This is a genomic window from Mesorhizobium sp. L-8-10, assembly GCF_016756635.1.
Taxonomy (GTDB): Bacteria; Pseudomonadota; Alphaproteobacteria; order Rhizobiales; family Rhizobiaceae.
This window is the reverse complement of record NZ_AP023263.1, coordinates 2,437,716-2,494,195: the sequence shown is the minus strand read 5'-3', so window position 1 is coordinate 2,494,195 and position 56,480 is coordinate 2,437,716. Positions and strand designations below refer to the sequence as shown.

52 protein-coding genes and 1 pseudogene (2 of these 53 cut by a window edge) are annotated in these 56,480 nt (G+C 64.8%); 32 read left to right on the top strand and 21 right to left on the bottom strand.

Features of this window, described 5'->3' with window-relative positions:
* From JN280_RS11715 to JN280_RS11690, 6 genes are all read left to right on the top strand, one after another.
* Window positions 1–1,392, top strand: partial view of a thiamine pyrophosphate-requiring protein gene (locus JN280_RS11715; RefSeq protein WP_202312326.1) — the 3' portion only. It extends 324 nt beyond the left edge of the window; only the last 1,392 of its 1,716 coding nucleotides appear in the window; its start codon lies off the left edge, out of view; its stop codon occupies window positions 1,390–1,392.
* A 110-nt stretch (window positions 1,393–1,502) separates the two neighbouring features.
* Window positions 1,503–2,249 carry an SDR family NAD(P)-dependent oxidoreductase gene (locus JN280_RS11710; RefSeq protein WP_202312325.1) on the top strand — a complete coding sequence of 249 codons (747 nt, stop codon included), beginning with the start codon at window positions 1,503–1,505 and terminating at the stop codon, window positions 2,247–2,249.
* A gap of 103 nt (window positions 2,250–2,352) precedes the next feature.
* Entirely contained in the window at window positions 2,353–3,399 is a 1,047-nt protein-coding gene (locus JN280_RS11705; RefSeq protein WP_202312324.1) for a TRAP transporter substrate-binding protein, read from the top strand.
* Window positions 3,396–3,968: a TRAP transporter small permease gene (locus JN280_RS11700; protein ID WP_244743240.1), complete on the top strand. Its 573-nt coding sequence runs from the start codon at window positions 3,396–3,398 to the stop codon at window positions 3,966–3,968. Before JN280_RS11705 ends, JN280_RS11700 begins: the two co-directional genes overlap by 4 nt.
* Before the next feature lie 6 nt (window positions 3,969–3,974).
* Window positions 3,975–5,297, top strand: coding sequence for a TRAP transporter large permease (locus JN280_RS11695; RefSeq protein ID WP_202312323.1), 1,323 nt, complete (start codon window positions 3,975–3,977; stop codon window positions 5,295–5,297).
* Window positions 5,294–6,226, top strand: coding sequence for a ketopantoate reductase family protein (locus JN280_RS11690; protein ID WP_202312322.1), 933 nt, complete (start codon window positions 5,294–5,296; stop codon window positions 6,224–6,226). Before JN280_RS11695 ends, JN280_RS11690 begins: the two co-directional genes overlap by 4 nt.
* A 25-nt stretch (window positions 6,227–6,251) precedes the next feature.
* Here JN280_RS11690 and JN280_RS11685 read toward each other — a convergent pair whose 3' ends face one another.
* Entirely contained in the window at window positions 6,252–7,679 is a 1,428-nt protein-coding gene (locus JN280_RS11685) for an aldehyde dehydrogenase family protein (RefSeq protein ID WP_202312320.1), read from the bottom strand.
* 190 nt (window positions 7,680–7,869) lie between these two features.
* Window positions 7,870–10,386 (bottom strand): heavy metal translocating P-type ATPase, encoded by a 2,517-nt coding sequence (locus tag JN280_RS11680; protein ID WP_202312317.1) that lies wholly within the window; start codon window positions 10,384–10,386, stop codon window positions 7,870–7,872.
* A 204-nt stretch (window positions 10,387–10,590) separates the two neighbouring features.
* Here JN280_RS11680 and JN280_RS11675 point away from each other — a divergent pair, with 204 nt between their 5' ends.
* The 4 genes from JN280_RS11675 (at window position 10,591) to JN280_RS11660 (ending at window position 13,868) form a co-directional block, all read left to right on the top strand.
* Complete coding sequence (locus tag JN280_RS11675) at window positions 10,591–11,139, top strand: hypothetical protein (protein ID WP_202312315.1); 549 nt, start codon at window positions 10,591–10,593, stop codon at window positions 11,137–11,139.
* 288 nt (window positions 11,140–11,427) lie between these two features.
* Entirely contained in the window at window positions 11,428–12,438 is a 1,011-nt protein-coding gene (gene exbB / locus JN280_RS11670) for a tonB-system energizer ExbB (protein ID WP_202312314.1), read from the top strand.
* 15 nt (window positions 12,439–12,453) lie between these two features.
* On the top strand, window positions 12,454–12,918 hold the full coding sequence (exbD, locus tag JN280_RS11665; RefSeq protein ID WP_202312313.1) for a TonB system transport protein ExbD: 465 nt from the start codon (window positions 12,454–12,456) through the stop codon (window positions 12,916–12,918).
* The gene (locus JN280_RS11660) at window positions 12,915–13,868 is read left to right on the top strand and encodes an energy transducer TonB family protein (protein WP_202312312.1); all 954 of its coding nucleotides are present in this window, start codon (window positions 12,915–12,917) and stop codon (window positions 13,866–13,868) included. Before exbD ends, JN280_RS11660 begins: the two co-directional genes overlap by 4 nt.
* Before the next feature lies 1 nt (window position 13,869).
* On the opposite strand, the gene JN280_RS11655 is transcribed toward JN280_RS11660, so the two are convergent.
* The gene (locus JN280_RS11655) at window positions 13,870–14,496 is read right to left on the bottom strand and encodes a TetR/AcrR family transcriptional regulator (protein WP_202312311.1); all 627 of its coding nucleotides are present in this window, start codon (window positions 14,494–14,496) and stop codon (window positions 13,870–13,872) included.
* A 201-nt stretch (window positions 14,497–14,697) separates the two neighbouring features.
* On the opposite strand from JN280_RS11655, the gene JN280_RS11650 reads away from it, so the two are divergent.
* Genes JN280_RS11650 through JN280_RS11635 form a run of 4 tightly spaced genes read left to right on the top strand, consistent with a single transcriptional unit; the run spans window position 14,698 to window position 18,709 of the window.
* The gene (locus JN280_RS11650; RefSeq protein WP_202312310.1) at window positions 14,698–15,297 is read left to right on the top strand and encodes a CDP-alcohol phosphatidyltransferase family protein; all 600 of its coding nucleotides are present in this window, start codon (window positions 14,698–14,700) and stop codon (window positions 15,295–15,297) included.
* An 18-nt stretch (window positions 15,298–15,315) separates the two neighbouring features.
* Window positions 15,316–17,103 (top strand): bifunctional alpha/beta hydrolase/class I SAM-dependent methyltransferase, encoded by a 1,788-nt coding sequence (locus JN280_RS11645; protein ID WP_202312308.1) that lies wholly within the window; start codon window positions 15,316–15,318, stop codon window positions 17,101–17,103.
* Window positions 17,104–17,114: 11 nt separating this feature from the next.
* Window positions 17,115–17,783 (top strand): lysophospholipid acyltransferase family protein, encoded by a 669-nt coding sequence (locus JN280_RS11640; RefSeq protein WP_202312307.1) that lies wholly within the window; start codon window positions 17,115–17,117, stop codon window positions 17,781–17,783.
* On the top strand, window positions 17,780–18,709 hold the full coding sequence (locus JN280_RS11635; protein WP_202312306.1) for a phosphatidate cytidylyltransferase: 930 nt from the start codon (window positions 17,780–17,782) through the stop codon (window positions 18,707–18,709). The genes JN280_RS11640 and JN280_RS11635 overlap by 4 nt, the downstream gene beginning before the upstream one ends.
* Window positions 18,710–18,761: 52 nt before the next feature.
* Here the strand turns inward: JN280_RS11635 and JN280_RS11630 are convergent, their stop codons facing one another.
* Complete coding sequence (locus JN280_RS11630) at window positions 18,762–19,223, bottom strand: L,D-transpeptidase (protein ID WP_202312305.1); 462 nt, start codon at window positions 19,221–19,223, stop codon at window positions 18,762–18,764.
* A gap of 401 nt (window positions 19,224–19,624) precedes the next feature.
* Between JN280_RS11630 and JN280_RS11625 the strand changes: the two genes are divergently transcribed.
* A complete protein-coding gene (locus tag JN280_RS11625; protein WP_202312304.1) occupies window positions 19,625–19,792 on the top strand; it encodes a hypothetical protein in 168 nt (55 codons plus the stop codon).
* Window positions 19,793–19,862: 70 nt separating this feature from the next.
* Here the strand turns inward: JN280_RS11625 and JN280_RS11620 are convergent, their stop codons facing one another.
* On the bottom strand, window positions 19,863–20,537 hold the full coding sequence (locus JN280_RS11620; RefSeq protein WP_202312303.1) for a response regulator transcription factor: 675 nt from the start codon (window positions 20,535–20,537) through the stop codon (window positions 19,863–19,865).
* 41 nt (window positions 20,538–20,578) lie between these two features.
* Here JN280_RS11620 and JN280_RS11615 point away from each other — a divergent pair, with 41 nt between their 5' ends.
* Complete coding sequence (locus tag JN280_RS11615) at window positions 20,579–21,358, top strand: response regulator transcription factor (protein ID WP_202312302.1); 780 nt, start codon at window positions 20,579–20,581, stop codon at window positions 21,356–21,358.
* A 30-nt stretch (window positions 21,359–21,388) separates the two neighbouring features.
* Window positions 21,389–23,476, top strand: a complete 2,088-nt coding sequence (locus JN280_RS11610; RefSeq protein WP_202312301.1) for a hybrid sensor histidine kinase/response regulator — start codon at window positions 21,389–21,391, stop codon at window positions 23,474–23,476.
* Window positions 23,477–23,596: 120 nt separating this feature from the next.
* On the opposite strand, the gene JN280_RS11605 is transcribed toward JN280_RS11610, so the two are convergent.
* The 4 genes from JN280_RS11605 to JN280_RS11590 all read right to left on the bottom strand — a co-directional run bounded on the left by JN280_RS11605 (window position 23,597) and on the right by JN280_RS11590 (window position 26,973).
* Window positions 23,597–24,004, bottom strand: a complete 408-nt coding sequence (locus JN280_RS11605) for a hypothetical protein (protein WP_202312300.1) — start codon at window positions 24,002–24,004, stop codon at window positions 23,597–23,599.
* A 283-nt stretch (window positions 24,005–24,287) separates the two neighbouring features.
* Window positions 24,288–25,094: an inositol monophosphatase family protein gene (locus JN280_RS11600; protein WP_244743237.1), complete on the bottom strand. Its 807-nt coding sequence runs from the start codon at window positions 25,092–25,094 to the stop codon at window positions 24,288–24,290.
* A gap of 10 nt (window positions 25,095–25,104) precedes the next feature.
* Window positions 25,105–25,914 (bottom strand): glycerophosphodiester phosphodiesterase, encoded by an 810-nt coding sequence (locus JN280_RS11595; RefSeq protein ID WP_202312298.1) that lies wholly within the window; start codon window positions 25,912–25,914, stop codon window positions 25,105–25,107.
* A gap of 15 nt (window positions 25,915–25,929) precedes the next feature.
* Window positions 25,930–26,973 (bottom strand): LacI family DNA-binding transcriptional regulator, encoded by a 1,044-nt coding sequence (locus JN280_RS11590; RefSeq protein WP_244743235.1) that lies wholly within the window; start codon window positions 26,971–26,973, stop codon window positions 25,930–25,932.
* Window positions 26,974–27,085: 112 nt separating this feature from the next.
* Between JN280_RS11590 and JN280_RS11585 the strand changes: the two genes are divergently transcribed.
* The 6 genes from JN280_RS11585 to JN280_RS11560 all read left to right on the top strand — a co-directional run bounded on the left by JN280_RS11585 (window position 27,086) and on the right by JN280_RS11560 (window position 34,075).
* The gene (locus tag JN280_RS11585) at window positions 27,086–28,462 is read left to right on the top strand and encodes an ABC transporter substrate-binding protein (RefSeq protein ID WP_202312294.1); all 1,377 of its coding nucleotides are present in this window, start codon (window positions 27,086–27,088) and stop codon (window positions 28,460–28,462) included.
* A gap of 66 nt (window positions 28,463–28,528) precedes the next feature.
* Window positions 28,529–29,479, top strand: coding sequence for a carbohydrate ABC transporter permease (locus tag JN280_RS11580; RefSeq protein ID WP_202312292.1), 951 nt, complete (start codon window positions 28,529–28,531; stop codon window positions 29,477–29,479).
* Window position 29,480: 1 nt separating this feature from the next.
* On the top strand, window positions 29,481–30,581 hold the full coding sequence (locus JN280_RS11575; RefSeq protein ID WP_202312290.1) for a carbohydrate ABC transporter permease: 1,101 nt from the start codon (window positions 29,481–29,483) through the stop codon (window positions 30,579–30,581).
* Window positions 30,582–30,586: 5 nt separating this feature from the next.
* A complete protein-coding gene (locus JN280_RS11570) occupies window positions 30,587–31,651 on the top strand; it encodes an ABC transporter ATP-binding protein (protein ID WP_202312288.1) in 1,065 nt (354 codons plus the stop codon).
* Between the two features lie 54 nt (window positions 31,652–31,705).
* Entirely contained in the window at window positions 31,706–32,593 is an 888-nt protein-coding gene (locus JN280_RS11565) for a glycerophosphodiester phosphodiesterase (protein ID WP_244743233.1), read from the top strand.
* Between the two features lie 282 nt (window positions 32,594–32,875).
* Window positions 32,876–34,075 carry an aromatic ring-hydroxylating oxygenase subunit alpha gene (locus JN280_RS11560; protein ID WP_202314699.1) on the top strand — a complete coding sequence of 400 codons (1,200 nt, stop codon included), beginning with the start codon at window positions 32,876–32,878 and terminating at the stop codon, window positions 34,073–34,075.
* Between the two features lie 31 nt (window positions 34,076–34,106).
* On the opposite strand, the pseudogene JN280_RS40115 reads toward JN280_RS11560, so the two are convergent.
* The 6 genes and pseudogenes from JN280_RS40115 to JN280_RS11535 all read right to left on the bottom strand — a co-directional run.
* Window positions 34,107–34,282, bottom strand: a pseudogene (locus tag JN280_RS40115) (DUF1214 domain-containing protein); the annotation flags it as partial.
* A gap of 39 nt (window positions 34,283–34,321) precedes the next feature.
* Window positions 34,322–34,450 (bottom strand): hypothetical protein, encoded by a 129-nt coding sequence (locus tag JN280_RS39985; protein ID WP_274609079.1) that lies wholly within the window; start codon window positions 34,448–34,450, stop codon window positions 34,322–34,324.
* Window positions 34,451–35,944, bottom strand: coding sequence for a DUF1254 domain-containing protein (locus JN280_RS11550; RefSeq protein WP_202312284.1), 1,494 nt, complete (start codon window positions 35,942–35,944; stop codon window positions 34,451–34,453).
* 102 nt (window positions 35,945–36,046) lie between these two features.
* Window positions 36,047–37,576, bottom strand: a complete 1,530-nt coding sequence (locus JN280_RS11545) for a DUF1254 domain-containing protein (protein WP_202312282.1) — start codon at window positions 37,574–37,576, stop codon at window positions 36,047–36,049.
* Window positions 37,577–37,589: 13 nt separating this feature from the next.
* Complete coding sequence (locus JN280_RS11540; RefSeq protein WP_202312280.1) at window positions 37,590–39,068, bottom strand: DUF1254 domain-containing protein; 1,479 nt, start codon at window positions 39,066–39,068, stop codon at window positions 37,590–37,592.
* 36 nt (window positions 39,069–39,104) lie between these two features.
* Complete coding sequence (locus JN280_RS11535; RefSeq protein WP_202312278.1) at window positions 39,105–39,680, bottom strand: SMI1/KNR4 family protein; 576 nt, start codon at window positions 39,678–39,680, stop codon at window positions 39,105–39,107.
* 163 nt (window positions 39,681–39,843) lie between these two features.
* Between JN280_RS11535 and JN280_RS11530 the strand changes: the two genes are divergently transcribed.
* Window positions 39,844–40,866 (top strand): helix-turn-helix domain-containing protein, encoded by a 1,023-nt coding sequence (locus tag JN280_RS11530; RefSeq protein WP_202312277.1) that lies wholly within the window; start codon window positions 39,844–39,846, stop codon window positions 40,864–40,866.
* 233 nt (window positions 40,867–41,099) lie between these two features.
* Here the strand turns inward: JN280_RS11530 and JN280_RS11525 are convergent, their stop codons facing one another.
* Entirely contained in the window at window positions 41,100–42,509 is a 1,410-nt protein-coding gene (locus JN280_RS11525; protein WP_202312276.1) for an aminotransferase, read from the bottom strand.
* Between the two features lie 253 nt (window positions 42,510–42,762).
* Here JN280_RS11525 and JN280_RS11520 point away from each other — a divergent pair, with 253 nt between their 5' ends.
* From JN280_RS11520 to JN280_RS11505, 4 genes are all read left to right on the top strand, one after another.
* The gene (locus tag JN280_RS11520; RefSeq protein ID WP_202312275.1) at window positions 42,763–43,680 is read left to right on the top strand and encodes an ABC transporter permease; all 918 of its coding nucleotides are present in this window, start codon (window positions 42,763–42,765) and stop codon (window positions 43,678–43,680) included.
* On the top strand, window positions 43,677–44,498 hold the full coding sequence (locus JN280_RS11515; RefSeq protein ID WP_202312274.1) for an ABC transporter permease: 822 nt from the start codon (window positions 43,677–43,679) through the stop codon (window positions 44,496–44,498). Before JN280_RS11520 ends, JN280_RS11515 begins: the two co-directional genes overlap by 4 nt.
* Before the next feature lie 7 nt (window positions 44,499–44,505).
* On the top strand, window positions 44,506–45,579 hold the full coding sequence (locus JN280_RS11510; protein ID WP_202314697.1) for an ABC transporter ATP-binding protein: 1,074 nt from the start codon (window positions 44,506–44,508) through the stop codon (window positions 45,577–45,579).
* A gap of 141 nt (window positions 45,580–45,720) precedes the next feature.
* Window positions 45,721–46,905 carry an MFS transporter gene (locus tag JN280_RS11505; RefSeq protein ID WP_202312273.1) on the top strand — a complete coding sequence of 395 codons (1,185 nt, stop codon included), beginning with the start codon at window positions 45,721–45,723 and terminating at the stop codon, window positions 46,903–46,905.
* A 37-nt stretch (window positions 46,906–46,942) separates the two neighbouring features.
* On the opposite strand, the gene JN280_RS11500 is transcribed toward JN280_RS11505, so the two are convergent.
* Genes JN280_RS11500 through JN280_RS11485 form a run of 4 tightly spaced genes read right to left on the bottom strand, consistent with a single transcriptional unit; the run spans window position 46,943 to window position 50,895 of the window.
* Window positions 46,943–48,247 (bottom strand): flavin monoamine oxidase family protein, encoded by a 1,305-nt coding sequence (locus tag JN280_RS11500; protein WP_202312272.1) that lies wholly within the window; start codon window positions 48,245–48,247, stop codon window positions 46,943–46,945.
* 2 nt (window positions 48,248–48,249) lie between these two features.
* Window positions 48,250–49,329, bottom strand: coding sequence for an extracellular solute-binding protein (locus tag JN280_RS11495; RefSeq protein WP_202312271.1), 1,080 nt, complete (start codon window positions 49,327–49,329; stop codon window positions 48,250–48,252).
* Between the two features lie 36 nt (window positions 49,330–49,365).
* Window positions 49,366–50,034, bottom strand: coding sequence for a transcriptional regulator BetI (gene betI / locus JN280_RS11490; protein WP_446720751.1), 669 nt, complete (start codon window positions 50,032–50,034; stop codon window positions 49,366–49,368).
* Window positions 50,035–50,094: 60 nt separating this feature from the next.
* Window positions 50,095–50,895 (bottom strand): methyltransferase domain-containing protein, encoded by an 801-nt coding sequence (locus JN280_RS11485; RefSeq protein ID WP_202312270.1) that lies wholly within the window; start codon window positions 50,893–50,895, stop codon window positions 50,095–50,097.
* A gap of 161 nt (window positions 50,896–51,056) precedes the next feature.
* On the opposite strand from JN280_RS11485, the gene JN280_RS11480 reads away from it, so the two are divergent.
* The 4 genes from JN280_RS11480 to JN280_RS11465 are packed head-to-tail and all read left to right on the top strand — an operon-like array spanning window position 51,057 to window position 55,763.
* Complete coding sequence (locus JN280_RS11480; RefSeq protein ID WP_202312268.1) at window positions 51,057–52,676, top strand: phytoene desaturase family protein; 1,620 nt, start codon at window positions 51,057–51,059, stop codon at window positions 52,674–52,676.
* Window positions 52,663–54,246, top strand: a complete 1,584-nt coding sequence (locus JN280_RS11475; RefSeq protein ID WP_202312266.1) for a phytoene desaturase family protein — start codon at window positions 52,663–52,665, stop codon at window positions 54,244–54,246. The genes JN280_RS11480 and JN280_RS11475 overlap by 14 nt, the downstream gene beginning before the upstream one ends.
* 58 nt (window positions 54,247–54,304) lie before the next feature.
* Window positions 54,305–55,507, top strand: a complete 1,203-nt coding sequence (locus JN280_RS11470) for an aminomethyltransferase family protein (protein ID WP_446720843.1) — start codon at window positions 54,305–54,307, stop codon at window positions 55,505–55,507.
* 7 nt (window positions 55,508–55,514) lie between these two features.
* Window positions 55,515–55,763 (top strand): hypothetical protein, encoded by a 249-nt coding sequence (locus JN280_RS11465; protein ID WP_202312265.1) that lies wholly within the window; start codon window positions 55,515–55,517, stop codon window positions 55,761–55,763.
* 95 nt (window positions 55,764–55,858) lie between these two features.
* Here JN280_RS11465 and JN280_RS11460 read toward each other — a convergent pair whose 3' ends face one another.
* Window positions 55,859–56,480: the 3' portion of a dipeptidase gene (locus JN280_RS11460; protein ID WP_202312264.1), read on the bottom strand. Its footprint extends 455 nt past the window's final position; 622 of the gene's 1,077 nt are visible here — the last part of the coding sequence; its start codon lies off the right edge, out of view; the stop codon is at window positions 55,859–55,861.

Below are 56,480 nucleotides of genomic sequence, written 5' to 3'. Positions count from 1 at the left end.
ACCCAGGGGGGCGAGATGCGCGGCAGCCGCAACGAGTTCATCCAGTGGATCCAGGATGTACCGGACCAGCGCGGCATCGTGCGCGGCTACATGAAATACGACAACGAGTTGCGTACGGGCAAGAACATCAAGCAGATGGTGCATCGCGCCCTGCAATTCGCCAACAGCGCGCCCAAGGGGCCGGTCTATCTGATGGGCGCGCGCGAGGTGATGGAGGAGGAGCTTTCCGAAGCCGTGGCGATCGACATGGCCGAGTGGCCGGCGGTCGAACCCGTCGCCCTGACGCAGGCCGCGGTCGAGCGCCTGCTCGGCGCCTTCGAAGCAGCGGACCGCCCGTTGGTGGTGACCTCCTATCTCGGACGCAATCCGCTGGCCGTCGGCGAACTCGCCCGGTTCTGCGAGGCGCTCGGCGTCGGCGTGCTGGAATCCGTTCCCAACGCCATGAACTTCCCCCATGACCATCCGCTCTATCGCGGCAATCAATGGAATGAGCCGCGCCAGAACGCCGCTCTCGCGGAGGCCGACTGCATCCTGGTCATCGACAGCGACGTTCCCTGGATACCGACGATCAGCCGCCCCGACGACGATGCGGCCATCTTCCACATCGACGTCGACCCGCTGAAGGAGAACATGCCGCTCTGGTACATCCCCGCTCGGCAGGTGATGCGCGGCGACGGCGCGACAGCGCTCGCCCAGCTCAATGCGGCGCTCAGCGCGAGGGCCATCGATGCGGAAGCGGTGGCGCGCCGCAGGCGTCACCATGCCGGCGAAAGCGACAAGCGGCGGCGCGGCCTGGAAGCCCTGGAGAGGGCATCCGCCGGGCTGATCACGCCGGAATATGTGACTGCCTGCGTGCGCCGGCATGTCGACGACGACACCATCGTGCTCAACGAAGGCATCACCAACTATCCCGTGATCTTCAATCACCTGGCGATGACGCGGCCGGGATCGATCTTCACCAGCGGCGGCGGCTCGCTGGGCTGGAACGGCGGGGCCGCGATCGGCGCCAAGCTGGCCGCGCCCGACAAGACGATCGTGGCCATGACGGGCGACGGCTCCTACATGTTCTCGGTGCCGTCCTCGGTCCATTGGATGGCGGGCAAATACGAAACGCCGTTCCTGCAGGTGGTGTTCAACAATCGCGGCTGGAAGGCGCCGCGCTTCTCCGCTCTCGCCGTACATCCGGACGGCTATGCCAGCCGCGCCAACGATCTCGACATCGCCTTCGATCCGCCGCCGGACTATTCGGCAATCGCGGCTGCCTCGGGCGGCGCCTTCGCGCGCAGGGTCGAGAAGATCGAAGAGCTCGAAAGCGCCGTCGCCGAGGCTTTCGAAGTCGTGCGCAGCGGCAAACGCGCGGCCGTTCTGGACGTGTGGCTGCCGCATTTCTGACGCTGGAACCGGGCAGCGCAGGGGATCCGATCAGCCTCTTGTGCGACTGCTCGAAAGATGTTTGATTGCAAACTAGTTTCAAGGCAGGCCGACGGGGAGGAGAGCCGCGCGTGAAGCTGCTGGAAGGCAAGAACTGCATCATCACCGGCGGAGGCGGCAGCATCGGCCGCGCCACCGCCCGGCTGTTCCTCGAGCATGGCGCCAATGTCGTGCTCGTCGATATCGCGGCACCGGCCGGCTTCGAAAAAGAACGGGATCGTGTCGTGACGGTCGAGGCCGACGTCAGCAAGGCTGCCGATGCCGAGCGCTATGTGGCCGCCGCGGTAACGCGCTTCGGCGCGATCGACGTCCTGTTCTGCAACGCCGGCAATTTCGGCACGGTGGCGCCGATCGAGGCCTACCCGGAGGAGGTGTTCGACGCTGTCCAGGCCGTCCATGTGAAGGGCACATTCCTCGCAGCGAAACATGCGGTGCCGCATATCAGGAACGGCGGCTCGATCGTGATCACCTCGAGCGTCGCTGGCACGCGCGGCGACCCAGGCGTTTATGGCTACATCACCGCCAAGCACGCCCAGATCGGCATCATGCGTTGCCTGGCGAAGGAACTGGCGCCGCGCGGCATCAGGGTGAACAGCATCCATCCCGGTCCGATCGACAATTCCTTCCAGAAATCGGTCGAGGACGATCTCGGCAGGATCATCGGCCGCGACGGAACACAGTTCTTCGACGAGATCATCCCGCTCGGCCGCCACGGCACGGCGGAGGAGGTCGCAATGTCCGTCCTTTATCTCGCATCCGACATGAGCAGCTTCACGACCGGCACAATGCTGATGGTCGACGGAGGCATGAGCGTCTAATCTCTGGCGACAGGGATACCTCGGCCAGGGAAGCCGAGAGCAGAAAATATGGCCGCCGCCGGACCAGACACGGCACGGCAGGGATCGCAGGAGGAGAAAGACCATGTTGAAACGCAGACAGTTCCTGAAGGCCGCCGGCGCGGTGGTCGCCGCGCCTGCCCTTATGCGCAGTGCCTTCGCCCAGACGCCTGAAGTCACGTTGAAGCTGCATCACTTCCTGGGCCCCAAGGCGCCCGCGCACACCAAGATGCTGCAGCCCTGGGCCGAGGCGATCGAGAAGGACGCTGGCGGGCGCGTCAAGATCGAGCTCTATCCCTCCATGTCCCTCGGCGGATCGCCGCCCCAGCTCTTCCGCCAGGTGGTCGACGGCGTTGTCGACATCGTGTGGACGGTCAACGGCTATACGCCCGGTCTCTTTCCGCGCTCGGAGATCTTCGAGCTCCCCACCATCTTCACCAACGACATCACGGCCACCAACCTGGCCATGCGCGATCTCTTCGAAAGCCAGCTCGCGCCCGAGTACCAGGATGTCCATGTGCTTTTCATGCACGTCCACGCCGGCCAGGCATTCCACATGGCCAACATTCCGGTCCGCTCGCCCGACGACGTCAAGGGCAAGAAGATCCGTGTGCCCGGTCCGACCGGAAACGCCGTGGTCGAGGCCATGGGCGCGACACCGGTCACGATGCCGGTGCCGGACCTGCCGCAGGCGCTGAGCACAAACGCCGTCGACGGGGCCCTCATCCCATGGGAGATCATTCCCGCGCTGCAACTGCAGGAGTCGACCAAATACCAGATCGAAGGCCCTGACATGACGCGTTTCGGCACTACCACCTTCCAGGTGTCGATGAACAAGGCGCGCTGGGATGCCCTGCCCGACGATCTCAAGGCGGTCTTCGACAAGCACAGCGGCGAGGAATGGGTGAAGGAAGTCGCCAGTATCTGGCGCGCCTCCGACGATTTCGGGATCAAGATGGCCGTCGATGCCGGCAATGAGCACATCGTCCTGACCGAGACCGAAATGGACGCCTTCAATCAGGTGCTGGCACCGGTGGTGGACCGCTGGGTTGCCGAGCACGCCAGCGGCGGCTTCGATGCGGCGGCACTCGCCGACGCGGCGAAGAAGGCGATCGCGGCCCGCAAGTCGTGAGCGCCACGGTTCATCCTGCGGAAGGGGGCAACGAGCCCCCTCCACCTGCCGACCGGGCGCGATGGATCGCTCTGCTCGCGGCCACCATCCGTTTCTGGGCGCTGCTCGGTGGGGTGATCACCCTGGCCCTGTCGGTGATGACCGCGCTTTCGGCGCTCTCCAACATCTTCTTCGCCAGGCCATTCTCGCCCGACCACGAGTTGGTGAAGCATTTCATCGCCATAGCCATCTTCATGTTCCTGCCCTACTGCCAGCTGACCGGCTCGAACGTCACCGTCGACATCTTCACCGAAGGGATGAGCGAGCGCGGCAAGTCGGCCATGGCCGCCTTCTCGTCGCTGTTCGCGCTCGCCTTCTCGCTGCTGATGCTGCGGCAGATGTATCTGGGCTTCTTCAGCTATCTGCGCTTTCCCGAAGTGACGCCCGTGCTGAAGCTGCCCTTGTGGACCGCCTTTCCGCCCATCCTGGTGTCGCTGGCGCTGCTCGCCGCCGCCGCGCTCATCACGCTGCTTGAAGGCTGGCGGGGCATCCGTTCCGGCCGGCCGTCCAACCCCGTTCCCAACGAGTAGGCCCCGATGTTCGACGCCTTCGCCATCGGCATTGCCGGCCTCATTTGCCTTCTGGCCCTGATCGCCGTCAGGGTACCGATCGCCTACACGATGATCCTTGTGGGCTTTGTCGGGATCATCCTGCAATCCGGTCCGACCGTGCTGATGAACCAGCTCAAGGACCTCGCTTATTCGCAGTTCTCGAACTACGATCTCTCCGTCCTGCCGATGTTCATCCTGATGGGCGGCCTCGCCTCGCGCTGCGGCCTGTCGCGCGACCTCTTTCGCGGCGCCAATGCCTGGCTCGGCCGCTTCCGCGGCGGCGTCGCCATGGCGGCGGTCGCGGCCTGCGGCGGCTTCGGCGCGGTGTGCGGTTCGTCCACGGCGACGGCCTCGACGATGGGCCAGGTCGCCCTGCCGGAACTCAAGCGCTACAATTACTCCCCCGCGCTCGCCACCGGCACGATCGCCGCGGGAGGCACGCTCGGCATCCTGATACCGCCCTCGGTGGTGCTCATCGTCTATGCCATCATAGTCGAGGCGAATGTCGTGACGATGTTCGCCGCCGCCCTGATCCCCGGCATACTGGCGACGCTGCTGTTCATGCTGACGGTGGCGATCTATGTGCGGCTGGTGCCGGGTTCGGGCCCGGAAGGGAAAGCCGTGACGCGGGACGAACTGCTTGCCGCAACGCTCGCGGTGATCCCGGTCGCCGTCGTATTCGGCATCGTCATCGGCGGCATCTATGCCGGTATCTACAATCCGACCGCGGCCGCGGCAATCGGCGTGTTCCTGGTCACCGCCTATGGCCTCGTCATGCGCCGGCTGACCCTCGCGGGCATGGGCGACGCGTTGCTCGAGACGGCACGAACGAGCGGCATGATCTTCCTGATCCTGCTTGGCGCCGAGTTGCTCAAGATCTTCATGGCCCGCGCCGGCGTCCCGCAGGCCGCCGCTGAGCTGCTGCAGGGCAGCGGCCTGTCGCCGATGGCCATATTGATCCTCGTCATCATACTCTATCTGATCCTTGGCTGTCTGATGGACAGCCTGTCCATGGTGATCCTGACGGTGCCCTTCTTCTGGCCGGTCGTGGCCGGGCTGGACTACGGCCTCGATCCCGGTGACCTCAAGATCTGGTTCGGCATCGTCATACTGATCGTCGTCGAGCTCGGACTGATCACGCCGCCGATCGGGCTCAACGTCTTCATCATCAACGCGCAGGCGCCCGACGTGCCGATGCGGCAGACCTTCAAGGGCGTGATGCCGTTCTTCGGCGCCGAAGTATTCCGCATCGCCCTGCTCGTCGCCTTTCCCGCAATCACGCTGTTCCTTCCGAAGCTGCTGCAATGACCGCCGAACCGCTTCGCATCGCGGTCCTGGGCGCCGGCGCCATGGGATCGTTCTTCGGCGCCCGCCTGAAATCCGGCGGCGCCGCGGTCACGCTGATCGACGTGAACCGGCAGCATATCGACGCCGTCACGGCGAACGGGCTGCGCGTCGACACGGATGCGGGCACCGAGATCGCATGGCTTCCCGCCGCCACGCCCGATGCGGTGCACGATCGGTTCGACGTGCTGCTGGTATTCACCAAGACGATGCACACGCGAAGCGCACTCACCGGCGCCATGCATCTGATCGGACCGGAGACCGTGCTGCTCAGCCTTCAGAACGGGCTCGGCAATAAAGAGATCCTGCTCGGCTTCGCCGAGGCGTCCCGCGTCTTGATCGGCATGACGTCCTATCCCGCCGACATGATCGGCCCCGGCCATGTCGGCTCGCATGGCGACGGCAAGATACGCTTCTGGACGAGCGACGGCTCCGATGCGCCTCAACTCGGCACGATCGCGGCGGCCTTCCTCGCCGGGGGGCTCGACTGCCTCACCGACGACACGGTCCAGGTCGCCATCTGGGAGAAGGTCGCGTTCAACGCCGCGCTCAACTCCATCGCCGCGGTCACGCATGCCACGGTCGGCCAGATCGGCCGCCTTCCGGAGGCACGCAAGCTTGCCCACAGGATTGCCGGCGAAGTGGTGATCGTGGCCAATGCAGCCGGCATACCAGCGGACGCCAAAGCCGTTCACGACCTCGTCGACCATGCGCTCGACACGCATCTCGACCACAAGCCGTCCATGCTGCAGGACGTGCTCGCGGGACGGAGAACCGAGATCGACGCGATTGCCGGCGCAGTGGTGCGGCAGGCGGGCGTGCTCGGCATTCCCGTTCCCGCCACCGAGGCGCTGCGCACCCTGGTGCTTCTGGCGACGGAAGGGCGCGCATAGTCTCGCGCGGGAAGGCGTCGGGCAGCTAGACCCCGTAGCCCACGATGCCCTTGATCTCGATAAAGTCGTGGATGCCCCAGTCGGCATATTCGCGGCCGTTGCCCGACTGCTTATAGCCACCAAAAGGCGCGAAAGTGTCCCAGTCGGGATAGTTGATGGACACCTGGCCGGCGCGCAGGCGGCTGGCGACGTCGCGCGCGTGGCCGATATCCCGGGACTGCACATAGGCAGCAAGTCCATAGACCGTGTCGTTGGCGATACGGACCGCGTCTTCCTCGTCCTTGTATGAGATCACCGACAGCACCGGACCGAAAATCTCCTCGCGGGCGATCGTCATGTCTGGCGAGACATGGCCGAACACGGTCGGCCTGACATAGTAGCCCCGGTTCAGACCTTCCGGCCGGCCGGGGCCGCCGGTCACCAGCGTGGCGCCTTCGGAAATCCCAGCCTCGATCAAACGCTGGATCTTGTCATATTGGATCTGGCTGACGACCGGCCCGAGCACCGTGCCTTCGCCATGGGGGTTGCCGACCTTGTGCGCTTCGGCGGCCACCTTGGCGATCGCCAGGGCCTCGTCATGGCGGGCGGCCGGCACCAGCATCCGGGTCGGCGCGTCGCAGGACTGGCCGCTGTTGCCGAAGCAGCCTTCGACGCCCTTGGTGACGGCGGTGGCGAACTCGGCGTCGGGCAGGATGATGTTGGCGGACTTGCCGCCGAGTTCCTGCGCGACCCGCTTCACCGTGTCGGCCGCCGTCTTGGCGACGATGATGCCCGCCCGGGTCGAGCCGGTGAAGGAGACCATGTCGACATCCGGGTGGCCGGCCATTACCTGGCCGACATCGGGACCGGTGCCGTTGACCAGGTTGAACACGCCCCTGGGCACGCCGGCCGCGTCCATGGCCTCGGCGAAGATGATGCCGCTGATCGGCGCGATCTCGCTCGGCTTGAGCACCACCGTGCAGCCGGCGGCGATTGCCGGCGCCACCTTGCAGACGATCTGGTTGAGCGGCCAGTTCCAGGGCGTGATCAGCGCACAGACGCCGATCGGTTCCTTGACGACCATGGTCGAGCCGCGCTGGTGGCTGAATTCGTAGGTCTCGAAGGCCTTGATCGTCGCTTCGAAATGGGCCTGGCCGGCCCAGGCCTGGGCGCCGCGTGCCCAGCCGATCGGCGCGCCCATCTCCTGCGACACGGCCTGGGCGATGTCCTCGTAGCGATCGTTGTAGGCGGCGAGCATGCGCTTCAGCAGAGCGAGGCGCTCGGCATGCGACGTGCGGGAAAAGCTGTCGAAAGCCGCGCGTGCCGCCGCCACGGCCTTGTCGACATCGGCCTTCGAGCCGATCGAGATCTCCGTATAGGCTTCCTCATTCGACGGATCGATCACCGGGAGCTTCGCCGGCACTACCGGCGCGACCCACTTTCCGTCGATGTAGAAGTTCAGGTGATTGTTCATGCCGTTTCCTCCCCCGGGCGAGGTCTTCTGGTTCCGGCGGGAACTATGACCCGCAATGATTTCGATCGAAAGCCGGACAAGCGCCACGCTGCATCGAAAAAGCGGCGCTTGTCACAAGGGCAAATGGCGATGCGTCGAGACGGCCGTCCGGCAGACAGCTTTTCATAGGCCATGCGACGATCCGGCGCGGCTAAAGCTTCAGCGCCCTCAGCCGCAGAGCATTGCCGACGACGGAGACCGAGGACAGGCTCATCGCGGCCGCCGCGATCATCGGCGACAGCAGCATGCCCGTCAGCGGATAGAGCACTCCAGCCGCCACGGGCACACCGAGCGCATTGTAGGCGAAGGCGAAGAAGAGGTTCTGCTTGATGTTGCCGATGGTCGCTTCGGCCAGCCTGCGTGCCCGGACGATGCCGTTGAGGTCGCCCTTCACAAGGGTGATGCCGGCGCTCTCCACGGCAACATCGGCGCCGGTGCCCATGGCGATGCCCACTTCGGCGGCGGCCAGCGCCGGCGCATCGTTGACGCCGTCGCCGGCCATGGCCACCTTTGCGCCCCTGGCATGCAGCTCTTCGATCAGCGCCTTCTTGCCCTCCGGCAGCATGTCGGCGCGGATCTCGTCGATGCCGAGCTTCTGCGCGACGGCGCGCGCCGTCTTCTCGTTGTCGCCGGTCGCCATGATGATGCGCAGACCGGTTTCATGCAGCACGCGGATCGCCTCGGCCGTCGTAGGCTTGACCGGGTCGGCGACGGCGACGATGCCTGCAAGCCTGCCGTCGACGGCGACGAACATCGCGGTCCTGCCTTCGGCGCGCAACTCGTCGGCGCGGGCGGCGGCCTGCTTCGCGTCGAGACCCAGTTCCTCCATCATCGCCCGGTTGCCGAGCGCGACGGCGCGACCTGAAATCGTGCCAGAGACACCCTTGCCGGTGACGGCTTCGAAGCCTTCGGCATCGGCGAGCGCAACGCCACGCTCCTTCGCGCCTTCCACGATCGCCTCGGCCAGCGGGTGTTCCGAGCCCTTTTCGAGCGATGCGGCCAAGGCCAGCAGACCGGCCTCGTCGATGCCCTCGAGAGCGACGACGTCGGTCAGCTTCGGCTTTCCTTCGGTCAAGGTGCCGGTCTTGTCCACGATCAGCGTGTCAACCTTGGCGAAACGCTCCAGCGCTTCGGCATCCTTGATGAGAACGCCGGCCTGCGCGCCGCGCCCGGTTGCGGTCATGATCGACATGGGCGTGGCGAGGCCGAGCGCGCAAGGGCAGGCGATGATGAGCACCGAGACAGCCGAGACGATGGCGAAGATCATGCTCGGCTCCGGCCCGGCGAGCGCCCAGACGAGGAATGAGACGATCGCAATGAGCACCACGGTCGGCACGAAATAGAAGGACACCCGGTCGGCCAGTCCCTGGATGGGCGCGCGGCTGCGTTGCGCCCTGGCGACCATCTCGACGATCTGCGACAGCATCGTCTCGGCGCCGACACGCTCGGCGGTCATGACCAGCGTGCCGTTCTTGTTGAGCGTGCCGCCCGTGACCTTGTCGCCGACACTCTTCTCGACCGGCAACGGCTCGCCCGTGATCATGGATTCGTCGACCGAGGACCGTCCCTCCGCGACGACGCCGTCGACGGGAATGCCGTCGCCGGGCCGCACGCGCAGCCTGTCTCCTTGCTTCACGGCATCGAGCGGAACGTCGGCCTCCGAACCGTCGGCGGCGATCAGGCGCGCCGTCTTCGGCGCGAGATCGAGGAGCGCTCGGATCGCCGAGCCGGTGCGCTCGCGCGCCCTCAGTTCCAGCACCTGGCCCAGGAAGACCAGCGCCACGATGACCGCGGCCGCCTCGAAATAGACCGGCACCGAGCCGCCATGACCACGGAAGGAATGCGGGAAGATGTCGGGAAAAATAGTCGCGACCACGCTGTAGACATAGGCTGCGCCGACGCCGAGCGAGATGAGCGTCCACATATTCGGGCTGCGGTTGAGGATGGAATCCCAGCCGCGCCGGAAGAACGGCGTGGCGGCCCACAACACGACCGGCGTGGCCAGGACGAGTTCGATCCATGCCGCCACGCGCTCGCCGATCCAGTCGCGGACCGGCAGGCCGAACATAGGCCCCATGGCGATGACGAGCAGCGGAATGGAATGGACCGCGCTCACCCGGAAACGACGGGTGAAGTCGACCAGTTCGGGGTTCGGGCCCTCGTCCCCGCTTGGCACGCCCATCGGCTCCAGTGCCATGCCGCAGATCGGGCAGGCTCCGGGCTTGTCCCGGATGATCTCGGGATGCATCGGGCAGGTATATTGCGTGCCCTTCGGCATGGTTGCGGGTGCAGAGCGTTCGCCGCTATATTTCTGCGGATCGGCCTCGAACTTTCCCTGGCAGGACGGCGAGCAGAAATACTGGCCCTTGCCCTCGTGGCGCAGGAAGTAACGCGCGCCGGCGCGATCCACCTTCATGCCGCAGACAGGGTCGGTCGCCTGCAGATAGGCGTCTGGTTCCTTCACGAACTTCTCGCGGCAGGATGCGCTGCAGAAATGATAGATATGCCCGCCATGGGTGACTGTCGGCTTGCCGGCGGCCGGATCGACCGTCATGCCGCAAACCGGGTCGCGGACGATCTGCCCGACGTCCGCCGCCTGGCCGGCGCCGTGGCCGTGACGGGCATGGTCCGCATGATCGTGATGGGCATGTTTCTCATGATCGGGCATGGTTTGGTCCCTGCTCGGTTCTTCTGTTCAGCCTGGAGATAGGGCTTCCGGCAACTGGAAGGTCAAGGGTTGAAACGAAAGCGCTGGTGCCACGTGGCATCACAAGAACAGCTTGCACGGGAATAACTCCGCAGATACAACCACATCATTCCCGAAAACCGTTGCGGCTCGAGGTGCACGATGGAATCTGGCGGATCAAAGACGATGCGCCGTCTTCTTGCGGTACCGTACGGATGTGCTCGGAAAGGCAGGGCCTTCCAGCGCCTGCTGCTCCTCGTAACGGTGCTCGCCTCGATTTTCCTGGCAAGCCATCAAACTCAAGCTGAGGAAGCCGAGCGTGACATTTTCTCGGAGCTTTTGACCGACAAAACCGTGAAGACGACGCTTGATGGCATGCTCGCCACCTTACCATCCGCGCAATGCGCGCCTGGCCAGGCCTGCGCTCCGGCATCGCCGGAGGAAATCGCGACCCCGCCGGTATCGGTCGAGCAGGCGCGCGGAGCGATCCGGGCCGGCTTCATCTCCGGACTTGCGGAATGGTGCGGTCTGGACTGGCAAGGCCGGGTGTTCCAGCCCTTGATCGACTCGTACCGGAATGTCGACCGGCTGGAGCCACGCATCGTGACGATGCTCACCCTTCTTCATGGCTACGGGCAGGGCCAAATGGTGGAGAGCATGAAGACACAGCAATGCTCCGCGGCACAGCGCGATTCCATCGATTCACTGGTGTCCTCCGTGGGCGACGCACGCTGAATCTCGGAGCCGTCAGAGCGACAGTCCGGCGGCATTTATACGCTGCAACGAATGGCGCAGCCGAGCCATGTCGGCATCCGCAGCCCGCGGATGGACGAGACCCAGCCTCGGTCGGAGGTGCCATGACGTCCTTGCCTCTGCAGCGCGCCGCCAAATTCATGACAAAAAAAGTCATGAAAACTCTTGCCCGTGCAGGTCACCCGGCCTAAAGCACGGTTCTATCACCCTGGCCTATCTGAACGGCCGGCCGACGATTGCCGAAGGCAACGATCCCGGAGAGGATGACCGATGTTGAGAACAAGGCGGCTTGCAGGACTGGTCGGGCTGCTGGGATTGTGTGCCCTCGCCACCATCGCCCCTGCACAGGAACAAGCCCCGCCCGCCGCTGCCCAACAGGGCAGCGCGCCGACGATGGCAGCACCCGCGACGCCAACGCCGACCACGGCGGCGCCCACCACGACAGCACCGGCCCATCTCCCCGACGGCAACTCCGCCCCCGAAGGCAACCCTGCTCCGCTCGAATTGCAGCCGGTCGCGCCGAGCGGCTCCGCGCCTGCCCCGATCGCCCCGGCGCCCATGCCGGAAACGACGCTGCCGCACGACCTTTCGCCCTGGGGCATGTTCATGGCCGCCGACCTGGTCGTGAAGGCGGTGATGATCGGCCTTGCCTTTGCGTCCCTCGTCACCTGGACCGTCTGGCTGGCGAAGTCGCTTGAGCTAGCCGGAGCGAAGGTCCGCGCGCAGCGCGCCGTCCGCGCGATTTCCGAAGCCGCCAGCCTCGCCGACGCCGGCAAGGTGTTGGGCAATGCCGGCGGCCCGGGTGCGCTGCTCGTGCGGGCCGCAGGTGAAGAGGTCGCGATGTCGGAGGGCATTTCCGGCAAGGGCGACGGCCTCAAGGAACGCGTCGCCTCGCGCCTTGCCAGGATCGAGGCAGCCGCCGGGCGACGCATGTCGCGCGGCACGGGCGTGCTCGCCACCATCGGCTCGACGGCGCCCTTCGTCGGCCTGTTCGGCACCGTCTGGGGAATCATGAATTCCTTCATCGGCATCAGCAAGGCGCAGACCACCAATCTCGCCGTGGTAGCGCCCGGCATCGCCGAGGCGCTGCTCGCTACCGCCATCGGCCTGGTCGCCGCCATCCCGGCCGTCGTGATCTACAACGTCTTCGCGCGCTCCATCACCGGCTATCGCCAGGTCCTGGCGGACGCATCGGCCGGCGTCGAGCGGCTCGTGAGCCGGGATCTCGACATCAGCGCGGTCGCGCACGCCGCGCGCCGGCAACCGCTCGCGGCCGAGTAACGGGACGGCTCCGACATGGCGAGCAGAATCCGCGAAAATACCGGCGACGATCTCGAGGAGAACCACGAGATCAACGTCACGCCCTTCATCGACGTGATGCTTGTGCTGCTCATCATCTTCATGGTGGCGGCGCCGCTGGCGACCGTCGACGTCAATGTCGACCTTCCCGGCTCGACCGCCAACCCTTCCCCCCGGCCCGAGCAGCCCTTGTTCCTCACGCTGAAGAGCGATCTCAGTCTCGCCCTGGGCAACGACACGGTGGAGCGGGCATCCTTCGCCACCACCCTTGACGGCCGCACCAGCGGCAACAAGGAAACCCGTATCTTCCTGCGCGCCGACAAGGCGGTGGGCTACGGCGACCTGATGGAGGTCATGAATCTCCTGCGCGGCGCCGGCTACCTCAAGATCGCCCTGGTCGGGCTCGAGACGATGACGCCGGGCGTACCAACCGCTGCACCGCCGCCGGGAGCGGCCCAATGAGCATCGCGGCCTCCGCGCCCAGCACGCAGCTCATGCGCCTCACCCGGCGCGATGCCATGTTGTGGGGCGCGGCGGGCGCGACGGTGCTGGCGATCCATATCGCGATCGGTTTCGGCGCGCATATGCTGCGGCCGGCCGACTCCGACGGCGGCCCTCCGCCCGCTTTGATGATCGAGCTTGCCCCGCTTCCGGTCGCGCCGGCGGTCCAGGAAGATGCCTTCGTACCCGACCAGGTGCCTGCCGAGCAGGCCGACCCGGTCGAGGAGACGCAGGAGGTGTCGGAACTCGAGCCGGAGCCGATCGAAGAGACCGAGCCCGTCGAAGAGGTGCAGGAAAAGCCTGCCGAGGCCGTCGAAGAGGTCGAACTGGCGAAGGTCGAGCCGGTGGAACAGCAGGAGCCGCTCGACGAGGTCATTCCCGACGTGGTCGAGGCGGAAACCCCTGAGGTCGCCGTTCCCCTGCCCGAGCCGCGCCCGGTGATCGAGGAAGAGAAGGCAGAGAAGCCGAAGAAGCCGGTCGAGAAGCCGCGTCCGCAGAAGAAGGAAAAGGCGGAGAAGAAGGAACCGGCGGCCAAGCCGACGATGGCGGCGAAGGTCGAGGCGCCGACCGCACCGAGGGCGGCGGCGCAGAAGAGTACGCAAGGCGTTTCGTCGCCCCGCGTCAGTCCCGCCAAATGGCATTCGCGCGTCGTTGCCTGGCTGAAGCGCCACCAGCGTTATCCGAGCCGTGCCAAGGCCAGGGGCGAACAGGGCACCGTGCGTGTTGCCTTTACAGTCGACCCCGGCGGCCGCGTAACCTCGTCGCGGGTGACGCGCTCCTCCGGCAATCCGGAACTCGACAAGGCCGCGCTCGATATGCTGCGCCGCGCCTCGCCGGTGCCGGCGCCGCCCAAGGAACTCGCCAAGGCCAGCATACCCCTGGCGCTGCCGGTCACGTTCGACCTCCGCTAGCCTACGGCCGGCGGGCGCCGCGCGCCACCACGCCGTCGCAGAATGCCTCGACGATGAAGGTGATCTGTGCCGCGATCTCGGCCGGCGGAACCGCCATGAAACGCCGGGCGAGGCCGAGGCTGACAATGCCGTGCACAGCGGAGAACAGCGACCGGGCGAGAAGATCCAGCCGCTGCTCCGAAGCGCCGGGCAGAAGAACGCGCAGCGGCTTCACGATGTGGCCGATCAGACGGACATGCTCGTCGATCTGCCATTGCGGCAGTTCCTTGCCCGCGCGGAAGCCGAGTTCGAAGATCGCCGACCACAGTTTGGGATGCGCCGTGACGAAGTGGAAATAGGTGAGGCCGAGCGTCACCAGTCCGCGCTTGGGGTCACGTCTGACGCCTTCGTCCGAGAAGGCGCGCGCGACCGCCGCCTCCAACCCAGCCAGGGTGCGCGCGTTCACCGCCGTTACCAGCGCATCCATGTCCTTGAAGATGTTGTAAATCGCGCCCAGGGCACAGCCCGCCTCGCCGGCAACGTCGCGCGCGGTGAGCGCGGCGTAGCCATCATTCGCGATCCGGCTTTCAGCGATCGCAATCAGCTTCTGCCTCAGCTGTTCGCGGCGCTCCTCGGTCTTGCTCGCCATGATCGGTTCCCTGTTTGCCGCTTTTTTGGGATTCGCCACAATTTGAACACTGTTCACAATGATCGTGAACAGTGTTCATGACACTAGATGGCATGGACTGGAGTGAAGTCAAGGCGAAGGCGATTTCGCCATGGGCGGCGAAGGCGATTTCGCCTTGGGCAGCAAAGGCGATTTCGCCTTGGGCAGCAAAGGAGGCAGGCCATGCCGACGCTCTATGCACTGAAACCGGCTTTCCAGGCCCGGCTCAGGCCTTTCGTCGCATGGCTGGCGCACGTCGGCGTGACCGCGAACCAGGTGACGGTCGCCGCAGCCGCGCTCTCGATCGCGACCGGCGCCCTCATCGCCCTTTTCCCCGACCGAACTGCTGTCTTCTGGCTGTTTCCTGTCGTGCTCTTCGTGCGCATGGCCATGAATGCAGTCGACGGCATGCTGGCGCGCGAGCACGGCCAGGCATCGCGGCTCGGCGTCTATCTCAACGAACTCGGAGATCTCGTCTCCGATCTGGCGCTCACGCTGCCATTCGTGCTGGTCGCGCCCTTCCAGCCCTGGGGCGTTGTCTCATTCGCCATCATGGCGCTGCTGTCGGAATGCGCCGGCATCATCGGCACCGCCGCGGGTGCGGTGCGCATCTATGCCGGCCCGCTCGGCAAGAGCGACCGGGCCCTCGTGCTCGGCGCGCTCGGCGCGCTGATCGCATCGGGCGTCACACTACCCGTATTCGCTTCCTGGCTGTTTCCTTTCCTGGCCGCGCTCTCGGCCGTCACCATCGTCAACCGCATCCGTGCCGGGCTCGCCGCCTGAGCATCATCGAGGTCTCCCATGAAACATGAAGTGCTGGTCGCAAAGATCGACGCTCCCCGCTCCTCCGTCGCGCTCGAACGAAGCTTCCGGAGCCATGACGGCGCGCAGATCTTCTATCGCTGCTGGCCGGCGCGCAGCCCCCGCACGCGCGGCGCCGTGGTCCTCTTCCATCGCGGCCATGAACATGGCGGGCGCATGGCGCATCTGGTCGACGAACTTGGCCTGGACGACCATGCGGTTTATGCCTGGGACGCGCGAGGCCATGGACGCTCTTCCGGGGAACGCGGCCATTCGCCCTCCTTCGCGGCATCCGTCCGCGACATCGATTGTCTCGTGAAGGAGATCACCGCACGCGACGGAATCGCCGTCGAGGACATCACGGTGATCGCGCAGTCCGTCGGCGCCGTGCTGGCCGCCGGCTGGGTGCATGACTATGCGCCCAGGCTGCGTGCCCTGGTGCTGGCCGCCCCGGCTTTCGACGTCAAGCTTTATGTGCCGTTCGCCCGCCAGGGCATCGCGCTGTGGCAGAAGCTCGCCGGGCCGTTCTTCGTCAATTCCTATGTGAAGGCGCGCTTTCTCACCCATGACCGCGAGCGCATCGCGTCTTTCGAGAACGATCCGCTGATCACCCGGCCGATCGCCTCCAACATGCTGCTCGAACTCTACGATCACGCGGAGCGCATCGTCGCCGACGCCGGCGCCATCACCGTGCCGACCCAGCTCCTGATCTCGGGCAGCGACTTCGTGGTGCGGCAGGCTCCGCAGCACGAATTCTTCGTCAGGCTGGGCAGCCCGGTGAAGGAGCGGCATGTGCTGGCGGGTTTCTTCCACGATACTCTGGGCGAGAAGGATCGCGCCGTGGCGCTCGCCGAGGTCAGGCGTTTCATCGGCGAGCAGCACCGGCGGCCGGCGCCCCGGCCCGACCTGACGACCGCCGATCGGGCGGGCCATACCCGCGACGAGGCCGACCGTCTGGCGACGCCGCTGGAGACCTTTTCGGCCAAGGGGGCGTGGTGGGCGTTCAACCGCTTCATGATCCGCGTCGGAGCCGCCTTTTCCCAAGGGCTGTCGACGGGCATCCGGACCGGTTTCGATTCCGGCTCGACACTCGACTACGTCTATGAGAACCGGGCGCGGGGCATCGGCCCCGGCGGCAGGCTGATCGACCGCTTCTTCCTCGACGCGGTCGGCTGGCGCGGCATCCGCCAGCGCAAGGCACATCTGGAGGAACTGATCCCTGCCGCAGTGGCACGGCTTCAGGCCCAGGGACGAAGCGTCGACGTGCTCGACATCGCCGCCGGCCATGGCCGCTACGTGCTCGACGCGATCGCGCTCTGCCCGCGGCAGCCGGCGAGTGTGACATTGCGGGACTATTCCGACATCAATGTCGTGGCAGGATCGAGCCTCATCCGACGGCGCGGGCTGCCGGATACGGTTGTCTTCCGCAACGGCGACGCTTTCGACGCCGCGTCCCTGGCGGCACAGTCGCCGGCACCCGACCTCGCCATCGTCTCCGGTCTCTACGAGCTCTTTTCCGACAACACGCTCGTGGCGCGTTCTCTCGACGGCCTCGCCCGCGCGATGACGCCGGGCAGCCTTTTGATCTACACCAACCAGCCCTGGCACCCGCAGCTCGAGATGATCGCCCGTTGCCTGACCTCGCATCGCGACGGCAGGCCATGGGTGATGCGCCGCCGCAGCCAAGCCGAGATGGACCAACTCGTCGAGAAGGCCGGCTTCCGCAAGCTCGACCAGCGCATCGACCGCTGGGGTATCTTCACCGTATCGGTCGCGGAACGGGTCTAGTCGGAGGGGCAATGGGGGAGATCAGGACACTGGCCTGCACAGCGCTTCGGACCGCGACCTCCGCGACCCTGGCGGCATTCGCACGGGCCACCACCGGCGTTCGGCCGATCTGGGCCGGCACCGGACCATCCGACCGGCAGCGCATCTATTTCGCCAACCACGCCAGCCATGGCGACTTCATTCTCCTGTCGGCCTGCCTGCCGCCGCGTGAGCGCATGCGCACACGCGCTGTCGCCGGGGCGGATTATTGGGGCAAGTCGAAGCTGCGCCGCTTCATCGCCGAGGACATGCTTTCCTCGGTGCTTGTCGAGCGCAACTGGGTGGAGCGCACAGTCGATCCGCTCGCCGTCATGCTGAAGACCCTGGACCAGGGCGACTCGCTGATCTTCTTCCCCGAAGGCACGCGCAACATGACCGAGGAGCCGCTGCTGCGATTTCGGTCCGGCCTCTACAACCTCGCCGTCGCGCGGCCCGACGTGGAACTTGTCCCATGCTGGATCGAGAACATGTCGCGGGTGCTGCCGAAGGGCGAGTTCCTGCCGGTTCCGCTCCTGTGCCGCGTCGTCTTCGGCGCACCGATCGCGCCGACGCAGGACGAGGAGAGGCGCGCCTTCCTGGATCGCGCCCGCGATGCGCTCCTTGCACTGGACCCGAGGCCGAGGAGGGACGGCAAGCCATGACCGAGACGTTCTATCTCGCCGCCGGCCTGCTCGGCGTCCTGCTGGCCGCAAGCGCAGCCTCCACGGCGCTGACATGGCGGGCGGCCGACCCGCGCGATCCCGTGCTCCTCAACTTCAATCAGCGCATCAAGGCCTGGTGGGTGATGGTGGCGGCGATCGCGGCGGCCTTCCTGTTCGGCAAGGGCGGCGTGATTCTACTGTTTGCCTTCGTCTCGTTCGCCGCGCTGCGCGAATTCGTGACGCTGACCTATTCGCGCCGCAGCGACCACTGGATCCTGCTCGGCATGTTCGGCGTGGCGATCCCGGCCCAGTATCTGCTGGTCTGGCTCGAATGGTACGGGCTCTACACCATCTTCATTCCGGTCTACTGCTTCCTGGCCATGCCGGCGCTGACGGCTCTGCGCGGCGACACCGCGCGCTTCCTGGAGCGCGTGGCGGAGCAGCAATGGGGGCTGATGCTGGCCGTCTATTGCGTCAGCCATGTGCCGGCGCTGCTGACGCTGCCGATCCCCGGCTTCGACGATCGCAAGCTGCTTCTCATCGCCTTCCTGATCATCACGGTGCAGGGCAGCGACGTGCTGCAATATGTCTTCGGCAAGCTGTTCGGCAGACGTCGCGTCTCGCCCAACGTGTCGCCGTCCAAGACCTGGGAAGGCCTGATCGGCGGCCTCGCCGGCGCCAGCCTGCTCGGCGGCGCCCTGTGGTGGCTGACCCCATTCTCGCCGCTTCAGGCGGCAGGCATCGCGCTGCTTGCCTGCCTGATGGGATTTCTCGGCGGGCTCGTGGCCTCCGCCATCAAGCGCGACCAGGGCGTGAAGGACTGGGGTCACCTGATCGAGGGCCATGGCGGCATGCTCGATCGCGCCGACAGCCTGGTCTTCGCCGCGCCTGTCTTCTTCCACATCGTGCGGTTCACGGTGGCCTGAGCGGGTGGCGGGGACCCCGCCACATAAAGGCCCGGCGAAAGTCGCGCGCCGGCTATTTAACGATGACGATACGGGTGTTGGACGGGCCGAAGGCCTGGACCAGCTCGTAGAAATCTGCGGCATTGTCGGGATGGAGCCGGATGCAGCCATGCGAGGCCGGGCGGCCGAGGCGTTTGACATGCGGCGTGGCATGCACGGCATAGCCGCCGTGGAAGAAGATCGAATGCGGCATCGGCGCATTGTCGTACTTCCTCGAATACCACATTTCGTGCATGCGGGTCGGCGTGAACGAACCGGTCGGCGTGACATAGCCCTTGCCCGCGGTCGACACCTTCCATTGGAACGTTTCCCGTCCGTCGATCATGACCCGCATCGTCTGCTGCGAAATCGATACGCGCGCCACGATCTTGTTGGCCGCGACTGCGGTGTCGGCTCCCCAGCCGAGCAAGGCGCCGAAGCCGATCATGGTGCATGTCGCAAGGTTTATGAGACGATTGGCGAAGTTGGTGGTCATGTGTTCCCCCGAAAGATGACTGGTCCGTTTCGATGGGAGCAATATGCGCACGCGCTGTTTCGAATTGATTTCGCTGAAACGCAATTATGTTTCGTAATTGTTTCATATCAAGCAATATGAGCGTCCCGCGCTTGACCTCGCGCCCGGCAATTCGGTTGCGCCCGGAAACCATCCTGCAACAGGGGCCGGGCGGCGCGGCATCGTCCTGAAACAGGGCCCTGTCATTCTGTGCGCATAGAAACACGGATGTCTGGACGGGACATGGAATGCGGCAGGACGATCGAGCTGGTCGGGAAAGGCGTGGCGACGGGTGTACCCTCGCTCGCGGGGAGCCCGGCCGGCCATCTCTGGACCGCTCCCACAGAAGCCCCGCACCCGGCACGCTCCCGGAGGATCCGACCATGAAGGCCAACAAGGGCGCTGCGGTTCTTTCCGCGCTTCTTTATGCCCAGGGACTGCTCGGCATTGCCGCGGTGGCGGCGGTGCTGCTGAAGTCGCCCGCCGATGCCGGGCATTCCGGATCCGGCATCGGCGCAGTTCAGGTCGCGTCGCACCAGCAGGCGCGGTGACCCGATCTTGCATCGCCTGATAAGAACGCCCATCGCCGGGGCCGGCCGAAATCGGTGCCGGGTTGCCTGCTCAACCGCCCGACGGCGGGTCGAAGCGGTAGCCGGTGCCGCGCACCGTGGTGATCGTTTCGGTGTCGAGCTTGCGGCGAAGCCGCACGATGCGCGAATCGATCGACCGGTCGAAGGCGTCAGTTGCCTCGGCCGGCGCAGCGGCGATGATATCGTCGCGGGTAAGCACCGTGCGGGGATTGGCGGCAAACAGCCGAAGCAGCGCGATCTGCCCGGGAGACAGGGCGTCCTCTCCCCCCGACCGGTGCATCACCAGAGCGGCCTTCAGGTCGACCGTCGCGTTCTCGAGGACCAGCAACTCGCTGCCACGCTGGCCTCGCCGGGCGATCAGCCCGCCGATCCTCGCCGCGATCTCGCGCGGATTGACAGGACGCTCGACAGCGTCGGCTGCGCCGAGTTCCAGGGCCAGGATCTTGTCGATCAGGTCGGACCGTCCATTCACCATCATGAAAAGCGTGCCGCCGGCGCCGTGGCGTCGGAGCAGGTCGAGACCGGCGCCGTCTTCGAGCGCCAGTTCGACGACCGCGACATCGACACCGCCCTCGCAGATCAGCGCATCGCCTTGCCAGCCGTCCGCCGCAAGGCGCACGACATATCCGCGCCGCTGGAGATAGTCGTCGAGCTCGGTGGCGGCATCAGCGGAAAAACCGATCAACGCAACGACTGGCCTCGCCATGAAAAGTCCCGGTCTCAAGTTCGAGGATGTAACTAGACAAGATGTTTATACCCAATCTACTGTCCGCTGAAAGCGGAGGCGAGATAGCACTGCGAGCACGCATCGTAATCGTCGAGGACGAGCCGGATCTGCGCGAAGCCGTCGCGGAATATCTCGGCGCAAACGGCTACGATGTCGCGACGGCCGCCGATGCCGCCGAGATGCGGGCGCTTGCCGCCGAGGGTCCCTTTCATCTCGCCATTCTCGACATCGCCATGCCTGGCGAGGACGGCCTGTCGCTCGGCCGCTGGATCCGCTCGACCATGTCAGCCGGGATCATCTTCGCTTCCGCCGCGGGCACGGCGATCGACCGCATCGTCGGGCTCGAGATCGGGGCCGACGACTACATCGTGAAACCCTACGAACTGCGCGAGCTGCTGGCGCGGGTGCGCAGCGTGCTTAGGCGCGTTCCGCAGCAAATGGAACCGGCGCAGGCGAAATCGGAGAGCGAGGCGCCCCGGCGGACAATGGCCTTCGGCGGCTACACCGCCGATTTCGAGGGGCGCCTGGTGACCGCGCCCGACGGTTCCATCGTCGACCTCTCCAAGAGCGAGTTCGACGTGCTGGAGATATTCCTCAGCCGGCCCAACCGGCTGCTGACGCGGGCGGCGATCTCCGAAGCGATCGGCGTGGAGGAGGATTCCGATTCCTCGCGTGCCGTCGACATCAGGATCATGCGGCTCCGCAAGAAGATCGAGGAGGATCCCTCCAGCCCGAAATTCCTGCGCACCGTTCGCGGCGAGGGCTACATCTTCTCGCTGCCCGCCGGCGACGCCGGCTGACGCACCGGGTTGAACAATGGAACCGGCCGCATGATCGAGACGATCCCGCCCAGCATGGACATGGACATCGTCGAGCCCGGCGTTTCCGTCGCGGCCGCCCGCATCGTGCGAAGGCTGCGGCAGGCAGAGGACTGGCGCCAGGAACTCGGCTGGGCACTGGAACTCATCGGCCGTTCGATGTCGGCGCATCGCACGATCCTGTTCCGTCTGCGCGAAGCGCCCGACCATGGGCTTATCCAGTCCGTGGCCGGATTCTGGGTCGACGACAAGATCGAGGGCATCTCCGGCATGCCGACGGTCATCCCGCAATCGGTCATCCACTCCGATGAGCTGCTCGGTCGCATCGCCCGGGAAGGCAGGCAGGGCAAGATGTTTACCGGGCTGACGAGCGAGATCGGCGGCTTCCTCAGGCGGGACTTCGAAAACCAGAACATCAAATCGTTCCTGTCGATCCCCTATTTCGTCAACGGCCAGGCAGCGGGATCGCTGGCCATCAACGACTGCCTGAGAGAACGCAAGTGGACCGACGAGGAGAAGGCGGCGGCCGAGATCGTGGCCATCGCCATCAGCGACGCCATCGAGCGCTCCCAGTCGGATGCGCATGTCGCGGAGATCATGCGCGCGGCCATGCTGCAGGCGTCGCTGGACGCCGTCATCATCATCGACGAAACGGGCAAGATCGTCGAATTCAACCCGGCCGCCGAAAGGATGTTCGGCTATCGGCGCATCGACATCGTCGGCCAGGACATACTCGACACGATCATCCCCGAATATTACCGGGCCGGCCACGCCAATGGCGGAGAATACATGGCCGGGCGCGGCGCCCCCATGCTCGGCCGCCGGCTCGAGACGGTTTCGCAGCATGCATCGGGCGAGATCTTCCCGATCGAGCTGACCGCGTCGGAGGTCAAGATCGCCGATCGCCGGCTGTTTCTCGGATCGATCCGGGACCTGCGCGAGAAGCGCTATGCCGAGGACGAGATCAACCGCCAGCGGGAGAAGCTGCATCAGAACGAGAAGGTCGCGGCGATGGGCTCGCTGCTGGCCGGCGTGTCGCATGAGCTCAACAATCCGCTCGCCGTGGTGGTGGCGCAGTCGACCTTGCTGCATGAATTCGCCGTCGACCCCCAGACCAAGGCCCGCGCCGAGAAGGTCCGCGCCGCCGCCGAGCGATGCGGCCGCATCGTCAAGAGCTTCCTTGGCATGGTGCGGCTCCAGCCCACGGCGCAGGCCGAAACCGACCTCAACCATGTGTTGCGCTCCGCGCTCGAAGTCACCGCCTACGGCGCGCGCACCAGCGGCATCGGGGTCGACGCCGAATTTGCCGAAGGCGCGGTGCTGGTGATGGCCGATGCCGACCACCTCACCCAGGTCGCCGCCAACTTCCTCGTCAACAGCCAGCATGCGCTGGCATCGAGCCCGCGCGACCGCCGCATCAAGGTGCGTACGTTCCGGAACCCGAACGGCACCGTCGGGTTCTCGGTCGAGGACAACGGCCCGGGCATTCCGGAGGAAATCCGCTCCCGCATCTTCGAATCCTACTTCACGACCAAGCCCGTGGGGGTCGGCACCGGCATCGGCCTGTCGATCTCCCGTTCGATCGTCGAGCGCCACAACGGCAAGGTCTGGTTCGAGGCGACCGAGCCGAGCGGCGCGCGTTTCGTGGTGGAACTGCCGGCCACGGCAGGTGCGCAGAATAGTGCCGGCACTGGACACGCCCAATCGACCAGCCTGCGCCGCGCGCTCATCGTCGACGACGAACCCGACGTTGCCGAATCCCTGGCCGATATCCTCGAACTCATGGGCATCAAGTCGGTGATGCTATCGGCCTGGACCTCGGCCGGCGAGATCCTGCCCGATGTCGCGCCCGACATCGTGTTCAGCGACCTGCGCATGCCGGGCTCCAGCGGCATCGGCATCTATCGCGACATCATCGGCCATCGCGCCGATCTCAGCCGGCGCTTCGTGCTCGTCACCGGCGACATGATCGGCGCCCGTGCCGAGGTGGAGGCGCTGGCGCCGCATCTGCGCCCTCTCATCCTGGAAAAGCCGTTCAGCACGCTCGACGTCCGCGGCGTGCTCGCTGCGGTCGGCGACCAGATCACGCTGACGAAGTAGCAACGGCGGAAAATCGACCCGGCTGGGCATGCCGGGAACAGGAACAGCCTGCTCCGCAGCAAAAAAAGGCCCCCTGCCGGAGGGGTCGGCAGGGAGCCAGAGGCTGGAGGGCTGAAAGCTTCAGAACACGTTTGGGGTCTGCCGGTTCGGCTCGGCATTGGCGATCATGCGGATCGTGCGAGCCTTGCGGTCACCGGCCTCCCGGGCGATCACGAGCAGACAATCGAGCGACTCGTTGCCCCAGGCCTGTCCCTCGCAGGCCCTCTCGGTCTCCGACATGGGCAGGCGTGCCGTCTTCTGCGTGGTGCGGACGTCGTCCGCGATCTTGCGCGGCGCTCCGCCGATGGCCGCGAAGGCCGGTCCCGATGTGGGAATGAGCGCCATGGCGAGAAAGCAGGCCGCAGCGGCCACCGCGAACATCGCCATCGGATGATCCTGCGTGCGCTGGCGCAACGCGATCCTGGGGAAATCGAAGCCGCGCACCGGCCCGTGCCCGTTCCCGACTGATGTGGTTCTCTTGCCGGCCATTGTCGTCGCCTTGTTGTTCCCTGTTGAAGGGACAATAGGCCAACCGTGTTTCTGCCCGATGTTGTCCGAACTCGCCTCTGTAACAGGTTTGAAACAAGCGGTTCGGGCAGATTTCGGTCAAAATCAGTCAAGGCCGGTCATGACTGCGCACGGCGGTGGATGCGATACGCTTGGCAGGGGCGGGCGAGATTCGCGCTTGCACCCACCTGTCGCCGTATGGCGCGAAAGCATGGCGGACGAGCAAAGCGAATGGAACGAAGTTGGCTTCGATCCAGACGGCCGGCTACCTTTCGGGGCTGCCGAACCTCACATGCCGTTTGACCATGTCGGCCAGCGCCGGCGTGGCGGCCAGGATTTCACTCCCATACGCCAGGTGTTCGGCCGCGAAGTCATTCGTCCAGCCGCCGGCTTCGCGGACCAGCAGCAAGCCCGCCACGGCGTCCCACGAATTCATATGGCGCTCCCAGTAGCCGTCGAAGCGCCCCGCTGCCGTATAGGCAAGGCCGAGCGCCCCGGACCCGAGCCTGAGATACTCGCACCCCGCCGAAAGCAGCGCATCGACCGCGCGGACATGCTCCTTGACCGGCCGACGGTAGCTGAAGCCGACCGCGACACGGGCACGCGTCGGGTCGGTTTCGCCGCTGACCTTGATCGGCCGGCCGTTGAGGAAGGCGCCGCCGTCCTTCCTCGCCGAAAACAGCTCCGCCGCGAGCGGGGCGTAGATGATCCCGAGCGCCAACGCACCGTCGACGACCAGGCCGACGGAGACGCACCAGAACGGAATGCCGGTCAGGAAATTATGCGTACCGTCGATCGGGTCGATCACCCAGACGGCAGGCGCCTCCGGGTTGCGGGAGCCGCGCTCCTCGCCGAGAAAGCCGTCCTCGGGAAACAGGCGGCCGAGACCGGTGACGATGAGGTCTTCGCATTCGCGGTCGGCCTCGCTCACCAGGTCCTGCGCACCCTTGCGGTCGATACTCAAAAGCTCGCGCCGGGCAAAATGATCGGCGGCGAGCCGGCCTGCTTCGCGGACCACGGCTTCCGCCGCCCGCAGGCGGTTATCGAGAACATCTGGTTGCATCCGAGCCATGGCGATCTTCTCAACTGGCGTGGCCGGCTTGTCTGACGAGGCGAGCGATGAACGGCACGTCGTCGCCGGAAATCGAATCGACCAGCCCATCGACAATCCACTGCACGATTTTCGGCAGCGGGTCGCGGCCGCCCCGCCAGTATTCGGCGAGTTTGTCCGGGCGAGGCATGCTGAGACGATTGCTGAAACCCGCTTCATGCAATGCCCGCGCATCGTCGGGGTGGAACATGTCGAGCTCGATCGAGACCGAAGCCGCGCCGCAAGTCTCCAGCACACCGATGAGGTCGGCATGGCGGGCATGGGTGATTGCTTCGGTCTTGAGTCCCGGATGATGCTCTACGGCGCGCTTCAGAACCGCATGGTCAAAGCCGATCACGATGACGCGGTCGAGCGTCCCCGTTGCTCTGAGCAATGCCGCTACGCGATCGGCGGCGAGATCCGGCCGCTCGGCCTCCTTGATCTCCAGTACGATCCCCATATCCGCCGCTTTGGCCCAGTCGAGCGTCTCCGCGACGGTCGGAATCTTCGTACCGGCGAAGGAGGGATCGAACCGGACGCCGGCATCCAGTCGGCGGATCTGCTCAAGGCCGAGGTCGGCTGCGAAGCCATGCCCGTCCGTTGTCCGGTCGACGGTCAGATCGTGCAGGACGATCGGCTCGCCGTCTGCAGTCAGTACGACGTCGATCTCGACCGTGGTCGCGCCTGCCGTCCGGGCCGCCTCTAGCGCCGGCAGCGTGTTCTCCGGATAGCAGAGGCTGTAGCCGCGGTGGCCGCAGACATGGACATGCCCCGCCTCGCGGGCCAGGAAGCTGAAGGACATACCCGGCTGGTCTCCCTATTTGCGAAGACGCGCCTCCTGCCGGCGGGTCTTGACGGTTTCGCGAACTACGAGCTCGACCGGGATATGGACCGATATCGGCGGCAGGTCCGGATCGGAGAGGCGCCGGTCGAGGATCGACACGACCTCGCGGGCGATGCGCCGGGGGTCCTGCCGCAGCGTGGTCAGCCTGTAGGAGGCCCACGCGGCAATGGGAACGTCGTCGAAGCCGATGACCGACACGTTGTCTGGTACACGCAGGCCCGCGCCGCGCAAATGATCGAGCGTCCCGAACGCCATCAGGTCGTTGACGCAGAAGATCGCGTCAGGTGCCGGTCCTCGCGCCAGCAATTGCCGCGCCGCCTCCTGCCCGCCGTCATAGTCGGAGTGACCGGCCCTCACGATCGTCGGCTTGAATCCCGACGCGGCTGCGAACTCGGCGAAGGCGCGCTCGCGAACGGCAAGGCTCGGGCTCGGATCCTCCTTGTTGATCACGGCGAAGCGGCGGGCTCCGGTCATGGACAGGATCCCGAAGGCCTGCTGCGCACCGTCCCTGTCGTCGCAATGAACGCTGTCGAGGCCCGTCTCGGCTCGGTTGATCAGGATCAGCGGCTGTCCGTTGCGGCGCGTCAGCTCGACCAGGCTCTCCGGCGGCGAGCCTGACAGGAAGACGGTCGCCTCCGCCCGGTAGCGCAGCAACTGCCGGCTGGCATTCGCAATGTCTTCCGTGGTGGTGCCGATGTTGATGATCGCCGGCATGTTGCCACGCTCGATCAAGGCCTGCGACAGCGCGGCGATCATCTGGGCGCGGAACGGTGTGTCGGCGTCAGAGGTCACCAGCCCGACCAACCGGCTGCGATTGGCGAGAAGGCCCCGGGCGAGATCGTTGACCTGGTAGCCGAGGGCGGCGGCCGCCTCGTGCACCCTGGCCAGGGTTGCCGGCGCTATGCTTGCGCCAGGGGTGAAGGCTCGCGAGACCGCGGAGCGGGACACGCCCGCCCGTTCGGCGACGGCCTGGGCGCTCACGAAACGACCCTGGCCATTGTCTCTGCCGTCGGTCACGGTTCGACCCCTCCCACTGGACATTCTCCCAAGTGCATTCATAATCCTGTTGCACAGCATTGCAACAACATGACGGCGCGGTGAAGCGTGCCGCAGCAGGGAGGATGGAAAGATGATTCACTGGAAGAGTGGAACTGCCGCCGCACTCCTGAGTGCAGTACTTGCGGGTGGCTTGGCAGCCGTCTTCACGGCAATGCCGGTTTTCGCCCAGGAGACCGTGAAATTCGAGCTGTGGTCGCGTCAGGATCCTTCCGGACCATTGCGTCCGGGCAATGTGGTCAAGGCTGCAGAGCGGCTCAACAAGGAACTCGAGGCCGAAGGTTCACCCAAGCGTATCGAGGTCGCGGTGCGCGAGAGCCCTGCCAAGGGTTTTGACGACGACGCTCTGCAGCTCCTGAAAGTGTTCGGCATCGGCCAGGGGCCGGACATGTTCATCGCTGCGCATGAATGGGTCTGCGCCTTCCAGCAGGACGGCTTCGCCCTCAAGCTCGACGACTATATCGCCAAATACCCGCAGCACTTCGGGACGATCTTCCCGGAGCTCTGGTCATCGACCAGGTGCCCCGACGGCACCTACGCCATCCCGCAGGATGCGGAGGCGAGGATGTTCTTCTACAACAAGAAACTCCTCCGCGAGGCCGGCTATGACGCCGCTTTCGTCGACGCTTTGCCCCAACGGGCACTGTCGGGCGACCTGACAATGGACGAGGTCCTGGATATCGCCAAGCAGGTGGTCGACAAGACGAAAGCCCAGTACGGCGTCCTTCACCGGCCGAACAAGGGCCCCGACTACATCATGGTCTTCAATGCCTACGGCAATGACTTCATCGATCCGGCGAGTGGCAAGTTGCTCCTTGAGCGTGACAAGCTCGCCGCGGCATTCGGCTGGTTCGAGCGCGGGGTGAAGGAAGGCGTCATCCCCGCCAACAACACCGCGATGGAATTCGACGCGCTGCGCAAGGAGTTCTATACCGGCAATGCAGCCTTCTGGATGTACGGCATTTGGGATCTCGGCAGCGTGGCCTTCCCGACCTACGGCCTGCCACAGGATGAAAAAGCCTTCTTCGCGGATTGGGGCTGGATCGCCGGGCCGGCACCCGCCAAGGGCGGCTCGCCGGTCAGCCTGACCCATCCGATCGTCTACGTGATCTCCGCCAGCACCAAGGAGCCGGAACTCGCTGTCCGCCTGCTTGGCCACGCCTCGGCGGCCGACCTCAACACCGATCATGCGGTTACCACGACCCATCTCGGCATCAAGCCCGAGCAGCTCGAGGATCCGCGCTATGCGGAAGCCTGGCCACTCGCCCGTGCGACCGACCTGCTCAAGATCACAAAATTCCTTCCCAACAATGCGCAGTTCGGCGAGCTCAACGGCATCATCTATGCGGCGATCCAGGGCATAGAGTCGGGACGGCTGTCGGCGGACGACGCGGCGGAATTCGTGATCGACGAGGCGTCGGCGAGCCTCGAAGACGTCGTCGTCAAATAGCCCCGATCGGCCTTGCGACGGTCGAGCTACGCACCGCATCGACCGTCGCAACGAGCGAGTCAGGCAATGACGACTTTAGACGAACTCATGATCGAGCACCGCGGCCATGCCCGGTCTGCGACCCGCCGGCGCGCGAACTTCGTGATCCTGCTTGGCCCGGCAATCATTCTCACGGTCCTGTTTTTCATCGTCCCGGTTCTCATCGACATCGCAGTCTCGTTCACCGACCTCAACCGGTCGCTTCGCATCACCGGGTTCACCATCGAGCAATTCGAGAAGATCTTCCGCGGCGACCGCCGGCTGACGCCGGTCATCGGGCTCACCTTCATCTACGTCTTCGGCACGCTGGCGATCTTCAACGTGACCTTCGGCCTGATTCTCGCCATCACCACCACGTCGCTCCGGAACGTTTCCGGCGGTTTCTTCCGCGGCGTGTGGCTCCTGCCGCGGATGAGCCCGTCGGTGCTCTACATTCTGCTCTGGCTGTGGGCGGTGAGCCCGACCGAAGCCGGTCTCGTCAACCAGGTCCTGATGCAGGGCTTCGGCCTCGATGCGCCGCTCGACCTGCTGACCTCCGCTCCGGTTGCGCTCATCATCATCTCCAACGGCTTCATCGGCGCCTCGATGGGCATGATCATCTTCACCGCCGCGATCCGCGGGATTCCCGAGCACCTGTTCCACGCCGCCGCGGTGGACGGCGCCGGGACCTTCGCGCAGATCCGCTTCATCACCTTGCCGGCCCTGCGCTGGCCGATCAGCTTCGTGACGATCTACCAGACGCTCTCGCTTCTGGTGAGCTTCGAGTACATCCTGCTGCTCACGAGGGGTGGTCCGTTCTATGACACGACGGTCTATGCGCTCTACGTATACCGGCGAGCCTTCGAGAACGGCCAGTATGCCTATGGCGCCGCGCTGGCGCTGTTCCTGATCGTAATCGGCGTGGTCGTAGCGCTTATCGGCTGGCGCTTCTTCGACATGGAGCGCCTGCTGCAACGCCCGCGCATCGAGGTGCATTGAGATGGCGGTCGAGGCGATCCCAACAACATCCGCGGCAACGCACGAGCCACTGGTCGATTGGGACAGGCTGGCGGCACGGGCGCGCAATTTGCGCCGCACCAAGGCGGTCGTCCTTTACTCCTTCCTGATCGCCGTCTCGCTGCCGATCATCCTCCCCTATTTCTGGCTGGTCACGATCGCCTTCTCGGCCAGGACCGGCGTCGCCGAGACGGCGGTGCTCTGGCGGTCGACGGCGGTGGTCGTGCCGACAGTGGTAGCCCTGTGGCTCGCCGCCGCGTTCACGCAGGACCGTCGCCAGATGTGGATCGGCATGGCGGTCATCACTGCGATCGCCGTCCTTGCCATCGTCCTTTTCGTCGGCCGAGACCTCCATGTCGGCAATTTCATCTTCCTGTGGGAACCGGACTTCGCTTCCGTGGTGCGATCGCGGGTCGGAGAGGTGAAAGGTGCGGTACAGTTCCCCAATGTCTGGCACGCCTTCGGCAACTCGGTCCTGATTGCCGGCGCGCAGACGGCCATTGTCGTCACGGTTGCCTCGCTGGCGGCCTATTACCTGTCGCGTTTCCAATTCCCCGGGCGCTCGGCGATGCTACGCTCGCTGCTGGTGCTGCACGCCTTCCCGGTGATGACGCTGATCGTGCCGATGTTCCTGATGCTCTACTGGATCGGGCTGCTCGACACGCTTGCCGGCGTGATCCTGGTGCTCGTCGCCTTTGAGCTGCCCTTCGCGATCTTCATCATGAAGGGCTTCTTCGACGCTGTGCCATGGGACATCGAGATGAGCGCCCTGACCGACGGCGCGTCACGGCGGCAGGCATTCGTCAGCGTCGTGCTGCCGCAAGTCAGGAACGGCATCCTCGCAATAGCGGTCTTCACCTTCATCCGGGGCTGGGAGGAGTACATCTTCGTCTTCACCTTCCTGGTGAGAAACACCAACTGGACCATGAGCCTCTACATGTACTGGGTGCGGGACGACGTCATGGGCGTCGACTACGGAGTGGTCTCGGCAGTGGGCGTCTTCTACCTCGTTCCAAGCCTGATCCTCTATCTGGCCGCCCAGCGCTATCTGATGCAGATGTCGATCGGTGGCGTGAAGGGCTGACTGGTATGGCCAGGATCGAGTTCCGCAACGTGTCGAAGCGCTTCGGCGACGTCGAGGTGATCCCCGGCATGAACCTTGTGATCGAGGACGGCGAGTTCGTCGCGCTGCTCGGCCCCTCCGGCTGCGGCAAGTCGACGAGCCTCTTCATGCTCGCCGGGATCTACGTGCCGACCGGCGGCGAGTTGCTCTTCGACGACCATGTCGTGAACGAGGTGGAGGCGCGGGACCGCAATGTCGGCATCGTCTTTCAGTCCTATGCCCTTTATCCGCATATGAGCGTGCGCGACAACATCCTGTTCCCGCTACGCTTCAAGAAGACGCCGCGCGACGAAGCTCTCGGCCGGGTGAAGGCCGCCGCCGAACTTGTCCGGGTCGCAGAACTGCTCGAACGCCGTCCCGGCGAGCTTTCCGGCGGCCAGCAGCAGCGGGTTGCACTGGCGCGTGCCCTGGTGAAGGAGCCACAACTGCTGCTGCTCGACGAGCCGCTTTCCAACCTCGACGCGACCCTTCGGCTTTCGATGCGCACGGAGATCAAGTCCCTGCAGGAGCACCTCGGGGTGACAACCGTGCTGGTCACGCACGACCAGGTCGAGGCCACCACGATGGCCGACCGCATCATCTGCATGCGCGCCGGCCGCATCGAGCAGGTCGGGACGCCGGATGATCTCTATCTCAGGCCATCCAGCCTGTTCGTCGCCGGCTTCATCGGCTCGCCGCCCATCAACCTGATTGCGGGCAAAGCCGAGGGCGGCAAGGTCAGCGCCAACGGCACCCAATTCCCGATCGAAGGGGCATCAGGAGCGCTGACCGTCGGACTGAGGCCGGAACATCTGCGATTCGGTGGCAGCGGCTTTCCCGGCCGCATCATGCAGATCGAACCGATGGGGCGCGAGATCCTCTATGTCGTCGACACCGGAGTCGGCACCGTTCGCGTGCTCGAGCAGGGCTCATCTGCCGCCCACTCGCCCGGAGAAGAGGTGAAGATCGGCTTTGCGCCGGAGAATTCACTGGTGTTCGAGACGGCCGAGCAGAAGCTCGTCGCAGGCGCGCATGTTCGCGCCCCGACTTGACGGGTCGGCGGCCGCCGACTTGTCCAGTTCTTCGAGATGGGTGGGGAGGGGCACGTGGTGGCGCCGCTGAAGCAGGTTGCTCAGGAAGTCAGCGGCGAGGCGTCGGACACGCCGATTGCTGTCGAGGGCCCGCACGGGCCTATTCGCCTGAAGTGGCACAAGCTGCGAAGATATCTCGCCGAAGCGCCTTTCAGGCGTTCGAACCTCGCCCTTGGATGGCGGCTCGGAGCGAGCCTCGAGGTCGATATCCTGGCCACCGCAGACGGCCGCTTCGCGGTTCTGCACGATCCGACGCTGGGCCCATCGACGACCGGACGCGGGCGCGTCCCGTCCACGCCGATTGCCTCGATCCGGGGGCTCTTTCACCGCGACGCCGATGGCGCCGCCGACCCCGATGCGCCGGTCCTGCCGCTCGCCGAGCTGGTGGCCCCGCTTCGAATACTGCCGAGAGCGCCATCGGCCAACCTTCAGCTCGACCTCAAGCTTCTCAACGGACGCCGGCTCCCGGATTCGGCGATCGGCGACGCGGCGGCAGCAGTTCGCGGATTGGGCGACGCCATCGTCGTCGGGTCGCATCATCTCGAGGATGCGCGCCGCTTCGTTTCGGTCATTCCCGGAGCCCGGCTCGGCTACGACCCGATGCTGGCGGTATCGCGCCAGCCTGGCTTGCGCGATCCTGAGCGGCTGCTGCGCCACATCGAGCGCCGCAAGGCCGGCGTGAGCATCGCCTATCTCAGGTTCGATGCCATTGTTGCCGCGCAGAGGCGGCGGTTTCCGCTCGTCGCTCGCCTGCTCGACCTCGGCATCGAGACCGACGCCTGGACGGTCAATCCCGGTCGGGGGATCGATGCGCCCGCGCTTGCGGCGCTCGTCGGGGCCAAGGTGCGCCAGATCACCACGGACGCGCCCGGTCAGATCTCCCGTCTGATCCGCTCGCTTTGAATTCGCCCGAAGCCGCGCCTTCGTTCGACAAGGGTCCAGGCACCCGCATCCGGATTTCGTGCGTAGGCGCGCGGACAACGGCGCATTCCTATCCGACAGGGTCGCAGGGACGAGATTAACTCCCGGAAAAATCGGAGTTTTCCAGGCGGAACAACGACCCGGCACGCCTCCCGCCGCTGCACTGCGGCAGAGATCCAACAATCGCGTTTGTATAAGCTGTTGCAATTAAATCATAAATATGCTCTTATTGAATGAACATTCAATAAGAATGATCCCATGGATATGAAACATCACCTCTACGGCGTCGCCGTCCCCAACGACTGGGACCGGCGCGGGCTGCCGGGCTGGAGCTATCACAGCCCGGCCCTTCTCGAGCTCGAGAAGGAGCATGTCTTCCGAAACCACTGGCAGATCGCCGGCCATGTCAGCGACGTTCCCAGTCCCGGCGATTATCTCGCCATGGACGTCGTGGGCGAGCGCGCCATCATCCTGCGCGGCAAGGACGGCGTGGTGCGCGGCTTCCACAACATCTGCAGGCACCGCGGCTCGCGCATGGTCGCCGACGACAAGGGCAATTGCCGCAACGCGCTCGTCTGCCCTTTCCACGGCTGGGTCTACAATCTCGACGGCACGCTGCGAGGTGCTGCCAGGCCGCGCTCCTTCCCCGAGCTCGACAAGCACGAATTCGGCCTCATGCCGCTCGACCTCGAAATCTGGATGGGTCTCATCTTCATCCGGTTCCGCAAGGGCCCGCAGCCCGCCGTGGCCGAGCTGATGAAGGCGGTCGAAACCGAGATCGCCCATTACCAGGTGGCCGACATGGTGCCCTCCTGGGGCATCTGGACGCAAAAATCGCCCGTCAACTGGAAATCGGTGCGCGACGTCGACAATGAGGGTTACCATGTCGCCATGGCGCATCCGGCGCTCCAGGATCTCTACGGATCGACCTATTTCGACGAGCCCTTCGTCAACGGAGTGTCGCGTTCCTTCGCCACATACAATCCGCACGCCGGCCGCCGCTGGAGCGTCAGGAACTACATCAAGTTCGCACCGAAGCCCTTGCGCCTGCCCGAGCATCTGAGGCAAGCCTGGATCTATTACGGGATCTTTCCCAACAATGTGATCGCGCTGATGCCGGAATCGGTGCAGTTCTACCAGGAGTTCCCGCTGTCGACCGGCGAGACCCTGCTGCGCGGCGCGATCTACCGCTATACCGATGAAAGCCGCGAGCAGGCGGCTGCACGCTACCTTTCCTATCGCATCGATCGCGACACAATGGCGGAGGACGTGCAGCTTTCGGTGTGGTCGAACGAATCCATGCTGTCGGAAGCCTTCGGCGGCTTCTACCTCTCCGACCTCGAATATGGCGTGCGCACCCACCACGACCATCTGCGCGGGGTCCTGCCTGTGCTTGGACTGGAAACCGCGCCCGAGGAGAAGGATATGCGGGGGTTGAATCAGGCTCTGCTATCGAGGGTATGAACGAGCGCCGAGTCCTGCACCGCGTCGTGCCATAGAGCGTAAGTGAGCCATCCGCATTGCGCTGAAGGTTCTTGTTCTTGGTGCCCAGCGAGTAGCGCTTGAGGTCGTTCGCGTGGAAAAGATGCTTGTCGTTATACATGGTCAGCGACCAGAAGCCGTTGACCGGGGGGCCTGTCCCGCCGGGAACGTGACCGAGTAACGCGTGGAAGAGGGGCGCGGCTCATGGGGACGCGTCCCCGATCGCCATCACTTCACCTTGACGAGATCGTCGGGCTTCCAGGTCTGGTCGAACAATTCCGTACCAGTGCCGTAAAGGCGAACCGCCGAGGCGAGTAGGCAGAGCGCTCGTGGCGCGCCCTGCACCTGGCCCGTCACTCAATCGATCTTCTCGACGTCGGGCAGCCCCCATGACTTGTCGAAGAACGGCTCGGTCGGACCATAGAAGCGGAAGTAGGCGAACCAGCCCTTGTCGGCGTTGGTCTGAATCCAGTTCGCTTCGTGGCCCGCGGGAGCCTTCGGACCGAAATAGACGTCGATCGATCCGTCCGCGTTCTTGACGATGTCTTCCTTGCGCGACGAGATGTCAGGCCGACCCTGCTCTGTCACCGGCATCTGCCGCGACCCCTCGTCATAGGCCGTGACCGACCAGAAATTCTTGGCCGGCGGATTCGCCGGAACGTGCAGCTTGTAGGTGTTGCCGCCGATCAGCCAATTGCCGTCCTTGTCCTTGTAGGAGGCGATGTAACGCTGACCCACACCGGGCGTCTCGGTGAGCATCGCCTTGGAAATGGCCACCGCCTCGTAGAACCAGGCGGCGCGCTCGTCGAGTTGGTCGTAGGTGTTGGCCCTCTGGTCGATGGAGACGACCAGCGCGTGCTTCCAATTGGTGCCTTCCCAGAACGGCGGTTCGACCCGCTTGTCAACGGTGTTGGCCTTGGCCATCGCCTCGCCGACGAGAGCAGCGTCGGCGAGGATCTTGGACTGCCGCTCGTCGGGCTTGAACGGCTGGCCTCTTTCGATGCCGAGGAATTTCAGTTGCGCCAGGATCAGCCGGTCGCGATCGTCGACGGGATTTCGCTGAACAAGCTCGTTGAGGCTGTCCCAATAGGCCATGCCGCGCGGCGGCATCTGGCTCCACGGCTTGTCGCCGGCAGCGCGGGCGGATATCGGCTCTCCGGTGCTTTCAACCGTCCATGGGTAGGTCTTGATCTGCGGAACCAGCTTCGCGATCTCCTTTTCCTTGTCCTCGCCGATCAGCCGGAACCCGGCGAATACATCGCGGCTCGTCGCCTGCACGACGAAGTAGCCCGGGGCTTCGACCGGCCCGTAGCCGGGCGGCATGATCAGATACTTGCCACCGTGTCCCTTGTCGGGACCGACGACGCCGAGGTCGGCAAGCACACGCTGCCAATTGTCCATGATCATGCCCGCGATCAGGCCCGCGGGGACTTCGACGACGAAGGGACCGGTTTCCTTCAGATCGATGAAGGTAGCGATGTAAGGGGTGGTATAGTTGGGCGTCAGGATGCCAAGTTTTTCGGCGAAGTCGAAATAGGTCAACATCTCGCCGCTCTTGCCGCCGAACACGTCGTAGTGCGCTCGGCGCCATTCATTGAGGCCGACCGCAGGAATGCCCCAGAGATAGGCCTGCGACGCCCGTTGGAAATCCATCTCGTCATAGAGCTTCTGAACAGTCTCCTGCGTGGGATAACCGTTCTCGAACTTGAGCTCGCCGACGCGAGTTTCGATGACCGGGTTTTCGTGAAATGGGTCTTTTTCGGCAGAGGCCGATTGAGCCCGAACGGCAGTGGCGAGTGCCACGCTGCAAAGCAACGTGGATGCTACTAGGAATGCGGAATTCCAAGTCATTTTGTACTCCATTGCATTTGACGTTGCTCCCGCGAGTTAGGCGGCAACAACGGCGTTGGGTTCGCGGCACGCGCCCGGAAGGCGAACGCCTTGCAGCATTCCTCATTGCACCTTCACAAGGTCGCCTGGCTTCCAGCTATAGTCGACTGCCCTTTCGCCAGGCCCGTAGAGCCGGAGGATTGCGAAGAACCCGCGTCCCGGCGCCGTCGCTAGCCAGTTGGCTTCCTGGCCCGCCGGCGCCTTCGGTCCAATGTAGAGATCGATCGTTCCGTCTGCGTTCTGAACTGGCTTGTCGCGCGAGCCAAGGGATGGAAAGCGCCTCGCCTCGGTCGCAAGGCCGGAGGCGTTCTCCGCCTCGTAGAGTGTCAGCGACCAAAAGAGCTCTGCCGGGACATCCGGCGGCAACGTCAGCTTGTAGGAGCTGTCACCTGACAGCGGCTCACCGGCGGCGTCATTAAAGGCGATCGAATAGAAGGCACCGCGACCAGGTGTCAGCGAAACCATGCCCGGGCTGATTGAGTAGTAATCGGTGAACATCCAGACCCGCCGCTCGACGTCGGTGAAGCCGTGCTCACGGTCCACCCAGTGGAAGTCGATCGACTTCTCCGGCCCCGGCTCTGCGGCCGTGTTGATCGGGTTGGTCCAGCGCCGGTCGGGCCAGACCAGCAGCGAACGCCCTTCGACATCCTCACTGATGCCGATGACCCGACTCATCTTGTATGCGACCTCGGCGGCGTCATCGAGGATTTCGCGCGTTGTCGGAGAAGGTGTGAATGGCTTCCCCGCGACCAGGCCTATACTTGCCAGGATTCCGAGCCCGTCCGGGCCGGCGAGGTTCCTCCCCTCGTGGTCTAGAAGCCATTTCAACTGCTCGAAAGCGCTGATGTCGGAGCGCGGCAGCATATTCGCCGGAACTCCGGAGGCGTTCGGATATTGCATCGGCTTGCGCTCGGCCTCGGGCAGGTTCAGCGGGTAGACTTTTGCTTGTTCCATCAGCTTGACGGCCGGAGAGAGGTCGTTCGGATCCTGATAGAAGGCGCGCAGGAAGATGAAGAGGTTGTTGGTGTCCGAGCGATAGACATAATAGCCTTCGGGCACTTCGCCGCTGTACCCCGGTGGCAGCACGAGGAACTTTCCGCCCTTACCGGCATCCGGTCCGGGCAGCCCCACGTCGCCCATGAACTTGCCGCCGTCGACGGGGATCGGGCGTTGCCAGAAATCTAGCAGGATGCCCTGCAAGTTCGGCGGCGCCTCGAATACGATCGGCCCGGTCTCACCCATGTCGGCATAACCCATCGCGTATATCACGTCTGAGTTCGGCGTCGTCACCAGCGTCTTGGTATCCAGCCGCTCCTTCCAGACCGGCAGCACATTGTAGCCGGCGCCGAACACCTCTTCCGAGCCGAACTTCATGCCGAGCGTGTTGATGAGCGGCAGCGCCCACAGGTAGGCCTGCGTGGCCTGCTGAAAGAGTAATTCGTCTTTCAGCGTCTGGGCCGTTTCCGCCGTTGGGCGGTTGTTCTCGAAGGGCAGGTTTGCGAGGCTGTCAAAGCGTGCCTGATCTGCAAAGGCCAGGTTAAAAGGGGCCGTGGCAAGGCAAACGGCCGCTATCAGAAGTACCGTGCGTTTCATCTCGAAAAACTCCTTAATCCGCCTTCACGACATCATCCGGCTTCCAGGTCTGATCGAAGAACTCGACGCCGGTGCCGTAGAGGCGCAAGGCCACCAGGAAGTTTCGATCGCTGACCGTCTGGATCCAGTTCGAATCCTGCGCGTCGACAGGCTTTTCAGGTCCGAACCACAGGTCCACCGAGCCGTCTTGGTTGGTCGCGACCTTGTTGAAGCCGTTGATCGACGGCATCAGTTGCGCCGCTTCCACCATGGTCCCGTCGGTGATGTTGTAGGCTGTGACGGCCCAAAACAGCGCGGCTGGCGGATTGGGCGGTAGGTGCAGCCTGTAGGTGTTGGAGCCGTTCAGGAACTCCCCCGCCGCATCCCGGCGCGCGACGGGATATTTGGACCCGGCTCCCAGGGTGCGCATCACCATCGCAGGCGCCGACGAATAGGCGACCTGGAAGTAGGTAGCCCGCTGGTTCACATCGAGATAGCTGTCCTGGAACCAGTCGGCCGTCACGCCGGCCCAGACATTCTCCCATTGCCTGTCTGTGTAGTAGCGGTCGCGCTCGTCCGGCCGGCCGAGCTGCCGCAATGCCAGGATCATCTTCGGCGCCGTTTCAACCGCCTTCTTCAGCATCTCCTCTTGTTTCGCGGTCGGATTGAACGGCTGTCCCTTGACAATGCCGATCGAGGCCAGGACGCCACGAAGTTCGGGATCGATGGCGGACACAGGCTCGTGGTCGACGAACGCCTTGAGTTTGGTCCAGAACTCGTTGTCGACCGGATACATCATGTTGACGCGCTTGCCCGAGCCGTTCGGGAACTCCATCGGCCTTACGTCCTTTTCGGACGCCCACAGCGGATAGACGCGCGTCGATTCCGCCAGCGCGACGGCAGGAGCCGGGTCGGGCCCATTCTCGCCTTTCGCCATGATGGTGCGGAAGAACAGGAAGACGTTGTAGGTCTTCGATTTGAAGGCGAAATAGCCATTCGGAATCTCGCCGTCATAGTCCGGCGGCAGCAGCAGGTAGAGCCCGCCCCGCGCGCGGTCCGGCCCGATAAGCCCGACATCCGTGATGGTGCGCTGGAAGAAATCGGTGAACATGCCGATCACGTCGCGCGGCGCGGCGACGACGAGTGGCCCGGTCTCCTTCAGGTCGAAATAGCTCATAGAATAGATGACGTCGGCATTGGGCGTCGGCACCCACGTACGCGAGTCCATCCGATCCTTCCAGATCGGCAGTATGTTGTAGCCCTTGCCGAAGGTAGCCTCCGACCCGTCGCGCATGCCGATGGTGTTCAGGGCTGGAAGCATGGTGATGTAGGCGTGGATGGCGCGCTGGTAGAACAGCTCGTCGCGCAGGGCCTGGGCTTCCTGCTGCGGCAGCCAGTTGCCGTTGTTTATCTGCTCGACCAGGGGCGGAGCCGGCATCTCCTGGGCCAGGACCGAGGACGCTGACAGCATCGACGTTATCGTTGCAGCCAGAAATACTGCCTTCGATTTCATGACTTTCTCCTATGGCCTTCGCTCAACGAGTGCTGGTCAATCGCTCAATCCATCGTATCCATCGTCCAGCCGCCAGACTCCGGCGTCGAGACCATCCGCAACCCGTAAGAGGAGCTCGCCCATGCTTTGGGCAACGATAATGCGCTCCGTCTGATCGTAGAGAAACCAGATGACTTGGCCGTCCCGATCAGGGCGCTCTGGCCGCAGATCAATGCAATAGTGATCACCGCGCGGACTGCCGAAGAGAGGCAGCCAACTTGCGGACCAAATCGCAGCGTGCGGGAGAGGCTGGCCGCCTGTCAGTGCGGCCAGATGCAGTTCGTCACCGGCGCCGTACCGGAGACAAAGATCCTCCCAAGCCACAGCCACGAGATCAAGCGGTAGCCATCGCTGATTAAGGTAGAGGGCGGGCGCCCCCTCCGGCTGGCCGTCATGGGCGGCGTAGAGAAGCCGAATCTCGGAAGGCAGCGCTTTCCCGAATTTGGCCTCGATCCGTTGAAGGGTGCAGGCATCTGCGCCTGGTCGAACGAACGGCAGGCGATCTGGATGGTTCCGAGCAACCCAGGCTTCGATGCGCTCCAGCGACCGCACGGAATCGAACGGGATGGGCATAGGCACTCCTCCGTGAGGTGAAGCGGCTCGATGTTTCCCAGGGCAAGAAGTTCGAACGTGAGGATAGGCTCGCTGCGACTGGTCTCAAGACCACATCCGTGCCAAAACTTGACTCAGCGTGCCAATCTGAGGCGACACCTCATGAGGCAAAGAGGAGGGATTTGTGAATCCTTCGACTATTTCCAGCAGCCGTTTCTCCACGCAGCAGTTCGAAATCTGGCGAGAGAGTATCGCAGTTGTTTTCGACGTCGAGCGACTTTCTGACGACGCCGAAACGACATTCAACGCGAGCGTCGATGCCTTCCAACTCGGCGACATGGTTGTCACCAACGCTGATCTTGGCGGGCAGCGATATGTCAGATCGCCGGCGCGGGTGCGCCGAGACGGCATGGATCACTTTGTCCTCAACCTGTATTGCACGGGCGGCTGGAGAGCCCAGACGCCGCGGGGCGAGTTCGAGGGTAGGGCCGGCCAGGTTTCAGTGCTTGATCTTTCTTGCGAATTGGTCAGCGACGAACCGAATTGCAGTCTCGTGGCGTTGTTCTTGCCAAGGTCGCTGGTTGAGGATCGCCTCCCCAACCTAGGCGCTCTTCATGGGGGTGCGCCGTCCGGTCCTTACGCGGCCCTCCTGGCCGAATACCTGGGTCTGCTAGCGCGGCGGCTGCCCACGTTGCCGGCGGGTGACGAACAGGCGCTAAGCCGAGCGACATGCGAGATGCTGACGGCGTGCCTCGCCCCCTCCCTTGCCAATCTTGAAGCGGCGCGTCCGGGTCTCGAACTGGTCCTGCAGCGTCGGGCGAAGCGTTTTATCGAGGCACGTCTCCATTCCGCCGAGTTGAGTATCGATGCGATCTGCAATGCTATAGGCGTGTCCCGAAGAACGCTCTACCGATTGTTCGATCAGGAGGGAGGTGTGCTGCGCTACATCCAGAGCAGGCGGCTTGAGCGCATAAAGACAGTCCTGTCTGATTCGAGAGAAACCAGGCGTATTTCCGAAGTTGCTGCGGAGTTCGGGTTTCTACGCAGCGATCATTTTGCCCGAGCATTCAAACAGCAGTACGGGCAATCCGCACGAGACATACGCGCTTTGACGACCCAGCATGCGGAAGCCGGCGCCGAAATCTCTCCCGTCAGGCCAAGCGAGGGCCAAGGGTTCGATGACTGGATTCGAGCACTTCACGCATAGCGCTCGCCGACGAGATCAGGTTCCATCAGACCTCACGAAAGCGGACATTCTCTGGGTGTCGCCTCACGGGTGAAACGCTCCAACCACACTCGACCAAGCAAGGTCTGCAATAGGTCAAAAGTTATCGTAGATCTCAGAATAGGAACGGCAGCAAGTATCGAAAATAGAGCTTTGCGAACATCGCGCGTTATGCTCATCGGCTTCAGTATTCTCTGTTGGCTATTCGTTGTCTTCTATTCGTTCCACACCCCTTCCCGCTTCAGATCGTCCATCGTCCGCGATATGCCCTCGCGCAGGATCGCGACCATATCGTCGATCTGATCGCGGGTGATGACGAGCGGCGGCGACATCACGCACATATTGATCAGCGGCCGCACCAACAGTCCCAGCTCATGGCAATGGGCGTCGATGCGCCGACCGACATCCTTGTCGAGTTGCAGCGGATCCCGGCTCTCCTTGTCGGCGACGCATTCGACGCAGCCCATGAGGCCCATCCCCCGCACCTCGCCGACCAGCGGCAGTTCCTCGAGCGTCTTCAGCCGCTCCTGGAAATAGGGGCCCATGGCCCGGGCATGGTCGAGGATACCGTCCTCGAGCAGATCGAGATTCTTCAGCGCCACCGCGCAACCGACGGGATGGCTGGTGTAGGTCAGCCCGTGGCCGAACATCGCATCGGGGTGATTGGACCTGCGCAGTTCATCCATCAGGCGCGCCGAGACCACCATGCCGCCGAGCGGAAAATAACCCGATGTCACGCCCTTGGCGAAAGTGATGATGTCGGGTTCGATCCCGAAGACCTCGCCGGAGGCGAAGACGTGCCCCAGCCGGCCGAAGCCGGTCACCACCTCGTCCGACACGTATAGGATGTCGTAGTAGCGGCATATCTCACGGATGCGCTTCAGATAGCCACCGGGCGGCACGATGACGCCGCCGGAAGCCTGGATGGGCTCGCCAATGAAGGCGCCGATGCGATCGGCGCCGAGGCGACCGACCGTTGCCTCGAATTCGGATACGAGCCGGTCGGCAAAGACCTCAACCGAGACGCCGGCGGGTCGGCGGAACGGATTGGGCGCCGACAGCTTCACGACGAGATCGTCGGCGCCGTCCATCCAGTCGCGGTCGCGCGGTCGCCCGTTCAGCGAACCCGAGAGATAGGTCGAGCCGTGATAGGCGCCGCCGCGCGACAGGATCAGCTTCTTTTCCGGCCTGCCGCGCACATTGTTGTAGAACTGCATGAAACGCAGTGCGCTTTCCACGGCCGAGGAACCGCCCGTGGTGAGGAACACATGGTCGAGATCACCCGGCGCGTGCCCGGCAATGCGCTCGGCCAGCACGGCCGAGGGCTCGTTCATCGTGTACCAGGGCGTGTTGTATGAAAGCTCCATGGCCTGCGCGTACATCACCTCGGCAAGCTCCTTGCGGCGGTGCCCGACATTGACGCACCACATGCCGGCCGGACCGTCGATCAGCCGCTTGCCGTCGCCGTCCATGATGTAGATGCCCTCCCCGCTGCCGATGAGGCTGCGTGCTTCCGTGCCGATCGAGCCGGCATATGGCCAGGGCTGCACGAGATGCCGTTTCGCGGCTCCGACCGCATCGCTTTCCCCGCGCACCGTCTTGTCCAGGTCCTTCAGGGCAGCCATCTCGCATCATCCTCCATGTGGGACGGGTCCAAGCATGAGAACCGCTCGTCCAAGCCTCGGAAAACAAGGGAACATGTGCACTATTTTGAATGTCCGTTCAATCAAAATCAAGGAATGACGCTTGATTTCGACCGAGGGATGCGCATGATGCTGGAAAAGCCGGCCGTGCAGGGGAACGCGCTGGACCGGCCTGTTCGATGGGACACATAATGGCGGAAGCCGAAAGACCCGAGCCCGCGCCCGGAGCCCTCCAATGACGGTGGCTGCGGAAGGGTCGTCCCCGTTGCCGGCGCCTCGCGCAGGACGGCAATCCCTTCTGCAGTCGGAACAGGCCAAGGGGCTGGCCCTGGTGAGCCCGACCTTCCTCTACGCGCTGATCCTGCTCGGCCTGCCGATCCTTCTGGTGATCGCCTACAGCTTCTGGACCCAGGACTATCTGACGGTCGATCGCAACTTCACGCTGGAGAACTACCGCGTCGCGCTGACCGAGCCGATCTATCGCGACCTGCTGTTCCGATCGCTCTATGTCTCGCTCGTGGTCAGCGCCCTGACCGTCGTGCTCGCCTATCCGATCGCCTACTTCATCTCCTTCCACGGCGGCAGCCACAAGAACCTGTGGCTCTTCCTGATCACCATCCCGTTCTGGACCAGCTACCTGCTGCGGGTGATGTCGTGGAAGGTCATCCTGGGTTACAACGGCGTGCTCAATTCTGGCCTGCTCGGGCTAGGCCTCATCGACGAGCCGTCCACCGCGCTGCTCTACAATACCAGCGCCGTCATCATCACCCTGACCCATGCCTGGGCCGCCTTCGCGATCCTGCCGATCTTCGTGTCGCTGGAGAAAGTCGACCGCACCTTGCTCGAGGCCGCGACCGATCTGGGAGACGGGCCGATCCTGCGTTTCCTGCGCGTGACGCTGCCGCTCTCCATTCCGGGCGTGGTCGCGGCGATGCTCATCGTCATGATCCCGACGGTCGGCGACTATGTCACGCCGAAGCTGGTGGGCGGCAAGGACGGCGTCATGATCTCCACCGCGATCCAGACGCAGTTCCTGAAGGGCGCGAACTGGCCGCTGGGCGCCGCCTTGTCCGTGGCCACCATGGCGGCCGTCACGGCGATGGCCGCGGCGACCGTCTTCCTGATCCGCTCGGCCGCGAGGCTCGCGCGATGACCCCGACGCGCCGCTTTCTCGGCAACTGGCTGCCCGTCTATGCCTTCCTCTATCTGGGCTTCCTCTATCTGCCCGTGCTGTTCCTGCCGATCTTCTCGGTCAACACCGCGGCGACGCCGAAATTCCCGCTGCAGGGCGTGACGCTCAAATGGTATGCTGGCTTGCCGCACACGCCCGCACTGCTCGACGCAGCCCGCAACAGCCTCGTCGTGGCGGTGTCGGCCGCCGTGCTCGCGACGGTTCTCGGCATATGCGCGGCCCGCGCGCTGACGCGCTACCGTTTCGCCGGTCGGCGCTCGATCAACGGGCTGATCATGGCGCCGCTGGTGCTGCCGGAGATCATCGTCGCCATCGCCATGCTGCTGGTGCTTTTGTCGCTCGGGCTCGAGCTTTCCCTCCTCACCGTCGTGCTCGGCCACGTGCTGATCTGCGTGCCCTACTCGGTGACCGTGCTCACGTCGGGTTTCGAAGGTTTCGACCGGAGCCTGGAGGAGGCCTCGGCCGACCTCGGCGAAACCGCCTTCGGCACGTTCAGGCGCGTGACACTGCCCATGGTCGCGCCAGCCATCATCTCGTCGCTGCTCGTCTGCTTCACCATCTCGCTCGACGAGTTCATCATGGCCTATTTCCTCGCCGGCACGGAAACGACGCTGCCTGTCTACATCTGGGGTCAGTTGCGTTTCGCCGCGAAGCTGCCCGGCGTGCTGGCGCTCGGCACGCTGCTCCTGGTCGCCTCCTTCGTTCTGCTCACGATTGCCGAAACGCTGCGTCGCCGCGCCGAAACGCGCATCAAGCCATCAGGAGCCGCCCTTGCCTGACAAGACGATGATCGAGATCGCCGGGGTCAGCCGCAGCTACGGCGCCTTCAAGGCGCTCGACGGTGTCTCGCTCGCGATCGCCGAGGGCGAGTTCTTCTCACTGCTCGGACCTTCGGGCTGCGGCAAGACCACGCTGCTCAGGATGATCGCAGGCTTCGATGCACCGACTTCAGGCCGCATCCTGATCGACGGCCAGCCCATGGACGGCGTGCCGCCGAACCGGCGGCCCACCAACATGGTCTTCCAGAGCTACGCGATATTTCCCCATCTCAATGTCGAGCAGAATGTCGCCTACGGCCTGAAACGCCTGCGCCTCGATGCCCGGGAAGAAAAGCGCCGGGTCGACGAGGCGCTGGCGCAGGTGTCGCTGGCCGGCCTCGGCAAGCGCGGAGCGACGGAGCTTTCCGGAGGCCAGCGGCAGCGGGTGGCGCTTGCGCGCGCGCTGGTGATGCGCCCCAAGGTGCTCCTGCTCGATGAGCCGCTGTCGGCGCTCGACAAGAAGCTGCGCGAGCAGATGCAGGTGGAGTTGCGTCACCTGCAGCGCACCGTGGGCATCACTTTCGTGCTGGTCACGCACGATCAGTACGAGGCGCTTGCCATGTCCGACCGCATCGCGGTGATGTTCGGCGGCCGCATCGCCCAGGTCGCGGCACCCAAGGAGATCTATCAGCAGCCGACGAACCGCCAGGTCGCGGATTTCCTCGGCGGCATGAATTTCATCCAGGCCGAGATCGTCGATGACGACAGTGGCTCGCTGACCGTCGACACCATGGCCTTCGGGCGGGTTACGACGGAAAAACCAAAGGCTTTCGTCCGCAACGGCAGCGGCGCCACGCTCGGCATCCGGCCGGAGCGGCTGCGTGTGCTGTGGGACGACGCCAAGGCGAAATTCGAAGTGGCGGGTACGGTCGTCGACCGGCACTATTTCGGCGAGATCACCCATCTGATCGTCGAGGTTCCGGGTCTGGAAAAACCGCTGTCGGTCTCCGAGACCAACAATTTCGGCGCCGACGACATTCCGGTCGGCGCTCCGATCCGGCTGGCCTACGATCCTGAAGCGCTGGTCGCGTTGGCCGATTGACGTGCCCGCACCCCACTGCTGGCGGTCGGCGATATCGGCGACACGGATGAAGAAAAGCTAAAGCTGCAGTCAGAGTTTCTGGATTGCCGGCACCGGGCCATCCGTGCTTTGACGCGCTTCTGTAAGAGAATCCGCACCATCATGCCGCTTCCCCTCTTTGCCCTGTTCATCGCCGCATTCGCCTTCGGCACGACCGAGTTCGTCATTGCCGGGGTGCTGCCGCAGGTGGCGGAAGGCCTCGACGTCTCTGTCCCCACCGCCGGCTATCTCGTCTCCGGCTACGCCCTCGGTATCGCCGTGGGTGGCCCGCTGCTGACTTTGCTCACGCCGGGCCTTTCCCGAAAGACCCTGCTCATCGGCCTCGCCGTTGCCTTCACCATCGGCCAGGCTGCCTGTGCGCTGGCGCCGGATTTTGCGTCGATGCTCTCCCTGCGGGTCGCGGTCGCCGTGGCCCACGGCACCTTCTTCGGCGTGGCCATGGTCGTCGCGGTCAGCCTCGTTCGCGAGGAGCAGCGCGGCATGGCGGTCGCGCTGATCCTGTCCGGCCTGACCGTCTCCAACGTCATCGGCGTGCCTGTCGGCACGGCGATCGGCAATCTCTGGGGATGGCGCGCGACCTTCTGGGTCATGTGCATCATCGGCGTCGCCTCGATCGCGGCCATGGTAGCTCTCCTGCCTTCCAAGGCAGGGCCCGCACGTCGGCCGGTGGGCTTTGCGAAGGAAGTCCGGGTGCTCGGCCGCCAGCAGGTGTGGACGTCGCTGATCCTGATGCTGATGCTGATGATCGGCCAATTCGGCCCCTTCACCTACATCGCGCCGCTGCTGCAGGAGGTCACCGGGCTCGACGAGAGCTGGGTGCCCTTCGTGCTCCTGGCCAACGGCCTCGGCGCGACGATCGGCGTCTTCCTCGGCGGCCGTCTCGCCGACTGGAAGCTGATGCCGGCGTTGATCTCGATGCTCGCACTCCAGTCGGCAATGCTCGCCGTGATCTATGCCGTCAGTCCCTACCCCCTGGCGATGATCGCCGCAGTCGTCGTGTGGGGCGGCCTGAACTTCGCCATCGGCACGCCGATCCAGACCCGTATCCTGACCTGGACCGCGGATGCGTCGAACCTTGCCTCGTCGCTCATTCCCGCGGGCTTCAATGTCGGCATCGCGCTTGCTGCTTCGCTCGGTGCCGCCGTGCTCGGCGCGGGCTACGGCTACCGCATCCTGCCGCTGATCGGCGCGAGCGCCATGGTCGTCGCGACGGCGGTCGCGCTTGTGTCATATGCCATCGAACGGCGCGACAACGACGCCCCGCCCCTGCCGGCGCCCGCCGAATAGGCCGCAGGACGGATCGAATTCGAACGGCGAAGGGAGGCTACGCGGTTCGCCCGCCTCCCTTGCCGAGCCGGGCCGCCACCTTCTTCGCCACGTCCCGCCCCGACACGATCGCGCCTTCGACATAGCCGGGAAAGGACGGGGAAAGCTCGGACGAGGCGAAATGCACCGGAGGATGCCCCGCGCGCAGGACCGCCTCTGCGTCGCGCGCCCGCATGTCGACGATGAGGTCGCTGTAGCCACCGCCGCTCCAGCGATCGTTTGTCCAGTCGCGCGGCAGGATCTCCAAGGGTGCCGCTGCCCGGGGGCCGAGCGCGGCCGCGAGCTTCGCCAGCAGGGTTTCGTGAAAGGCCGCCGCGTCGAGGGACCGCCAGGACCGAGCGCTGGGCCCGCCCATGAACACCACCAGCGCCGCATGACCGGGATCGGGACTGACCTCGCAGGCGAAGAGGCCGTGCGCGTCGCGCCACATCACCGTGCCGCTCAGGCCGGCCTCGCGCCAGAACGCCTCTTCATAACGGACGAACACCTTGATGACCGCGCCGCTTTCCCAGACGGACAACGCCCGCGAAAGGCAGGCCGGCAAAGGCGGGTCAAAGGCGATCCGCGACGCCATGACCGGCGGTACCGCGACCACGACTTCCGCCGCCTCGAAGCGGCCGGATGCGCTCGCCACGCGCACGCCCCGCTGCCCGTGCTCGATCCGCTCGATTGCGGCCCCGAACCGCAGCCGATCGCCCAGCGCGGCAGCGAGATCGTCGGCCAACGCATGCATGGTTTCGCCGAGGAAATATTGCAGTTCATAGTTCTCGTTCGTGATGCGGCGGTCATTGTCTATCAGATGCCAGAGCGGAAGCCGCTCGAGCGGTTGGCACCAGAGCCCCTCGACCATGGAGCGGAAGGCGTTCCTGGCCCCCGGTTCGTCGGCTTGCCGCTCGACCCATGCGGCGACGCTCAGCCCGGCGATATCGGGATTGTCCGGATCGATCGCGTTCATTCGCTCCCGGATCGCCATCGAGGCGGAATAGGTCGCTTCGGCCTCCTCTTCCGTCATCGGCGGCTGGGCGACGAAAGCTCCGTCGAGCGGGGTCTCCACCAGCGTCTTGTCGAACCGCCGTGCCAGCGCCAGCAGCTCCGGCATCTCGTCGCACAGGAACTGGCCTCCTGTGTCGATGCGCCGACCGTCGGAGGCACGGAGCGATTCCACGCGACCGCCGGCGCGGTCTCTCGCCTCGAGGACAAGCACGTCGAGCCCCGCCGCCGACAATTCCCCTGCGGCCGAGAGGCCGGCAAAGCCGGCCCCCACCACGATCACATCGGCACGGATCACATCGGCTCGGGCCACGCTTAGTAGCCCGCTTTGATCTTCTCGAACTCGGCGATCATCCTGAGCTTGAGTTCCGCCGGCAGCGGCGACTGGAACAGCGTCTTGTCGATGAATTTCTCGACATCGTCATAGCCCTTCTCCGCCAGGACCTTGGGGTCAAGGGAGGCCATGGCCTTGGCGTCCGCATGGCCATATCCCCAATCGGTCAGGAGGAACTTGGCGACATCGGGCGAGTTGATCGAATTGAGATAGTCATAGGCCTTGTCGGCACTGCCGGGCGCATCTTTCAGAAGCACATAACCGCAGACCCAGGTGGAGAGCCCCTCCGCGGTGTCCGCCTTCGTCTTGATGGGCGCGCCGGCCAGGACCGCCTGGGCGCTTGCGTCTGTCCAGGCCCAGGCGAGGTCGATCTCGCCACCCGTCATCGCCTGCACGATGTCGGTATTGTCGGTCCAGTAGACGCGGACGTTCTTGTGCACTTCGCGCAGGAAATCCGAAGCCTGCTTGAACTGCTCGTCGGTCATCTTCGTCCAATCCTTGAGACCGATCGCCAGCGCGGCCAGCGCATAGGCGTCGTCGACATTGTCGGGGATCGAAACGCGGTCCTTGAATCTGGGGTCGGCAAGCGCCTTGAGCGACTGGATGTCCTTCTCGTCGATCTTCTCGGAATTGTAGGTCAGGATCGAATTGCCCCACTCCCAGGGCATGAACCAGGCGGTCCCGTCGGGCGTGGTCGCCAGATCCTTCATCGCCATGATGCCCGGATCGAGGTCCTTCCATGCCGCGATCCGGGACGTGTCGAGCGGCTGGAGCAGGCCGGCATCGCGCCACTTGACAACGCTCTGCGAACAGGGATGCGCGAGATCCGCCTTGAAACCCGAACGGAGTTTCTCGAACGCTTCGTCTTCGTCACCGAAGAAGGTGAAGGCAGGCGAAGCGCCGTGCTTCTCGACATAGCCGGGATGGAATTCCGGAATCTCATATCCCGACCAGTCGAATATGGTGAGGCTGTCGTCTGCGGCGACGGGCAGGGCCGTCGTCGAGGTGAGGGCCGCGGCAGCGAAAACCACGGCGATTGCGCTTCGTGCTGTCCTTCTCATGTTCTTGCTCCGTCCTCTGGCTGCTGGTTCTGGCGATCACGCAAGCGTGCCGGCGCGAGCACCTCCGAAATGCTTCGGGAAATAAGCGGCGAGAAACCCTCTCGCCGCGGAAAGCGCCGTCTCCCGCGTCACGTTCTCGGTTCCCAACATGAGGCGCCACCACAGCCCCTCCAGCATGGCCGACAGCGCCAGCGCCGTTCCCCAGACGTCGTAGTCATAGCCGCCCTCATCCTTGAGCTTCCGGCAGAGGTCGATGAACACCTGCTGGTAGGCTTCGTCGCGCGCGCCGCAGAGCGCCTGGTAGGTCGGGCGGGACTTCGCCTCGCCCCAGAAGGCAAACCATGCCGCAAGCTTGCGCTTGTTGCAGATCGACCGGTCGAAATCGGCAGCGACCAAGGCATGGAGCTGCCGCGCCGGATCGTCTCCCGCCTTGGCGAGGGCGGCGCGCCAATGGGCGGAATACTCGTCCGCCATATGCTGCAGCGTGGCGACGAGCAGCTTCTCCTTGCTCTCGAAATGGAAATTGACGATGCCGCGCGAAAGGCCCGCCCCATCAGCCACGTCCGCCATGGTCGTCTCGGAATAACCGCGCCGCGCGAGCGAATCGATGGTCGCCTCGATAAGCTGCTGGCGGCGCGTCTCCTTCGACGCCTTGCGCCCCTTCTTCTCGCCGTCGGACCTCCGGTCGAAGTCGGCGCCGTCCATTGTCCTGTCCGCCCGCTGCAGCGCCGTCTTCATCGTCAGGTCCGATCTCCACATGGACGGCTAACGACCTCCGTCCGGCTTCCAACCGCGCAGATGAGTGGGCCGGTGCTCGCCGCTGTCAAGCACCTTCTGCATGGCTTCCCAGGTGCGCAGGTTCTTGTCGACATATTCCTTGCCAACGACGGCAGCCACCCTGCCGTAGAGAGGCCCGGCCAGGCGCGCGAGTTCACCGCGGGCCACCTCTCGATACCAGCCGTTGCGGTCGGTCGCGACGACGTCGCGGAAGCCGGCCGATGTCATGGCTTTCACGTAGCGGGCCGGCGAGGCCATGTTGAAGGAAAGGCCTTCGGCCTCGACATAGGCCTTCATCTCGTCCGACGGCTCGCCGTCATGCGAGATCATCCAGTCGCTGGCGGCGAAGACACCGCCCGGCCTCAGAACCCGGAAGACGTCACGGAACAATGCCTCCTTGTCGGCGACATGGAGCAGGGCGTCCTTGGAAAACACGACGTCGAATGCGCCGTCCGCGAAAGGCAGCCGCCCCGGAGCGGCATGGACGAAATCGACCCGATCCGACAGCCCTTGCCGCGCGGCGCGCGCCCGCGCCGCCTCGACCACCGGCCGCTCGACATCGAAGCCGACCGCATGGGCGCATCCATGGCTTTCGACCAGATGCAGCGTGATGCCGCCCGAACCGCAGCCGATATCCAGAACGGACTTGCCCTGAAGCGTCAGCCCGTCGAGCACGCGATCCACCTCGTCCGGGCCGCCGGGGGACAGATAACCCTCTCCCCACAGCGCCTCCAGGAAGCGGATCGCAATGTCGTCATACTCGGCGGCGGCATCTTCCGTCTGAACCATTCAGCCCGAGCTCCGAACGTCGGAATCTAACCGAAAGCCTAGCGTATCAAAGGATAAATGCAACATCATTTGTTGAACATTCATTCAAAATAACTGGACAGCGACGCCGACCCCGTGCCAAGTTCGAAGACGAGGGAAATGGAGGCGGAGCGGACGCGGCCATGAAGAGCTGGGACGCCATCGTCATCGGCGCAGGACATAACGGCCTGGTCAATGCCTGCTATCTGCAGCGGGCGGGGCTCGACGTGCTGGTCGTGGAGAAGAACCCCTGGGTCGGCGGCGCGGCGACCAGCCGCGAGTTGTCGCCTGGCTTTCTCTATTCGAACTGCTCCTATGTATGCTCGCTGTTCCGTCCCGAGATCATGCGGGATCTGGAACTCCCCCGCTTCGGGCTGCAGGTGATCCCCTATGAGGGGGGCGCCGTGTTCACCAGGGATGGCGACTATCTCGCCAATTATCGCGACCACGACGCCCATCGCCGGGAGTTCGCGCGCTTCTCTCAGCGGGACGCCGAGGCCTACGACCGCTACGCCCGCGACGTCACGCGGCAATGCCGCTTCATCCAGCCGCTTCTGATGCGCACCGCGCCCGACCCGACCAGCCTGCGCCCCCGCGACATCGGCGAGCTGATCCATCTCGGCCGGAAATTCTCCGGGCTGAGCGCCGAGGAGATGGCGCTTACCCTGCGTTTCTGGACGATGTCGATCTCGGATTTCCTCGACGAATATTTCGAGACCAACGTCATCAAGGCCAATCTGGCGCTGTCGGGCATCATCGGCACCGCGCTCGGCCCGATGTCGTCGGGCACGGCCTATGTGCTGCTGCACCACTATATGGGTGAGGTCGACGGATCGGTGGGCGCCTGGGGCTTTGCGCGCGGCGGCATGGGCGCGGTGACGAAAGCGCTCGCCGATTCCTTCCGGGCTGCCGGCGGGACGATCCGCGCCGAGGCCGAGGTCGATCACGTCCTCGTCGCGGGCGGCAAGGCGCGCGGCGTCGTGCTGGCCGGCGGCGAGGAGATCCCGGGCAAGCTCGTCGTCTCCAATGCGGATGTGAAGCGCACCTTCCTGAAGCTGGTCGAGACGCGGGAGCTTCCCGAAATCTTCCTTCGGCGGGTGAGGAACTTCAAGATCCGAGGCTCCTCCGGGAAGGTCAACATCGCGCTGGATTCCATGCCCGAATTCCCGGCCCTGCCGGAAGGCTCGCCCTGTGTCCAGGCCGATCTGCATTTCACCGATACGGTGGAACGCATGGAGCGCGCCTATGACGACTGGAAGGCCGGGCGCTGGTCGAACGACCCTTTCCTCGACGTCGTGATCCCGACCACGCTCGACCCGACCATGGCGCCACCGGGCAAACACTTCATGAGCTGCTTCGTCCAATATGCTCCGCCCAAGGTCGAGGGGCGCGACTGGACCGACGCGGATCGCGACGGCTTCGCCGAAAGCGTGATCGCGCAGATCGCGGATTATTCGCCTGGTTTCCGCGACCGCATCGTCCACATGGAAGTGCGCACGCCGCGCGAGATCGAGGCCGAGGTCGGGTTGACGGAAGGCAATATCTTCCAGGGCGAACTGACCTTCGACCAGTTGCTCTTCAACAGGCCGGTTCCAGGCTACGCTCAGTACAGGTCGCCAATCGGCGGTCTCTATATGTGCGGCTCGTCCACCCATCCGGGCGGAGGCGTCATGGGCGCTCCCGGCCGCAACGCCGCCTCGGAGATCCTGCGGGATCTCGCCCGGCCGACCCACCATATGAGCCCCGCCCATGACGTCTTCTGAGGCGGCAGGAAACTGGGATGCGGTGGTGATCGGCGGGGGCCACAACGGCCTCGTCGCGGCGGCGGTGCTCGCCAAGACGGGTCGCAAGGTGCTGGTGCTGGAGGCCGCCGGCGAGGTCGGCGGCGCAGCGCGTACGGAGACTTTCGCGCCGGGCTTCCGTGTCTCCTCGCTCGCTCACATCCTGAACCGGCTCCATCCCGACGTCGTTGCGGCCCTCGACCTGGAAAGGCACGGCCTCGCGATCGACCGGAACGGCGGCGCTCCGACCACCGTGCTTTCCAGGCAAGGCGACACGCTGGTGCTGAACGGCGCCTATGGCGAGAGCCTCGACGGCGCAACGGCTGCCGAAGCCGTGGCGTGGCGGGAACTTCGCGCGCAACTGCTCCGCTATGCCGGCGTACTGAAACCGTTCCTCTCCCGCGCCGCGCCTGATTTCGCGGGCATGCCGCTGACCGAGACGGCCGCGCTCGCCCGCACCGGCCTGGCTCTTCGCCGGCTCGGAAAGGAGGACATGCGCGACTTCCTGCGCATGCTGCTCATGAACGTCACCGACGCGCTGGACGAGCACCTGACGGATGATCGGCTGCGCGGACTGCTCGCCTTCGACGCCGTTCTTGGGTCCCATCTCGGCCCCCGCTCGCCGACCTCGCTGCTCGGTCTCTACTACAGGCTCACCGGCGAAGCGGGCGGAACGTCGGGCGCGCAGCTTCTGCCGAAGGGCGGCATGGGCGCGGTCGTGAAGGCGGTCGCCAGCGCCGCGGCGGCGGCTGGCGTAACGGCGCGCGTTGGCAGCCCGGTGGCGAAGATCCGTGTCGAGAAGGGCCGCGCCGCCGGTGTCACCCTTCAATCGGGCGAGGAAATCCGCACCAAAACAGTCATGTCGGCGATCAATCCCAGGACGACGCTTCTCGAACTGGTCGGTCCGCGCATGCTCGATACCGGCCTGGTGCGAAAGGTGAGCAACATCCGCATGGATGGCAATGTGGCGAAGCTCAATCTCGCGCTCGACAAGGTGCCACGTTTCGCCGGCGTCGACGACGCCGCGGCGCGCGGCAGGATGGTCGTCGCTCCATCCGCCGATCGTGTGGAGAACGCTTTCAATCCTGCGAAATATGGCGCCTTCTCGCCCGAGCCGGTGATGGAGATCATCTTGCCGAGCCTGTCCGATCCGAAGCTCGCGCCCGACGGCGCATGCGTATTGTCGGCCGTGATCCAATATGCCCCGTACCGGCTGAAGGAGGGTTGGGAAGCCGGCAAACCGAAGCTGCTCGACGCGGTGCTGACGGAGATCGAGGCGCATGCTCCCGGACTGAGGCAATCGGTGCTTCATGCCGAATTGCTGACGCCCGACGATATCGAGGCGCGCTATCGCATGCCGGGCGGCCATTGGCATCATGGCGAATTGCAGGCTGATCAGATGCTCATGTCCCGACCGGTCTCCGGCCTCGGACGCTACGACACGCCGATCGACGGCCTGTTCCTCTGCGGAGCCGGCTCGCATCCCGGCGGCGGCGTCTCCGGCGCTCCGGGGCTCAACGCGGCGCGACGCGTCGTCCAGGCGGGAGGTTAAGGTGCATCAGCTGCGCAAGAAGCTCTCCGCCATGCCAGCCCGCAACGGGGCGCTAGCAATGCGCCTCGCCAGGCAGAACCACTTCCGCACACTGCGGCTGCCCTCCCCGTTCCAGCCCAGGCTGGAGGCGCTCGGCAAGCAGGAAGACTGGTACAACTGGGCCGGCTACAAGGCGCCCGGCTCGCTGTGGGACGAGGAACTCGAATATTTCGCCATCCGCAGCCAGGCAGCCGTCTTCGACATCTCGCCGATGGTGAAGTACCGGATCGAGGGCCCCGGTGCCGAAGCCTTCTGCGACCGCCTGACCTTGCGCGACGTGACCCGCCTCGCGCCGGGACGGGTCCACTACACGGCGTGGTGCGACGACCGGGGCCATGTGCTCGACGACGGCACGCTGTTCCGGCTTTCCGCGGAACGGTTCCGGCTCTGCTGCCAGGAGCGGCATCTTCCCTGGCTCCTCGACAGCGCGATCGGCTTCGACGTGGCGATCGCGGAGGAGACCGAAGCGATCGCGGCCCTGGCATTGCAGGGTCCGACCTCCTATGCCGTGCTGCGCGACGCCGGCTTCGCCGGTGTCGAGAAACTCAAGCTCTTCGACCTGGCCGATTTCGCCCATGATGCTGGAACGGTGACGATCTCGCGGACGGGCTTCACCGGCGATCTGGGCTACGAACTGTTCGTGCCGGCCGAACGGGCGCTCAGCCTTTGGGATCGGCTGTTCGAGGCGGGACAACTGCACGGCATCCGCGCCATAGGCTACAAGGCGCTCAACCGGGCGCGCATCGAGGCGGGGCTGATCGTCGCCAACAGCGACTTCGTCACCGCCGAACATGCGATCCGTGCCGACCGGCTGCGCATGCCCGACGAGATCGGGCTGGGCTTCATGATCGATTCCAACAAGGGTTATTTCAACGGCCGGCGGGCAATCGAGACGGCACGCGCCCGAAAGACGATGCGGCATATCCTGGTCGGGCTGGAAATCGAGTGCAATGTCCCGGCCGAACATGCGATCGTCTATCATCGCAAGACACGCGAGGTCGGACTGGTGAGCGCCGCCATCTGGTCGCCCACGGCGAAGCGCAACATCGCTCTTGCCAGCCTGACGCGCCCCTACGGCGACGTGATCGTCGGCGACCTCTGGGTCGAGATCTATGCGATGCGCGAACTGCAGTACCAGAAGCTGATGAAACGCGCCAAGGTCGTGCCGCGTCCCTTCGTCAAGCTCGACAGGCGCACCGCAAACCCGCCCGCGGAACGATAGACCAGGCATGGACGAGGACACGGAAGTCGCCGAACAATGGGCGCTGGTCAATACGCCGCTCGGCGAACCCTGGTCGGGTCGCGCCCGCTACGCGGCCGCCATGTTCTTCCACAAGAGAGGCGACATGGATGCGGAGACGCTGGAGGTCTATCGCATCTGCTCTCGTCTCGATCGGGAAGATCCGTTGGCGATCATGCGGGATCGGGGCGTGGGGGCGAGGTGGTTGGAGAGAATGAAGGGAGCGAGTAGCGAATAGCGAGTAGCGAATAGGGGAAGAAAGAGGCGGGGGGCGACGGCCCCGGCCCCACCACTCATTTTTACCCTATTCGCTATTCGCTACTCGCTATTCGCTTATCCAATCGTCCTTTCCAGAACGCTCAGCCAGTTCCGCCACGCGATCTTCTCGATCAGCTCGCGGCCATAGCCGCGGGCGGCGAAGGCTTGGAGAAGCCGGGGCAGACCCGCGACGTCGCCGATGACCGAAGGGATGAGGGCGCCGTCGAAGTCGGAACCAAGGCCGACGCCGTCCTCGCCCAGCGCCTCGAGCATGGCATCGACATGGCGCACCATGATGTCGAGATCGGTGTTGGCATCCATCCGGCCGTCGGGACGGAGGAAGCCGGTGGCGAAATTGAGCCCGACCATACCTCGGCTCTCGCGGATGGCCCCGAGCTGCCAGGCCGTCAGGTTGCGCGCATGCTCGCAGATCGCATGCACGTTTGAATGCGTGGCGACGAGCGGCGCGTCGCTGATCGCCGCGACGTCACGAAAGCCCTTCTCGTTGAGATGCGAAAGATCGATCAGGATCTTCAGACGGTTGCAGGCTCGGACGAGGGCCTTGCCGGCCTCCGTCAGTCCGGGCCCCGTATCCGGCGAGGCAGGAAAGCGGAAAGGCACGCCGTGGCCGAAGGCGTTCGGCCGGCTCCACACGATGCCGAGCGAGCGCAGGCCTGCCGCGTGGAGCACATCAAGC

Bases quoted from the DNA above. Each gene is read 5' to 3' on its own strand.
- JN280_RS11705 (WP_202312324.1), top strand. From the start codon at position 2,353: ATGTTGAAACGCAGACAGTTCCTGAAGGCCGCCGGCGCGGTGGTCGCC.
- JN280_RS11695 (WP_202312323.1), top strand. From the start codon at position 3,975: ATGTTCGACGCCTTCGCCATCGGCATTGCCGGCCTCATTTGCCTTCTG.
- JN280_RS11690 (WP_202312322.1), top strand. From the start codon at position 5,294: ATGACCGCCGAACCGCTTCGCATCGCGGTCCTGGGCGCCGGCGCCATG.
- JN280_RS11685 (WP_202312320.1), bottom strand. From the start codon at position 7,679: ATGAACAATCACCTGAACTTCTACATCGACGGAAAGTGGGTCGCGCCG.
- JN280_RS11680 (WP_202312317.1), bottom strand. From the start codon at position 10,386: ATGCCCGATCATGAGAAACATGCCCATCACGATCATGCGGACCATGCC.
- JN280_RS11675 (WP_202312315.1), top strand. From the start codon at position 10,591: ATGCGCCGTCTTCTTGCGGTACCGTACGGATGTGCTCGGAAAGGCAGG.
- exbB (WP_202312314.1), top strand. From the start codon at position 11,428: ATGTTGAGAACAAGGCGGCTTGCAGGACTGGTCGGGCTGCTGGGATTG.
- exbD (WP_202312313.1), top strand. From the start codon at position 12,454: ATGGCGAGCAGAATCCGCGAAAATACCGGCGACGATCTCGAGGAGAAC.
- JN280_RS11660 (WP_202312312.1), top strand. From the start codon at position 12,915: ATGAGCATCGCGGCCTCCGCGCCCAGCACGCAGCTCATGCGCCTCACC.
- JN280_RS11655 (WP_202312311.1), bottom strand. From the start codon at position 14,496: ATGGCGAGCAAGACCGAGGAGCGCCGCGAACAGCTGAGGCAGAAGCTG.
- JN280_RS11650 (WP_202312310.1), top strand. From the start codon at position 14,698: ATGCCGACGCTCTATGCACTGAAACCGGCTTTCCAGGCCCGGCTCAGG.
- JN280_RS11645 (WP_202312308.1), top strand. From the start codon at position 15,316: ATGAAACATGAAGTGCTGGTCGCAAAGATCGACGCTCCCCGCTCCTCC.
- JN280_RS11640 (WP_202312307.1), top strand. From the start codon at position 17,115: ATGGGGGAGATCAGGACACTGGCCTGCACAGCGCTTCGGACCGCGACC.
- JN280_RS11635 (WP_202312306.1), top strand. From the start codon at position 17,780: ATGACCGAGACGTTCTATCTCGCCGCCGGCCTGCTCGGCGTCCTGCTG.
- JN280_RS11630 (WP_202312305.1), bottom strand. From the start codon at position 19,223: ATGACCACCAACTTCGCCAATCGTCTCATAAACCTTGCGACATGCACC.
- JN280_RS11625 (WP_202312304.1), top strand. From the start codon at position 19,625: ATGAAGGCCAACAAGGGCGCTGCGGTTCTTTCCGCGCTTCTTTATGCC.
- JN280_RS11620 (WP_202312303.1), bottom strand. From the start codon at position 20,537: ATGGCGAGGCCAGTCGTTGCGTTGATCGGTTTTTCCGCTGATGCCGCC.
- JN280_RS11615 (WP_202312302.1), top strand. From the start codon at position 20,579: ATGTTTATACCCAATCTACTGTCCGCTGAAAGCGGAGGCGAGATAGCA.
- JN280_RS11610 (WP_202312301.1), top strand. From the start codon at position 21,389: ATGATCGAGACGATCCCGCCCAGCATGGACATGGACATCGTCGAGCCC.
- JN280_RS11605 (WP_202312300.1), bottom strand. From the start codon at position 24,004: ATGGCCGGCAAGAGAACCACATCAGTCGGGAACGGGCACGGGCCGGTG.
- JN280_RS11600 (WP_244743237.1), bottom strand. From the start codon at position 25,094: ATGGCTCGGATGCAACCAGATGTTCTCGATAACCGCCTGCGGGCGGCG.
- JN280_RS11595 (WP_202312298.1), bottom strand. From the start codon at position 25,914: ATGTCCTTCAGCTTCCTGGCCCGCGAGGCGGGGCATGTCCATGTCTGC.
- JN280_RS11585 (WP_202312294.1), top strand. From the start codon at position 27,086: ATGATTCACTGGAAGAGTGGAACTGCCGCCGCACTCCTGAGTGCAGTA.
- JN280_RS11580 (WP_202312292.1), top strand. From the start codon at position 28,529: ATGACGACTTTAGACGAACTCATGATCGAGCACCGCGGCCATGCCCGG.
- JN280_RS11575 (WP_202312290.1), top strand. From the start codon at position 29,481: ATGGCGGTCGAGGCGATCCCAACAACATCCGCGGCAACGCACGAGCCA.
- JN280_RS11570 (WP_202312288.1), top strand. From the start codon at position 30,587: ATGGCCAGGATCGAGTTCCGCAACGTGTCGAAGCGCTTCGGCGACGTC.
- JN280_RS11560 (WP_202314699.1), top strand. From the start codon at position 32,876: ATGAAACATCACCTCTACGGCGTCGCCGTCCCCAACGACTGGGACCGG.
- JN280_RS11550 (WP_202312284.1), bottom strand. From the start codon at position 35,944: ATGACTTGGAATTCCGCATTCCTAGTAGCATCCACGTTGCTTTGCAGC.
- JN280_RS11545 (WP_202312282.1), bottom strand. From the start codon at position 37,576: ATGAAACGCACGGTACTTCTGATAGCGGCCGTTTGCCTTGCCACGGCC.
- JN280_RS11540 (WP_202312280.1), bottom strand. From the start codon at position 39,068: ATGAAATCGAAGGCAGTATTTCTGGCTGCAACGATAACGTCGATGCTG.
- JN280_RS11535 (WP_202312278.1), bottom strand. From the start codon at position 39,680: ATGCCCATCCCGTTCGATTCCGTGCGGTCGCTGGAGCGCATCGAAGCC.
- JN280_RS11525 (WP_202312276.1), bottom strand. From the start codon at position 42,509: ATGGCTGCCCTGAAGGACCTGGACAAGACGGTGCGCGGGGAAAGCGAT.
- JN280_RS11520 (WP_202312275.1), top strand. From the start codon at position 42,763: ATGACGGTGGCTGCGGAAGGGTCGTCCCCGTTGCCGGCGCCTCGCGCA.
- JN280_RS11515 (WP_202312274.1), top strand. From the start codon at position 43,677: ATGACCCCGACGCGCCGCTTTCTCGGCAACTGGCTGCCCGTCTATGCC.
- JN280_RS11510 (WP_202314697.1), top strand. From the start codon at position 44,506: ATGATCGAGATCGCCGGGGTCAGCCGCAGCTACGGCGCCTTCAAGGCG.
- JN280_RS11505 (WP_202312273.1), top strand. From the start codon at position 45,721: ATGCCGCTTCCCCTCTTTGCCCTGTTCATCGCCGCATTCGCCTTCGGC.
- JN280_RS11495 (WP_202312271.1), bottom strand. From the start codon at position 49,329: ATGAGAAGGACAGCACGAAGCGCAATCGCCGTGGTTTTCGCTGCCGCG.
- betI (WP_446720751.1), bottom strand. From the start codon at position 50,034: ATGGACGGCGCCGACTTCGACCGGAGGTCCGACGGCGAGAAGAAGGGG.
- JN280_RS11485 (WP_202312270.1), bottom strand. From the start codon at position 50,895: ATGGTTCAGACGGAAGATGCCGCCGCCGAGTATGACGACATTGCGATC.
- JN280_RS11480 (WP_202312268.1), top strand. From the start codon at position 51,057: ATGAAGAGCTGGGACGCCATCGTCATCGGCGCAGGACATAACGGCCTG.
- JN280_RS11475 (WP_202312266.1), top strand. From the start codon at position 52,663: ATGACGTCTTCTGAGGCGGCAGGAAACTGGGATGCGGTGGTGATCGGC.
- JN280_RS11470 (WP_446720843.1), top strand. From the start codon at position 54,305: ATGCGCCTCGCCAGGCAGAACCACTTCCGCACACTGCGGCTGCCCTCC.
- JN280_RS11465 (WP_202312265.1), top strand. From the start codon at position 55,515: ATGGACGAGGACACGGAAGTCGCCGAACAATGGGCGCTGGTCAATACG.